The organism is Nostoc sp. DSM 114161 (assembly GCF_052692665.1).
Map to the genome: position 1 here is coordinate 5,052,501 of NZ_CP195141.1, position 57,671 is coordinate 5,110,171.

Annotated in this window: 39 protein-coding genes, 2 rRNA genes and 3 pseudogenes (2 of these 44 cut by a window edge); 14 read left to right on the plus strand and 30 right to left on the minus strand. The window is 41.8% G+C overall.

Annotated features, from left to right (window positions below; genetic code table 11):
- From NSTC745_RS21630 to NSTC745_RS21645, 4 genes are all read right to left on the minus strand, one after another.
- Positions 1 to 534 (minus strand): 23S ribosomal RNA (locus NSTC745_RS21630); it reaches 2,292 nt to the left of the window's first position.
- Positions 535 to 801: 267 nt separating this feature from the next.
- Positions 802 to 2,290: ribosomal RNA gene (locus NSTC745_RS21635) — 16S ribosomal RNA — on the minus strand.
- Together the 16S and 23S rRNA genes form the textbook arrangement of a ribosomal RNA operon.
- A 333-nt stretch (positions 2,291 to 2,623) precedes the next feature.
- Positions 2,624 to 3,511: an indole-3-glycerol phosphate synthase TrpC gene (gene trpC / locus NSTC745_RS21640; protein WP_445632782.1), complete on the minus strand. Its 888-nt coding sequence runs from the start codon at positions 3,509 to 3,511 to the stop codon at positions 2,624 to 2,626.
- 98 nt (positions 3,512 to 3,609) lie between these two features.
- Positions 3,610 to 3,885, minus strand: coding sequence for a HetP family heterocyst commitment protein (locus NSTC745_RS21645; protein WP_445632783.1), 276 nt, complete (start codon positions 3,883 to 3,885; stop codon positions 3,610 to 3,612).
- Positions 3,886 to 5,431: 1,546 nt separating this feature from the next.
- On the opposite strand from NSTC745_RS21645, the gene NSTC745_RS21650 reads away from it, so the two are divergent.
- Positions 5,432 to 6,301 carry a response regulator gene (locus tag NSTC745_RS21650; RefSeq protein ID WP_445632784.1) on the plus strand — a complete coding sequence of 290 codons (870 nt, stop codon included), beginning with the start codon at positions 5,432 to 5,434 and terminating at the stop codon, positions 6,299 to 6,301.
- Positions 6,302 to 6,315: 14 nt separating this feature from the next.
- Here NSTC745_RS21650 and NSTC745_RS21655 read toward each other — a convergent pair whose 3' ends face one another.
- The 4 genes from NSTC745_RS21655 to NSTC745_RS21670 form a co-directional block, all read right to left on the minus strand.
- Positions 6,316 to 6,645, minus strand: coding sequence for a DUF3082 domain-containing protein (locus NSTC745_RS21655; protein WP_445632785.1), 330 nt, complete (start codon positions 6,643 to 6,645; stop codon positions 6,316 to 6,318).
- Between the two features lie 140 nt (positions 6,646 to 6,785).
- Positions 6,786 to 7,739, minus strand: a complete 954-nt coding sequence (gene ispE / locus NSTC745_RS21660) for a 4-(cytidine 5'-diphospho)-2-C-methyl-D-erythritol kinase (RefSeq protein ID WP_445638654.1) — start codon at positions 7,737 to 7,739, stop codon at positions 6,786 to 6,788.
- 49 nt (positions 7,740 to 7,788) lie between these two features.
- Positions 7,789 to 8,658: a 16S rRNA (adenine(1518)-N(6)/adenine(1519)-N(6))-dimethyltransferase RsmA gene (gene rsmA / locus NSTC745_RS21665; protein WP_445632786.1), complete on the minus strand. Its 870-nt coding sequence runs from the start codon at positions 8,656 to 8,658 to the stop codon at positions 7,789 to 7,791.
- A 225-nt stretch (positions 8,659 to 8,883) separates the two neighbouring features.
- Positions 8,884 to 10,014: an ABC transporter ATP-binding protein gene (locus NSTC745_RS21670; RefSeq protein WP_445632787.1), complete on the minus strand. Its 1,131-nt coding sequence runs from the start codon at positions 10,012 to 10,014 to the stop codon at positions 8,884 to 8,886.
- A gap of 200 nt (positions 10,015 to 10,214) precedes the next feature.
- On the opposite strand from NSTC745_RS21670, the gene mrdA reads away from it, so the two are divergent.
- Positions 10,215 to 12,068 carry a penicillin-binding protein 2 gene (mrdA, locus tag NSTC745_RS21675; RefSeq protein ID WP_445632788.1) on the plus strand — a complete coding sequence of 618 codons (1,854 nt, stop codon included), beginning with the start codon at positions 10,215 to 10,217 and terminating at the stop codon, positions 12,066 to 12,068.
- A 213-nt stretch (positions 12,069 to 12,281) separates the two neighbouring features.
- Positions 12,282 to 13,319 carry a serine hydrolase domain-containing protein gene (locus NSTC745_RS21680; RefSeq protein WP_445632789.1) on the plus strand — a complete coding sequence of 346 codons (1,038 nt, stop codon included), beginning with the start codon at positions 12,282 to 12,284 and terminating at the stop codon, positions 13,317 to 13,319.
- A 101-nt stretch (positions 13,320 to 13,420) separates the two neighbouring features.
- On the opposite strand, the gene NSTC745_RS21685 is transcribed toward NSTC745_RS21680, so the two are convergent.
- The gene (locus NSTC745_RS21685; RefSeq protein WP_445638655.1) at positions 13,421 to 14,221 is read right to left on the minus strand and encodes a M15 family metallopeptidase; all 801 of its coding nucleotides are present in this window, start codon (positions 14,219 to 14,221) and stop codon (positions 13,421 to 13,423) included.
- A gap of 102 nt (positions 14,222 to 14,323) precedes the next feature.
- Between NSTC745_RS21685 and NSTC745_RS21690 the strand changes: the two genes are divergently transcribed.
- Positions 14,324 to 15,241, plus strand: a complete 918-nt coding sequence (locus NSTC745_RS21690; RefSeq protein ID WP_445632790.1) for an AEC family transporter — start codon at positions 14,324 to 14,326, stop codon at positions 15,239 to 15,241.
- A gap of 35 nt (positions 15,242 to 15,276) precedes the next feature.
- On the opposite strand, the gene NSTC745_RS21695 is transcribed toward NSTC745_RS21690, so the two are convergent.
- From NSTC745_RS21695 to NSTC745_RS21705, 3 genes are all read right to left on the minus strand, one after another.
- On the minus strand, positions 15,277 to 16,893 hold the full coding sequence (locus tag NSTC745_RS21695; protein WP_445632791.1) for a DNA sulfur modification protein DndB: 1,617 nt from the start codon (positions 16,891 to 16,893) through the stop codon (positions 15,277 to 15,279).
- 2 nt (positions 16,894 to 16,895) lie between these two features.
- Positions 16,896 to 17,450: a GIY-YIG nuclease family protein gene (locus tag NSTC745_RS21700; RefSeq protein WP_445632792.1), complete on the minus strand. Its 555-nt coding sequence runs from the start codon at positions 17,448 to 17,450 to the stop codon at positions 16,896 to 16,898.
- Between the two features lie 415 nt (positions 17,451 to 17,865).
- Positions 17,866 to 18,384: a phosphoribosyltransferase gene (locus NSTC745_RS21705; protein ID WP_445632793.1), complete on the minus strand. Its 519-nt coding sequence runs from the start codon at positions 18,382 to 18,384 to the stop codon at positions 17,866 to 17,868.
- Positions 18,385 to 18,456: 72 nt separating this feature from the next.
- Between NSTC745_RS21705 and NSTC745_RS21710 the strand changes: the two genes are divergently transcribed.
- On the plus strand, positions 18,457 to 19,908 hold the full coding sequence (locus NSTC745_RS21710; protein ID WP_445632794.1) for an MFS transporter: 1,452 nt from the start codon (positions 18,457 to 18,459) through the stop codon (positions 19,906 to 19,908).
- 482 nt (positions 19,909 to 20,390) lie between these two features.
- Here the strand turns inward: NSTC745_RS21710 and NSTC745_RS21715 are convergent, their stop codons facing one another.
- The 6 genes from NSTC745_RS21715 to NSTC745_RS21740 form a co-directional block, all read right to left on the minus strand.
- A complete protein-coding gene (locus tag NSTC745_RS21715) occupies positions 20,391 to 21,473 on the minus strand; it encodes a cyclic nucleotide-binding domain-containing protein (RefSeq protein WP_445632795.1) in 1,083 nt (360 codons plus the stop codon).
- A complete protein-coding gene (locus tag NSTC745_RS21720; protein WP_445632796.1) occupies positions 21,442 to 22,668 on the minus strand; it encodes a DUF7005 family protein in 1,227 nt (408 codons plus the stop codon). Before NSTC745_RS21720 ends, NSTC745_RS21715 begins: the two co-directional genes overlap by 32 nt.
- Complete coding sequence (locus tag NSTC745_RS21725; protein WP_445632797.1) at positions 22,628 to 23,464, minus strand: MinD/ParA family ATP-binding protein; 837 nt, start codon at positions 23,462 to 23,464, stop codon at positions 22,628 to 22,630. Before NSTC745_RS21725 ends, NSTC745_RS21720 begins: the two co-directional genes overlap by 41 nt.
- Positions 23,465 to 23,632: 168 nt before the next feature.
- On the minus strand, positions 23,633 to 23,899 hold the full coding sequence (locus NSTC745_RS21730) for a hypothetical protein (protein ID WP_445632798.1): 267 nt from the start codon (positions 23,897 to 23,899) through the stop codon (positions 23,633 to 23,635).
- A gap of 243 nt (positions 23,900 to 24,142) precedes the next feature.
- The gene (locus NSTC745_RS21735; RefSeq protein WP_445632799.1) at positions 24,143 to 25,564 is read right to left on the minus strand and encodes a cache domain-containing protein; all 1,422 of its coding nucleotides are present in this window, start codon (positions 25,562 to 25,564) and stop codon (positions 24,143 to 24,145) included.
- 109 nt (positions 25,565 to 25,673) lie between these two features.
- Positions 25,674 to 26,483, minus strand: coding sequence for a response regulator transcription factor (locus NSTC745_RS21740; protein ID WP_445632800.1), 810 nt, complete (start codon positions 26,481 to 26,483; stop codon positions 25,674 to 25,676).
- 310 nt (positions 26,484 to 26,793) lie between these two features.
- On the opposite strand from NSTC745_RS21740, the gene NSTC745_RS21745 reads away from it, so the two are divergent.
- The 5 genes from NSTC745_RS21745 to NSTC745_RS21765 all read left to right on the plus strand — a co-directional run bounded on the left by NSTC745_RS21745 (position 26,794) and on the right by NSTC745_RS21765 (position 35,214).
- A complete protein-coding gene (locus NSTC745_RS21745; protein ID WP_445632801.1) occupies positions 26,794 to 27,450 on the plus strand; it encodes a sigma-70 family RNA polymerase sigma factor in 657 nt (218 codons plus the stop codon).
- 10 nt (positions 27,451 to 27,460) lie between these two features.
- Positions 27,461 to 28,417, plus strand: a complete 957-nt coding sequence (locus tag NSTC745_RS21750) for a DUF1822 family protein (protein WP_445632802.1) — start codon at positions 27,461 to 27,463, stop codon at positions 28,415 to 28,417.
- 137 nt (positions 28,418 to 28,554) lie between these two features.
- Positions 28,555 to 30,882: a CHASE2 domain-containing protein gene (locus NSTC745_RS21755; protein ID WP_445632803.1), complete on the plus strand. Its 2,328-nt coding sequence runs from the start codon at positions 28,555 to 28,557 to the stop codon at positions 30,880 to 30,882.
- A 138-nt stretch (positions 30,883 to 31,020) separates the two neighbouring features.
- Entirely contained in the window at positions 31,021 to 31,782 is a 762-nt protein-coding gene (locus NSTC745_RS21760) for a DUF928 domain-containing protein (protein ID WP_445632804.1), read from the plus strand.
- Positions 31,783 to 31,815: 33 nt separating this feature from the next.
- The gene (locus NSTC745_RS21765; RefSeq protein WP_445632805.1) at positions 31,816 to 35,214 is read left to right on the plus strand and encodes a two-partner secretion domain-containing protein; all 3,399 of its coding nucleotides are present in this window, start codon (positions 31,816 to 31,818) and stop codon (positions 35,212 to 35,214) included.
- A gap of 281 nt (positions 35,215 to 35,495) precedes the next feature.
- On the opposite strand, the gene NSTC745_RS21770 is transcribed toward NSTC745_RS21765, so the two are convergent.
- From NSTC745_RS21770 to nifD, 10 genes and pseudogenes are all read right to left on the minus strand, one after another.
- Entirely contained in the window at positions 35,496 to 37,784 is a 2,289-nt protein-coding gene (locus NSTC745_RS21770) for an amylo-alpha-1,6-glucosidase (protein WP_445632806.1), read from the minus strand.
- Positions 37,785 to 37,877: 93 nt separating this feature from the next.
- A pseudogene (locus tag NSTC745_RS21775) lies at positions 37,878 to 38,066 on the minus strand (IS701 family transposase); the annotation flags it as partial.
- Positions 38,067 to 38,283: 217 nt separating this feature from the next.
- Positions 38,284 to 38,403 (minus strand): annotated as a pseudogene (locus NSTC745_RS21780) (IS701 family transposase); the annotation flags it as partial.
- 62 nt (positions 38,404 to 38,465) lie between these two features.
- Positions 38,466 to 39,536, minus strand: coding sequence for a glycosyltransferase family 4 protein (locus NSTC745_RS21785; protein WP_445638656.1), 1,071 nt, complete (start codon positions 39,534 to 39,536; stop codon positions 38,466 to 38,468).
- Positions 39,537 to 39,704: 168 nt separating this feature from the next.
- Entirely contained in the window at positions 39,705 to 40,268 is a 564-nt protein-coding gene (locus NSTC745_RS21790) for a type 1 glutamine amidotransferase domain-containing protein (protein WP_445632807.1), read from the minus strand.
- A gap of 54 nt (positions 40,269 to 40,322) precedes the next feature.
- Complete coding sequence (locus NSTC745_RS21795; RefSeq protein ID WP_445632808.1) at positions 40,323 to 41,501, minus strand: zinc-dependent alcohol dehydrogenase; 1,179 nt, start codon at positions 41,499 to 41,501, stop codon at positions 40,323 to 40,325.
- Positions 41,502 to 41,506: 5 nt separating this feature from the next.
- Positions 41,507 to 42,028: pseudogene (locus tag NSTC745_RS21800) on the minus strand (SRPBCC family protein); the annotation flags it as partial.
- A gap of 743 nt (positions 42,029 to 42,771) precedes the next feature.
- Positions 42,772 to 45,528, minus strand: coding sequence for a CHAT domain-containing protein (locus NSTC745_RS21805; RefSeq protein WP_445632809.1), 2,757 nt, complete (start codon positions 45,526 to 45,528; stop codon positions 42,772 to 42,774).
- Positions 45,529 to 46,092: 564 nt separating this feature from the next.
- On the minus strand, positions 46,093 to 46,977 hold the full coding sequence (locus NSTC745_RS21810) for a pirin family protein (protein ID WP_445632810.1): 885 nt from the start codon (positions 46,975 to 46,977) through the stop codon (positions 46,093 to 46,095).
- A 518-nt stretch (positions 46,978 to 47,495) separates the two neighbouring features.
- Entirely contained in the window at positions 47,496 to 48,980 is a 1,485-nt protein-coding gene (gene nifD, locus NSTC745_RS21815; RefSeq protein ID WP_445632811.1) for a nitrogenase molybdenum-iron protein alpha chain, read from the minus strand.
- A gap of 777 nt (positions 48,981 to 49,757) precedes the next feature.
- Between nifD and NSTC745_RS21820 the strand changes: the two genes are divergently transcribed.
- Positions 49,758 to 50,204 (plus strand): GNAT family N-acetyltransferase, encoded by a 447-nt coding sequence (locus tag NSTC745_RS21820; RefSeq protein WP_445632812.1) that lies wholly within the window; start codon positions 49,758 to 49,760, stop codon positions 50,202 to 50,204.
- Here the strand turns inward: NSTC745_RS21820 and NSTC745_RS21825 are convergent.
- The gene (locus tag NSTC745_RS21825; protein WP_445632813.1) at positions 50,201 to 51,811 is read right to left on the minus strand and encodes a PAS domain-containing sensor histidine kinase; all 1,611 of its coding nucleotides are present in this window, start codon (positions 51,809 to 51,811) and stop codon (positions 50,201 to 50,203) included. The two genes, NSTC745_RS21820 and NSTC745_RS21825, sit on opposite strands and share 4 nt — an antisense overlap.
- A 170-nt stretch (positions 51,812 to 51,981) precedes the next feature.
- A complete protein-coding gene (gene glgX, locus NSTC745_RS21830; RefSeq protein ID WP_445632814.1) occupies positions 51,982 to 54,108 on the minus strand; it encodes a glycogen debranching protein GlgX in 2,127 nt (708 codons plus the stop codon).
- A gap of 694 nt (positions 54,109 to 54,802) precedes the next feature.
- Between glgX and NSTC745_RS21835 the strand changes: the two genes are divergently transcribed.
- From NSTC745_RS21835 to NSTC745_RS21845, 3 genes are all read left to right on the plus strand, one after another.
- Complete coding sequence (locus NSTC745_RS21835; protein WP_445632815.1) at positions 54,803 to 55,549, plus strand: ferritin-like domain-containing protein; 747 nt, start codon at positions 54,803 to 54,805, stop codon at positions 55,547 to 55,549.
- Between the two features lie 39 nt (positions 55,550 to 55,588).
- Complete coding sequence (locus NSTC745_RS21840; protein ID WP_445638657.1) at positions 55,589 to 55,756, plus strand: DUF1392 family protein; 168 nt, start codon at positions 55,589 to 55,591, stop codon at positions 55,754 to 55,756.
- Between the two features lie 1,226 nt (positions 55,757 to 56,982).
- Positions 56,983 to 57,671, plus strand: partial view of a Gfo/Idh/MocA family protein gene (locus NSTC745_RS21845; protein WP_445632816.1) — the 5' portion only. It continues 628 nt past the right edge of the window; 689 of the gene's 1,317 nt are visible here — the first part of the coding sequence; the start codon lies at positions 56,983 to 56,985; the stop codon falls past the right edge of the window.

Consider the following 57,671-nt stretch of genomic DNA (forward strand, 5'->3'; position numbering starts at 1 on the left):
TTCATGTTCTATTTCACTCCCCTTCCGGGGTTCTTTTCACCTTTCCCTCGCGGTACTGGTTCGCTATCGGTCACACAGTAGTATTTAGCCTTACGAGATGGTCCTCGCTGATTCACATGGGATTCCTCGTGCCCCATGCTACTCGGGATTCAGCTACTATCCTTCTACTTTCGACTACAGGACTTTCACCTTCTTTGGTGCAGTATTTAGCTGCTTCGTCTAGCTTAGGGATTCGATATCGCTGTCCCACTACCCCAAAAGGTAAACCCTTTGGTTTAGGCTTTTCCCCGTTCGCTCACCACTACTTAGGGAATCTCTGTTTGATTTCTCTTCCTCCAGCTACTAAGATGTTTCAATTCGCTGGGTTGGCTCTTGACTGCCTATATATTCAGCAGCTAGTATTTAGGGTTGCCCCATTCGGATATCTCCGGCTCAATGTTTGCTTCCAACTCCCCGGAGCATTTCGTCGGTAACCACGTCCTTCTTCGCCTCTGTGTGCCTAGGTATCCACCGTCAGCTCTTATTAGCTTGACCACTATCTTTGCAAACACTTACAATCACAATTTATGTCTGTGTCTGCCTGCTTCGCATTCCTATGCAGTTTTCAAGGTTCTGGCTGAGATTTTACCCAGCAGTCTGGCAAAATGCCTTGTTGCTGAATTTTTCTGGCTTTTAACTTAACATTTACTGAACCACTAATACTTTGAAAGCTATTTACCAATCTCGACCGACCTAGGAATGACCATCTTTATATCTATTAACTGTGTGTCCTCGATATCAAAGTTGGGTAGGTCTCCCTATAAAGGAGGTGATCCAGCCACACCTTCCGGTACGGCTACCTTGTTACGACTTCACCCCAGTCACCAGCACTGCCTTAGGCATCCTCCCCCACGAATGGTTGGAGTAATGACTTCGGGCGTTGCCAGCTTCCATGGTGTGACGGGCGGTGTGTACAAGGCCCGGGAACGAATTCACTGCAGTATGCTGACCTGCAATTACTAGCGATTCCTCCTTCACGAAGGCGAGTTGCAGCCTTCGATCTGAACTGAGCCACGGTTTATGGGATTAGCTTGCTATCGCTAGCTTGCTGCCCTCTGTCCGTAGCATTGTAGTACGTGTGTAGCCCAAGGCGTAAGGGGCATGCTGACTTGACGTCATCCCCACCTTCCTCCGGTTTGTCACCGGCAGTCTCTCTAGAGTGCCCAACTTAATGCTGGCAACTAAAAACGAGGGTTGCGCTCGTTGCGGGACTTAACCCAACATCTCACGACACGAGCTGACGACAGCCATGCACCACCTGTGTTCGCGCTCCCGAAGGCACTCCCGCCTTTCAGCAGGATTCGCGACATGTCAAGCCTTGGTAAGGTTCTTCGCGTTGCATCGAATTAAACCACATACTCCACCGCTTGTGCGGGCCCCCGTCAATTCCTTTGAGTTTCACACTTGCGTGCGTACTCCCCAGGCGGGATACTTAACGCGTTAGCTACGGCACGGCTCGGGTCGATACAAGCCACGCCTAGTATCCATCGTTTACAGCTAGGACTACTGGGGTATCTAATCCCATTCGCTCCCCTAGCTTTCGTCCCTCAGTGTCAGTTGCGGCCTAGCAGAGCGCCTTCGCCACCGGTGTTCTTCCTGATCTCTACGCATTTCACCGCTACACCAGGAATTCCCTCTGCCCCGAACGCACTCTAGCCGTGTAGTTTCCACTGCCTTTACGAAGTTGAGCTTCGCTCTTTGACAGCAGACTTACACAGCCACCTGCGGACGCTTTACGCCCAATCATTCCGGATAACGCTTGCATCCTCCGTATTACCGCGGCTGCTGGCACGGAGTTAGCCGATGCTGATTCCTCAGGTACCGTCATTGTGTTCTTCCCTGAGAAAAGAGGTTTACAACCCAAGAGCCTTCCTCCCTCACGCGGTATTGCTCCGTCAGGCTTTCGCCCATTGCGGAAAATTCCCCACTGCTGCCTCCCGTAGGAGTCTGGGCCGTGTCTCAGTCCCAGTGTGGCTGGTCATCCTCTCAGACCAGCTACCGATCGTCGCCTAGGTAGGCTCTTACCCCACCTACTAGCTAATCGGACGCGAGCTCATCTTCAGGCAGCAAGCCTTTCACCTTCCGGCACATCCGGTATTAGCCACCGTTTCCAGTGGTTGTCCCAGACCTGAAGCTAGATTCTCACGCGTTACTCACCCGTCCGCCACTAACTCCGAAGAGTTCGTTCGACTTGCATGTGTTAAGCATACCGCCAGCGTTCATCCTGAGCCAGGATCAAACTCTCCGTTTTGTTGTGTTTCGAGTTTGATATCCGAAAAAGATGTAATCTTATCTCGGAATCCTAGTTATAATTTTCGATTATCTTTAATTTGGTGTTGCCAAATCAGATTCTCTTGACGAGGATTGGTTATTTCTTAAGCTTTCAAAGTATTGCGTTTTTACGGTTCAGGTGTTTTCGGCGTTCTCTCTCGCCTTCACACTTATCTAGAGTAACTAGTCTATTAGGGATTGTCAAGGGGTAAAGGAAAATTTTTTCTAAATTGGTCAAATCCATTGAGCAGTGCTGCTTCCAACTCCATGAGTTGACCAAAAGGAAGATGATATTCTTCAATCACTTTCAAAACTATCTTTCCTTTGTTGCCTTCTTGAGAAGGTTGTTGTGGGTGGAAAGATTTACTTGCAGGAGGTTACGCACTGCCTGTTGTACATCGTCTTGTTTAACTAAAGTGTCTCCAAGTAGAACAGCATGTGTACCAGCTTCAGCAACAAAGGATAAGTCAGCGGATGTATATAAGGCAGACTCACTGACAATATTAATGCCCAAGCTTTGGATCTGCGATCGCCTAGCTGCCAGCAATTGCCCAGTTATATCGATATCAACGCTAAAATCTTCTAGACTTTGATTGTTGATTCCTATTAAGCGCACATCATCAAGTTTTAGCACCCGATCCAGTTCTGCCAAGGTATGTACTTCTACCAAAGCATTCATACCTAGATAGTGAATCACTCGCAAAAAGTTTTGAAGTTGCCGATCGGACAGAATCGCTGCAATCAGTAGTATGGCATCTGCGCCTGCTGCTCGTGCTAAATAAATTTGGCATGGATCTAAAATAAAATCTTTACAAAGTAGAGGTAATGCTACTCTATGGCGGATGGTGCGTAAAGCTTCAAAGCTCCCATGAAAGAATTTGCGATCGGTGGCTACAGAGATGCAAGTTGCACCACCACGCTCATAAGCTTTGGCGATCGCTACTGGGTCTAAGTCTGGTTTGATTATTCCATGAATTAGAGATGCTTTCTTCACCTCTGCAATGATGGAAGGTCGGTAATGACTTTGTTGTAAAGCAGTAAGGAAATCTCGTACCGTTGGTGCAGCAGTTAACTGACGTTGCAATGAAGCTAAAGACATTTCCTGCTGAATTTGTGCAACTTCATACTTTTTCTGCCACACGATCTCTTTTAGGGTAGGTTGCAGTAGCTGAGTATTAGGAATAGTAAATGGGTAAGTCATATGTTAATGATGACCAAAAAGTATGAATTAGAAAATGTAAGGCTAACTTTACATGTTTTTCTCAAGAAGCGCGTGCAACAAGGCTATTTTTTAATTTTTCAGAGTTGAAGCCAGGTGGACTTAAGGTTTAAACTTTCAACATCGCTATTAGTTTGGCTAGATTTTGAACTTTCAACTAAACAGTTATTTTTAAGCAGTCGAATGTAGGTGCGATAAGGTATGTAATCTATCGGATTGTAACCAGAAAAACGTAGGATTAAAACACATGCCCAAGAGTATTTACCTGCGATAATTGCTTTGATTATTTGTTCGATTTGTTCGTTATTAATTTTTTTGCCCATTTGTATTTGATAATCAGTCATATTTTGATTCATAAAATACGCTCGCTTGACACTATAGTAACTACTATTTATTTCACGCACAGATTTTTTATATTATTGCTGAATTCGATATAGTATTTTTTTAAGTCAATTAATAACTTATTTTTATGTAATTCCATAATTACTAAATACTGTTAGGCTTAACTTACCTAGCTAATTCATGGTTAATTTTCTATGAAAAACAATTGATGTCCAATTTTGACGAGGAATATTATCTTGATTAAAATTTGGTTAGCAGGCTCTTGATATGAAAAATTAAGGACAGCATAAGACAACCAATTATAAATAAAATTAGATTTCCAAATTTATATTAAAAATAAGGGCGGGTATAACCGACAGAATAAATATCTAGTTTAACCCGCTCTTACAGATGAACCGTATTGCAGAAGCAGCTTCTTCATATAAGCTTACTCAATGTTTGGCAAACTAGTATATGAACAATTTTTTGATAGATGCGTCTATTTTTTTGTTTTTAGAATCTAATTTATTTTCCTTAGGATAACTAACTTAGACTTAGGAAAGACACAATGGCTCTTATCAAGTTTTATGTCTTGATGGGACATGCATCATAGGATTTGTCTGTTTTGGAATCAGACCTTTTAGAAGGCGCAAACATCCTTTAATTGCAAGAAAGATCTATATACCATATATTTGCTTAATATTTTCTATTTCTTTTGGATGATTTTTGAGAAGACAAGCACAAAAATTAGCAAAAAAATGTATACCCTGTGACAGATGACGAAGTTTATTATTATGTAGTTTAATCCCTTAATGGACAAATTAATGAAAATTATTTTAATAATAATTGAACTTGTGTGTTAAGCGAAATAGATCTAGGATATGGAACTTAGAATAATTTATATTATTGATTAATAACTTTTTTGACTTGTCAATATTATTTTAGGCTCTAGTATTATATCTGGTTAAAAATACAAAATTACTAAACTGTCTAATTATTATATTTTTTATGTAGAATAAAAATCAAGTATTTTTTATTTAATAGATAGGGAAAACTTATTGTTGTAAATAAAATTAAGTATAAATATATATCATTAAATATTAATGTAAGACTCGATAGTTGAATTTTGACATAAATAAAATATAATATTTATTTATGTCTTAGAAAATTACCAAAAATATCTTTACATTACCATTATAAAAAAATCATAATTTATTGTTAAAATCAAAATTAAAATCATAACTTATCTCTGATTCTTTGTAATGGATTTTATTTTTGACTAAGGAATAGCAAGATTAGAATTTTAGAAAGCTGTGATTGGCAACTCATTAATGGGTATAGTGCCGACTTTGCTGATTAACTAACTAGATATATGAATTCTGGCGGGTACAGGTGAGTTTAATTTAGCTTTCCATTACTACTACAGCCAGAAATTGAATTGAAATTTACTGGTTCCTTGATGCAGTTTTCTTAGTTATTAATTAATAACTATGTTCGGATTAGGACTCATAGGTTTTTAAAGAAAAGTCGGTACAAAGTTCGCTCATCATTTCCTGCCACAAAAATCCTATTGATGGAAAAATGATACACGAATCATCGAAAAAAATTCTTGTTATTGAAGATGATGCCGTTACCCGGAATGTCTTCTTAGAGGTTCTTGAGGCTGAAGGTTTTAATACTATAGGTGCTGAAAATGGCCTAGCTGGTATACAGCAAGCACAAGAGCATTTACCCGACTTGGTAATTTGTGATATTCAAATGCCGGATATGGATGGTTACAATGTTTTGACTAGACTCCGGCAGCATCCTGACACGGGTATTATTCCTTTCATTTTTTTGACTGGTAGTAATACTCAAGCAGATCTTCGTAAAGGTATGGAGTTGGGAGCAGATGATTATCTGACTAAGCCTTCTACTATAGAGGATTTGCTCAGAGCGATCGCTGTCCGATTTGAAAAGCAAGCTTTATTAAAGTACTGGTACACCAATAACTATCATCAACTTAGCCGATCGCTAGCTTCATCAACTAACTCTGAGTCTATTTTTCCATCTATTCCTCAATTACAGCCAGTTTTCGACTTCATAGAAGATAATTATCACCAAGGAATTACTTTGTCTGATGTAGCTGTTGCTGTTGGTTATTCACCTGCTTACTTAACCAACCGGGTAGCAAAACAAACAGGAGAGACTGTAAACGCTTGGATTGTCAAGCGTCGGATGGCTGCTGCACGTCCATTACTCCAAAATACCGATCGGACAATTGAGCAGATTGCTATTACAGTAGGCTATCAAAACACATGTCATTTTTCTCGCCAGTTTCGTCAACACCACGGTCTTTCTCCAAAAACTTGGAGAAAACAGCAACAACTTCTTGAATCTTCTAAAAATGGGAAGCTGCAATTAATCAAAAACCGCGGTTCGTTGGAAAAACTTGTATCTTTAGGTTGTTGATTAAAAACAACTTATTAGCTTTCGCTACTTTTTGGTTTGGTTAACTGCTGTATTAATAATTGCACTGCCAAAGCTAACAAACCAATTGCTACTATCCCGAATATACCGCTTCCTAAAGCAACTATACCAACAACCAAAGTGCGAACAGCAGAGGTAATTTTTATTACCAATGGGTTAATTGAATGGACGGGTTTGGCAGCAAAATTTGTGGCGATCGCAATCATTAGCGAATACATTGCAAATGCCATTCCTCCAGAAATTAGAGCACCAATTATGGAGCGTAAAGGACTCGCTGTTACCTCTGCTTGAGCATCTGTTTTTGGGGTTAGATTTTGGTCACTCATACAATTTTAGATTTTAGATTTAGATTTTGGATTTTGGATTTTGGATTGGGCATTGGGCATTGGTGAAAAGAAAGATCGCTCCTTTTGCCTTTTCCCTTTCCCCAAGGCGTTGCCATCTCCCCACTCGCTAATCGTCATTTTTAAACCGAAGATAGTACCTGAATACCGTGTGTAATTGTCCGAGCCACGAACAATTCTAAGTCTTCATCAGAAATTGCTTCCCTGATATGCAGCTTAACTTGTTCTGCTTGGTGTTCGGACTCAAAAAGAGCAAATACTGTTGGCCCGGAACCAGACATCATTGTCCCCAAAACGCCTTCTTGATTTGCAAAGACTTCTCTGAGTTGCAACACTTGGGGATAGGCTGGTAATACTACGCGTTCTAAATCATTGTGCAGCTTTTGGGCTATTTTTCCTGCGTCTCGCTCAAAGATGGCTTTTACTATTTCTCGTGAGTGGACTGCGTTAGCACGCGCTACTAAGTCGTTGCTATCTCTGATATAAGAATTACCAAATTCCTGACGATAGGTTTTGTAAGCCCAAGCAGTGGAAACTTCTAAGCTGCGGTATTTTGCCAATACTATATATATGTTATCCAAACTTGGTAATGGAGAAAGTTGCTCGCCTCTACCTGTGGCGATCGCTGTTCCACCTGATACACAAAATGGCACATCTGAACCGAGTGTCGCTCCCAATTCTTCTAATTCTGACTGAGTTAATCCCAATTTCCAGAGTAAATCTATTCCTACCAAGACAGCCGCAGCATTTGTGGAACCTCCAGCTAACCCAGCAGCTACAGGAATTTGCTTGTTGATGTTAATCTCTAAACCCCTATATTTAGCAAAAGCTTCAGGAAATTGCGTTGCCATCAGTTCTGCTGCTTTGTACGCTAGATTACTTTTATCTGTTGGTACTTGTGGGTGGTTGCAGTGGACGCGAATGCTGTCATTGTTTGCAGATAAGACATCAATGCGGTCTGCTAGGGAAATACTTTGGAGTATCATTGCTAACTCGTGATAGCCATCAGGGCGATCGCCAATGATTTCCAAATACAAATTGATTTTAGCAGGGGCAATTAAACTGTAGGAATGCATTGTTGGGGAATGGGGAATGGGGAATGGGGAGTGGGGCATGGGGCATTGGTTATAAATAATTCTGCTGTATTCCTTGCTCCGTACAGGCCTGATTAATCGCGTCTGTACCGACTCCTAATTCATTTGCCAGAGTTACCCATTGCTGAACGCTGAGGTCTTCGGCTCTGGCTTGGGGATTTATTTCTAATTGTTCCAGTAATTGGGTTAAGCGATCGCGTTCTACAGCTGATTGCAAATTATTTCGTAACATTTTGCGCTTGGCAGCAAATCCCAACTTTACCAAATTCTCTAACCGCTTGGGATCGAGTGCTGGTATCTCTATTTTTCTGGGACGCAATCGCACAACTGCTGAATCGACTTTTGGCGGTGGATGGAATGCGGCGGCTGGGACTGTACAAATTAACTCACACTCAGCTAAATATTGTACCCGCACGCTCAACGCCCCGAAGGCTTTTGACCCTGGTTGGGCGTACAATCTTTCTGCTACTTCTTTTTGTACTAGCAACACTATCGATTCAAATGGTTCGGCGTTAGGATTAGCAATGGTACCGAGTAGTTTCTCAATAATTGGGCCGGTAATATTGTAGGGGATATTGGCTACTACTTTATTTTGCTTTTGGAAATTAGGAAATGCTACCAAGTGAGATGGTAAATCTAAGGTGAGAAAATCTCCTTGTAGCAGTAAAAAATTTTCTCTTTTGCCTAGTTGCTTTGCCAATAGTTCGCATAAGTCGCGGTCTATTTCAACTGCAAGTAGAGATTGTACCAAAGGTAGTAAACGACGAGTGAGAATACCCGTTCCGGGGCCGATTTCCAGAATGCGATCGCTTTCTTTACACTCTGCTGCTTTAATAATTGCGTCGAGTGCTTTTTCACTTTTAAGCCAATGCTGAGCAAAGACCTTGCGCGGTCGGATCATTGATATTTCTTACCTGGTATAGTTTTCAGCTTTTTCGGAGAGATGTGTTTGTTAGTTTTTTCTCAAGAACAATTCAGTAAACAGTAAGCTTGCATAAAATTATTAACCGAATTAACCAAATTAAATCGGAATTAACAGAAATACGATCGACAAAGTTTAAAGGTTATGAAATTTATCAGAATCTGTATCTTAGCTTTTTTGCCGTCCCTGAGGAAGAAAGGACAACTAATTACTTAATAATGCTAAACAATCGGTTTCTGCCCACCAAGCATAAATTGGCGTATCGCGGTCTGGTAAACTACCAAAAGTATTAGGTTGTAATGCATTAATTTTGACGCCATTCGTTAATTCCACAATGTAATTAACGTGTGTACCCAAATACATAACATTAACTAACCGACCTTCAAAACAGTTTGTTGGTAAATTCGGTGGATAAAGTGAAAGCTGGATTTTTTCTGGGCGTACACTTACAACTACAGGCTGTGATAATTCAGTTGGCGTATCTTCAGCACGAGAGATGATAATTGAGAGTCCTGTTTTTGTCAAAATTTGCACATCACCGGAGTTGACGGCAAGGATTTCACCGCTAAATAAATTAGTATCGCCAATAAAATCAGCCACAAAAGAGGTTTGGGGACGTTCGTAAATTTGGCTGGGAGTACCAATTTGCTCTATTTTGCCTTGATTCATCACGGCAATGCGATCGCTCAAGGAAAGTGCTTCTTCTTGGTCGTGTGTTACCATCACAAAGGTCAAACCCAAGTCTTTATGTAAATTCGATAACTCAACTTGCATTTCCTTACGTAATTTTAAATCCAACGCCCCTAAAGGTTCATCTAATAGGACGACAGCGGGACGGTTGACTAAGGCCCTTGCCAAAGCAACGCGTTGCTGTTGACCGCCAGAAAGTTGATTGGGAAAACGCGATCGCAAACTTTCCATTTTCACCAGTTTTAAGGCTTCTTGGACTCTACTTTCAATTACTGCTTTACGTAATTTTTTTAACCGCAGTCCGAAGGCGATGTTATCCCAGACATTCAAGTGGTTAAATAAAGCGTAACTTTGAAATACAGTATTGACTGGTCGGCGGTAAGGGGGCACATTAGTCATAGATTGGCCCTGAATCAACACTTTACCAGTGTCAGCTATTTCAAAGCCAGCAATTAAGCGCAGTGTTGTTGTCTTTCCACAACCGGAGGGGCCTAAAATACTAAAAAATTCCCCTTGTTTAACTTCCAAGTCAATTCCGTGTACTGCTGGTTCTCGATCGAAAAACTTGAACACATTACGCAGTTCAACGTCAAGTGGATGAAAACCTGCGATCCCCCTCTGATTCTGCATCACAGTTTGAGCCATAATCCTTAGTAGAATGCCGTGATTTTACCTGATTTGGTCAATTTATCTACTCTATTGGGCAGACTAGATTTGACACTTTGGTTTATTGTATCCGCCAAAAAGAATATGTTCATAAATATACCCGGCTAATTCTCTAGCACCCAGTAGTGCTTATCGTAAATATTTACAGTTAATCTTAATTTTGAAATACTCTTTGTCTTATGACCTTATTAAAACCATCTCCATTTGGTGGCAAAAAAAATACGCGCACAGTTGGACGCGGTGCTCAGCCGATATTTTTCATTGTATTTACTGTGTTGATGGTGGCGGGAATCGGTACTCGTTTAGCATACTTGCAAATTGTTGAAGGAGCGAATCACCGCAAACGAGCAGAAGCGAATCGGATTCGCACGATCCCCAAACAACCGGAGCGAGGCAATATTTTTGACCGCAACGGCAAACTCTTAGCTAGTACTCGCTATCCGCGCTCTGTATATTTGTGGCCGATGGCACACACTAAACCTTCGTGGTCGGTTGTGGCTCCACGTCTATCTCAAGTTCTCGACGTTTCCCAAGAAGAGATGGAAAAGAAATTAGAAGAAGCTGGTGCTAACTCTTCTTCGCTAATTCGGATTGCTCGTGACTTGAACGAAGCACAAATTACGGCATTAAAAGAGTATGAAAGCGAACTTAAAGACGTAGAAATTTCCACAGAAGCAGTTCGCTATTACCCACACGGCAAGGAATTAGCACACGTATTAGGTTATACAAGAGAATTAACTCCCGAACAGTTAAAGGAAAAGAAACAGGAAGGCTATAGATTGGGTGATGTCATCGGTCAAATGGGAGTTGAAAAAGCTTATGAGAAAATGCTGCGGGGTGAATGGGGAGGTCAACAGGTAGAAGTAGATGGTGCTGGTAGGCCGCTGCGAGTTTTGGGTGAGAAAGAAGCCAAAGCTGGTAATGATTTGCACTTAACTATAGATTTAGATGTGCAAAAGGCAGCAGAAAAAGCTTTGGGCAATCGCAATGGAGCGATCGTGGCGCTCGACCCGAATAATGGTGCTATTTTAGCAATGGTATCTTATCCGACCTTTGACCCAAATATTTTTTCTAAACAAAAACTTTCCCAGAAAGATTGGGAAAGCGTGCAAGGTAAAAACCATCCTTTAGTAAATCGTGCTCTGAGCGCCTTTCCACCCGCCAGTACGTATAAAATTATTACTACGACAGCTGGGTTGGAATCGGGTAAATTTTCTCCTGACTCAATATTACAAACCTATGGTTCCCTGACCATTGGTGGGGTCACTTTTGGCGAGTGGAACCACGCTGGATTTGGGCCATTAGGATTTCCCAGAGCAATGGCTATGAGTAGTGATACTTTCTTTTATCAAGTTGGCAGAAAAGTCGGCGGGCCAAGTTTAATCGAATGGAGTCGCAAATACGGGTTTGGTCAAAAAACTGGCATTGAGTTTGTCAACGAAGAATCAAAAGGCTTGGTTCCAGATGAAATATGGAAGCAGAAAGTTATGAAAGCACCTTGGACTATAGGTGACACCATTAATATGTCAATTGGTCAAGGCGCTTTGCAAGTGACACCGCTACAATCAGCAATTATGTTTTCTGTCCCTGCTAATGGTGGGTATCGAGTTCAACCGCATTTACTCAAAGACAACGAAGAAGCAAAAAGTTGGCGAGAGTCTTTAAATATGAAGTCGGAAACTATCAAAGTTCTCCGCGACGGACTGCGAAAGGTTGTGAGTGAGGGTACAGGTAAGCGCTTAGATGTGCCCACAATTGCCCCAGCTTCTGGAAAGAGTGGCACCGCTGAAGCTGGTGTTGGTCGCCCAAATCATACTTGGTTTGGTGCTTATGCTCCCACTAATAAGCCGGAAATTGTGGTTGTAGCGTTTGGTGAAAACTCCGGCGATCATGGCGGTACAGTTTGCGGGCCAATGGCTTTACAAGTACTGGAAGCTTATTTTCAGCATAAATATCCTGGTAAGTACCAAAAACCTCAGTCCGAAGCATCAGAAGCCAAAACTCAGAATTCTGGACATAGTACTGGAGACTAAAGAAGAAAGGGAAAGGGGAAAGGGGAAAGGAAACCCCTGCCCTTAAAAGCTATCGATTATAAACATCTTTCTTAACTCAAAAGTTGACACAAGTAAGGAGTTATGTAGTAGAGGAGTCAAACTTAGGCAGATAAGGACAGGAAAGAAAAATCCAAAGTACATTTTGATTTTGAAATAATTTTCTGTGCCTATTACCATACAAAATTCAGGTCAATGGTAATTGACGACTATATTCGAGCCACAATGATTAAAAACCAGATTCCAGGACTTTCTGTTGCGGTAGTGCAGGAAGGCGAACCTGTTTTAGTTAAGGGTTATGGACTGGCGAATGTTGAACATTCTGTTGCGGCGACTGAACACACAGTTTATGAAATTGCGTCTGTCGGTAAAACGTTCACCGCTCTTGTCGCGATGATGTTAGTAGAAGAAGGAGTAATTTCATTAGACGAACCCATAACAAATTATCTCGATCGCCCGCCTTTAGCCTGGCAAAGCGTCAAAATTAAACATATTCTTTCTCATCAGTCTGGAATTCCCAGTTATACAGATGCTCCAAACTACTGGGAACTTACCCGCCTTGATTTATCGAAATCGGAAATTTTGGCTTTAGTTGCTGACCTACCCCTGAAGTTTCAACCAGGTGAGTTTAGTGCTTATGACAACACAGGCTACTATTTGCTGGGTTTGATGCTAGAGAAGGTAACTGGAAAATCCTATGGAGATTTATTGCGCGATCGCATTTTTGCTCCTTTGGGAATGAATGCAAGTTTGATGAACGATCCCAAAGAGATTGTGCCAAACCGGGCAGCTGGCTATCGCTTGCTAAATAACAAACTCGTTAATAAACCTTATTACAGTCCCTCAGTCACTTATTCTGCTGGAGGCCAACTCTCAAGTGTGGCAGATATGGTGAAGTGGGAACAAGCACTTTTTCGTGGAACTTTGCTTAAGCAATCAACCCTCGATTTCATGTGGACTGCTAATTTTCCCAATCAAGGCGATGATTGGGACAAATTGGGATATGTTGCAGGTTTAGGTTGGTGGGTATTGAATTATGGCGATCGCCGAGTAGTTGGTCACAATGGTTCAATTTTAGGATTCGCCAGTAATATTACTCGTTTTATTGATGACAAAATTACCGTAATTTTATTTTGCAATTTAGATACAATTTCCCGACCAGATGCGATCGCTAAAGAAATCGCCGGCTATTACTGTCCAGCACTCAGGGAACTAGTGCTTCAGCCTCCATAAGGCTAAAGGTTAAGAAAAAGCCAAGAAACCTGAAATAAAAGTAAATTTCCGCACTTGAGGATAAAAAAAACGCTCATTCGGCTTTGAGCGTAGATAAAGTTTTATTTAGCTATTGGGGTGGGTTTTAAATTTCTGGCTCTATAGAATGTTTCCAAACTATCGCGATCGCCAACAAAACGCCAGTGCCAAGGTTCGTAACTCACACCTTGAATATTATTTTTGGCAAAGGACATTTCAAAGCCAAAACGCGCCGCATTTGCTTGTAGCCACTGATAAGCTTTGCTATTTTCAAAGTTAATTTGGAGATTAGTGGCTGGTGCTGCACCGTCTCCAATATCTACAGCGTAACCCGTGTGATGTTCGCTGTGACCTGGAGGAGCGCTGAGGGCAGCTCGTTGTGCTGGTGTTTGATTTCGCTCGGCACCCACACCAAAAAACAATTGCTCTTGGTCTTTAACCGAGCGAAAACCAGAAATTGGCACCAAAATTACATTTGCACTCCGCGCTGTTGCTACCATCTCCTGAAATTTTTGGGCAGCAGATTTTCGCATTCTAATGCCCCTATTTCCGGAAATGGTTACTAGTTCTGACTCAGGCGCTTGTGGATATGCCAGATGACCCAACAGAGTATTGTTGGAATTATTGGATGCTGGCGGAGTTACAGGAGCAGAACTAATTGGTGAAGGTTCAGAATTAACAGTTTTTTTCGGCGTAGTGATGAAAAACAAAAAACCGCTTATTAAAGCCAGCAGCAAAAAGCTCGCTACTCCCCCAATCAGTAAAATTTGGGGCTGCAACCACATCTTCGGTGCTGCAACAGGAGTATCGCGTATAGCCACTGGAATATCATCAGGGTCAGGTGATGAATTTTGCAGTTTTTTAGAAAACCCAGCTTTCTTCAAGGAAAAACTCCTGTTTTGTGGAATAGCCATAACAGATTTTGCACTGGACAAAAAGTATAAGTAACAGGTAGCATTTTACATTGGTGGTTCTTAGGTGCAATTTTGACAAACCTTTTAGAACTATACGTCAAGCTGGGAGGATTAATACTGGTAGGTTTTATTTTGGGACGCAAACTACCTGTAACGGTTCCTACCCATTTAGGACGGTTTCTTTATTGGGTGGGAGTACCCATAAGCATAGTATCTTTTTTGCGTCAATCCAGCTTGTCGGCGCAGGTTTGGATTGCACCCGCGATCGCTTACCTAGCCATTCTACTCGGTGCTTTTTTAGGTTGGGTAGGCATTAAAGCACAAGCTCATTTTAGAAAGACCGTTCCCCAAGCGCCAACTCAAGCTAGCTTCCTCCTAACAGCAATGTTCGGTAACACAGGCTTTCTCGGCTTTCCCATCACCTTAGCAATGGTAGGCAAGGAATACTTTGCTTGGGCGTTATTTTACGATTTGTTAGGTTCCTTCCCAGGAAGTTATGGCTTGGGTGTATTCCTAGCAGCGCGTTTTGGCGGTGGCGTCCAGAATCATTGGCACACAGTTAAAGCCATCTTAATTAATCCTGGTCTGTGGAGTTTTGGATTTGGATTACTGTTTCGAGAGGTGGCAATTCCCACCGTTGTGGAATTATTCCTAGAAAAATTAGCTTGGACTATCCTAGCTTTATCTTTAGTGTTAATTGGAATGCGATTAGCACTGCTCAATTCTTGGCGCAGTCTACCACAAGCCAGCATGAGCTTGGGCATCAAAATGTTATTAGTCCCATTAATCTTGGGCAGCATTCTGCCACTGTTTGGATTAACTGGTTCCACAGCTAAGGTAATAGTGCTGCAAATGGCTATGCCTCCAGCTTTCGCCACACTAGTAATTGCTGAAGCATTCAATCTCGATCGCGATTTGGCAGTAACAGCATTAGCCAGTGGAGTCATTCTGTTACTGCTTACTCTGCCGATTTGGCTGTGGCTGTTTTGATTTTAAATTTATTTACATAAAGATTAGTATTTTACTTACTCAGCTTCTTGAAAAATATCGTCATCATCTTCAATTTCATCAGATTCCTCTTCGTCTTCTTCAAAAGAGTCAAGCAAATCTCTTACTTCAGTAAAGGAGTTATTTGATTCAGAAGATTCTTTTATCTGCTCATCAATTAATTGAACTTCAGGTAATATAACATGAAACTCTTTTCTCCAATTTGATATCAAAGCTTCATTCCAGTTAACCTCATTACTGACATTCTCTTTAGTACGCTTTATCAATTCTCTCACGCCATCAGACGAATCAAGCAATATCATTTTAAGAAGTTCTATGCATTTATCACAGCCAGAAGTTTTAGTGATTATAGCTAGCTTTTCATTTGGTTGGACTAAAACATTAGCCCAATGAGCTTTATTTCGATTGAAAAAGCCATCTTCATACATCTTAGTTATACTAAGTGATATGGCATCAAAAATTGCTGGAATACGGTACTCTATTCTTATCTTAAGCAAGAACCTTGAAACAGCGAAAAAAAGAATTTTCTGTCCTATAAGAGTATACAGAATGTTGGAATCCCGTAATTTCTTTATACTTGTTTTTTGGAGCTTAGTTAATCCAGGTTGCTCCGGTTGAATAGGAACGTTTATACCTACATACTCAATCTGTGATACCCAGTCTTTGAATGGCTGAAGTTCAGTAAAAAACCACTTCAACAATGCTTTAGTGCCTATTTCATGAAGTTTAGGATGAGACTCATAATAAGTGTCCAAGGCCATCTTACGCTCACTTTGTGAATTAAATGGTTTCTTTAGAGCCTGCGTCTTATAATCTTTTAGTAGTTCAACAGTACATTGGCTTAATAAATCTAGAGTTGTTAGATAAGGGTCTGATTGAGTCAAGCTTCTTGTTGGGTCAGACCATTTAACGAATCTATCTTCAAGCACTCCTTCTTCTAAAAGCTTTCTAGGAATCAATGCTGATATTTTGCTATCATCTAACAAGAGTTGAGTTGGTTTATCGATTGATTTTGCTGTCTTGTTTATAACAGTAAAGATATTGCGAGTTGCTTTGATTATTTCATCTCTTACAGTTTCGCTTAAGTCTGCATGACCAACCCTACCCAGATTACCGAACACTAGATAAACCACAGGTATATCAAATGTTTCTGAGCAATTGAAATTGTCATTTTTTTGTTCTGGACTTAAAGGCTCTTTTCCTGTATAAGCATCCCAATATCTCTTTAATGAAAGAAGCCTATGTTGTCCATCAATTACAATTCTGGCTACGTTCTTATATAGCTTTAAGTTGACCCATTTCTCAACTGTTTTTCCCTGACTACTAACTGTAGAGAAGTCCCAAAATTCTCTTTGGTTATTCGAGTTAGGCAAAAGTACGACGACAATTGAATTAAAAAAACGAATTCTACTCTGCGCTAGGTAAGAAAAAATTTCTGTCTTTGCTCGGTTTTCATCTAGTTTTCTCTGAACTCGTTCAGAGAAACTCCAACTGCCTTGAATTTCATCAGCAAATCTAATATTTTCAACTGCATCACTTTGATCAAGAGTAGTTATAAAGTACCTTACCTCCCCAAACTTACCACTGATTGCCTTATATTCAATAGTTTCTGGAGACTGATTATCTAATTCCATTTTTAACTCCTCTGTGTATTAAATTTAGGCTGACATAGTTGAATTAATAAGCTTTCTAACTCTCTAGAAATATTTTTTGGGCAAAGTAAACAAACGAATAAAAATTCATCATTGGCTCTCAAATTTCCGTATTTGGAGAAAAAACCATCGTCTCTTTCCAAATGCTGAATAAATCTATATTTTAAGTTTATTGCAGTGCCAATGTAATCTGGCCGTTGGAGAATGCTACATGAGATTAACAGCTTTTTTAACATTCTTCGTTCTTGAGGCTGAGAAATAGCTTTGATAAATAGCTCCATTTTTGGAGATAATCCAATTGGCTCTCCACAAGTATCAACAATAAACTTACTTTTATTATCTTCTTCAAAAAACTTTGTTTTAAAGACAGTATTTTTTATACGATTATCTATACACTCAGACAAATTATTCTCTAAAAAATCAAATGCATGATAAAAAGCATAAATACCTGAGCTTTCAGGAAGATAATCTGCTGCGGATATAGTTGCTGTTACTACGGTAAAATTTTTGAAAAAGTTGTCGTGGACTGTTTCTTCCATAGATAAAAATCATAGAAAAATTAGATGATAAAATAAAGCTCAATTCTATCCCTATAAGTAGAAAGCTATCCTTTCCTAAATACTTGATATTTCAAACTACATATACTCACACCCGAAGAACAAGAGTACATCTCAAAGGCAAACAATAATATTAAAACACAATATAGACTGTTCAAAGGTTACAAAGTGTAGTTAAAAAATTACAGGATAGCTAGAAACTGGTGAATATGCGCCTTGTATTTATTAACACAGTTAAATTACTTTTGTAAAGTGTAATATAAATTACAGATTAGCCTATTCTATAGGAATCCTACTTAAATCTTGCTCAGTATACTGAGAAAAAAACTCTCTATGTTAAGCTTCTAGACAGCTTCGTCGTTCAAAAATCAAATAGGAACCCTATAGTAAGTATTTATCAACACGTTTGGCTAACCTTCGCCGCGAGTTCGGCGATGTTCATCTGTTCGTAGTGTTCAAAGGGTTGGTGAATCCAGGGGTTATCGGGTAGGTAATCAACGTAGTAATCGGGTGCTATAACTGAACAGGCTTTATACCACAGTACGGCTGTGCGAATTTCTTCAATGGCGAAATCTGTATTTTTTTTCAGCCAAGGAATAGTTTGCTGGAGTGTAATTCCAGAGTCTACTAAATCATCAACTAAAAGAATATGCGAACCTAACTTTTCATTGGTCATCGTCAAGTGGCGGGACAAAATTAAATTACTTCTTTCTTGCTTGCCGGGGCCGCTGTAAGATGAGGTTGCTAAAATTGCTAGGGGTTTATCGTATATCCGAGAGAGAATATCTCCAACTCGCAGTCCTCCTCTGGCAAGACAAATAATTTGGTTAAATTCCCAACCGGATTCATAAATCTGAATGGCCAGTTGTTCAATCTTTTGGTGATAATCTGACCAAGAAACATAAAGGTCTGGCATAATTCTTAGGGAATTGCTAAGCAGGTACTATTGAAGGCAAACGCAAACATTTTAGTATGAGGGCAAGTTATTATGAATGATTCTGTTGCCGATGGTGATGCCCAACGAAATCCTTTAAATGAAAAACTGGATTTTAAAACAAAATTGGCTTACGGTGCAGGAGATTTAGGCCCGGCCATTACTGCAAATATTTCTGTGTTTTTCCTGCTGGTTTTTTTTACTAATGTTGCTGGTATTCCAGCGGGTTTAGCTGGCAGTATTTTACTGATTGGCAAAATCTGGGATGGGGTAAACGATCCGGTTGTCGGGTTTCTGACTGATAAAACTAAATCTCGTCGCTGGGGTCGTCGTCTTCCTTGGATGTTTTATGGAGCAATTCCCTTTGGATTATTCTTTTTCTTGCAATGGATTGTACCGCAATTTAGTGCAGAGCAGAGTAATAATATTTGGCCGTTGTTTTGGTATTACGTGGCGATTGGGGTGATATCTCAGGCATTTTACACTGTTGTGAATTTGCCCTATACGGCCATGACTCCAGAATTAACTCAAGATTATGACGAACGCACTAGCCTTAACAGCTATCGCTTTACATTTTCTATTGGTGGTAGCATTTTGTCTTTGATTTTAACGCAAATTGTTTTTTCTCAAATTAGCGATCGCCAACAACAATATCTAGTTTTAGCAGCAATTTCTACAATAATTTCGATTTTAGGATTATATTGGTGCGTTTTTGGAGTCCGCGATCGCATTCTCGCTTTTGAAGCCAAACGCATCCAAATCGAGGAACCTCCATCTCTTCCCTTCTTTGAACAGTTAAAAATTGCTTTCAGCAACCGACCTTTTTTATTTGTTATTGGTATATATCTTTTTTCTTGGCTAGGAGTGCAAGTCACAGCCAGCATTATTCCCTATTTTGTAGTGGATTGTATGCGCCTCAAGGAATCAGATGTTCCCACGGTAATGATTGCAGTCCAAGGAACTGCTTTGGTGATGTTATTTGTCTGGGGTGAATTAAGCAAAAAAATTGGCAAAAAAGTTGTTTATTTTCTGGGGATGAGTTTATGGATTATAGCAGCCGCAGGATTATTTTTCTTACAACCCGGTCAAATTTTGTTGATGTATTTTATGGCTGTAATGGCAGGTATTGGTGTATCGACAGCTTATCTAATTCCCTGGTCGATGATTCCAGATGTGATTGAATTAGATGAACTGCAAACCGGACAACGCAGAGAAGGTATTTTTTATGGTTTCATGGTTTTACTACAAAAATTCGGTTTAGCTTTAGGGCTATTTTTAGTAGGAAATTCATTGGAAGTAGCCGGTTTTAAAGCTGCTGTTGCTGGACAAACTATATTACCTACTCAACCAGAATCAGCACTATTAGCTATTCGGATTGCTGTTGGGCCTATACCGGCAATTTGTCTAATTTTTGGCTTAGTATTAACGTATTTTTATCCAATTACCCGCGAGATGCACGCCGAAATTATGCTGAAACTCAAACAACGCCAAGAGAACAGAAATTGACAAACGCAATTAAATATGCGGTTGCCAGTGAAATCAAAATTGAACTGGTGTGCGAACCGACGCAATTTATTTTGTGAGTCCAAGATAATGGACAGGGATTTGATACAATTGGTATAAGGTATAGAATGATAGACTAATTTAAAAAACAATTTTTATATAAACAGGACTTACGCAAAATAAAGAAAAACGTAGACGCACAGCGGCTTCCCGAAGGGTACCGCAAAGGACGCGAAGTACACAAAGAAATAAGAGTTTCAAAAAGTTTTTGCGTAATATCATGTGCGCTTAATTACTTATTAAACCCGAAGAACCCCACCCCTTAATCCCCTCCCCGCTTGCTCTTAGGGGAGACAAAGCACCGCTTTGGCGGGGTGGGGTTTAATGATTACTGAAATCATAACTAATTACCCGAACATGATATAAGTCCTAATAAAATAGGTATTAATCCAAAACTTAACACCTAACATCGAAGATTGAAAGATTTAAATTGCTTTTAAATTTTTCAGCATCCAATCAAATTTTGTTCCAGCCACCGCCATTCGATCCAAAAGTTGAGAATCTAATTCATCTTCATATTCAACATTTTCATTTAGTGATTCACCCTTACTATAAACGCGTCTGCCATAACCAAGCCGACTAAGCAATTCATCCAATCTATTTGAAAGCAGAGTGACAATTACTCGATAAAAGCGAGATGCGAAACCGATATCTTGCTGTAATTTTGCTGCTAATTGTTGTCGAGGAATTGATAAGACAAGTGAGTCTTTAATAGCCTGGACTGTTGCAGGAGGTAGCTTAGTATCAATAAAAGGTGTTTCTCCGATAATTTCGCCCCTTGATAATCTTGCTATTTCTCGACTTTGGGTTTGGGTGTTCTCTATGGCTGCAAAAACCCGAATTAGGGGATTGCGGCGATCCTCAGAAATCGAAACTTTCATTGTTCCATCTAATAGGATATACAATGCATCTACAGGCCCTCCCTCACGGATGAGTATCGAGTCAGCAGCAACTTTTTGGCAACTACCTGTAGCAATCATCCAATCAATGTCACTGTCATTTAATTCTCCCAAAACAAACAGCATATCTCTCAATGCCTGACCTTTAATCAGCTTGTTACGACCGAGTTGAGTTATTCTGTCTGAAAGTAGAATAGCGATCGCTCGATAAAAACGGCAAGCAAAACCAACATCTTTGTGCAATTTCACCGCCAAGTCCTGTTGAGGAATCGATATCACCAGCGACTTTTCAACAGCCCTCACGCTTGCAGCAGTTGGGCGTACATTAACAAATGGAATTTCTCCCACTATCTCACCGCTTGATAACCTCGCAATTTCCCGATCTTTTATTTCGCTGCCCTCTATGGCTGTAAAAGCACGGCCGAGAGGATTTTTATCAGTTTGAGAAATAGTAACTACCAAAGTTCCATCGAGTATCAAATGTAGAGTATCGCTACTTTTTCCCTCTTGGATGAGTACAGTACCAGCAGCTATTTCCCTCTGAAAACCTGTAGCAATCATCCAATTAATATCGCTATTACTTAATTCCTGGAGTAGAACTTCTGCCATAAAATCGATCTATGTTTTTTTGGATACGCAAGTTTGCCTCTCCTGAAGCCAATTCTTCCAATGTCAAACAGGAAAGAGCGATTAAAATCAAAGTTTGGCGATCGGATTTATCTATTAATTGATGTGAAATATTTGTGTAGGTTTGGCCTAAATCCCCATTAAACTCAGCATCAAAACACTGCAAATTTTCTGCGGCATTTTTCACTAAAATCTTTAATATCTCAAAAGCTCCATCTGAAAGCGGCGGTTGACCCCGATAATTTTGTAGTCTACCCCCCTGCCGATAATCTGGAAATGACTCCAGCCCCAAAAAGCGCAAAAACCAGTCAGCGCGATAGTATCCGATAGCCGCCACAATGCCTCTGTAGTCGGCAATCAATTCATCAAGCAGGTTGTTACGCATTGAATTAAACAAGCAATAGGTGAGGTAGTGAGTACATTCATGTTCCAGCCGAATTGTCAGCGATAGACGCCGCCATTCCTGTTCCGACACTCCTACATCGCTGGCTGAAACATTGCTATAATCACCGTCACTCAAAATAATGAACCGATCCTGATAAAGTTCCTTTTGCGGTATCAGCAGCTTAAACTCTTCTGTCCATTCAGCTTCAGAGCAATTAGGAAAATTATGTTCCCATTGTTCGCGATAGCGGCGAATTCGATCCCAGTTGTTGAAGCCGGCAACTATGCAAGCTCCCATAGAAGCAGGAACTAAACTCGGTTCATTCCGCATTGTTAGCGCCTGTACCAAAGAAACAAAATCTTGGCGGTTTCCAGTTTGCAAAACTGGAATCGCTCCAGCTAAACTTTGATGCACTCTTAATTGCAGTTTTTCTGGTTCCTTCAAAAGCAAACCAGTTGCTTCAGCCATACCATCCACCGATAGACCTTTGCGGGTAGCAGAACGATATGCCTCAGTCTGGCTGATACCTTCGAGTATGGGAAACCTTAACTGAACCAATACGCGTCTGAGTGCTTCAAAGGTTCCTATATCCTTGCCAGCAATTGCATATTCCTCCCAAGCAGCTATGTGGGGTTTAGATGGCAGCGGAAACTTGAGGGGAAGTTTTAAACAGGTGCGGTCAAAGATGTTTTGATTGTAGGCAAGCAGCTCTTGTGTCTCTTCGGCATTAGCGCCGTAGTAGGCAAGTATACTAGCACGAAATTCCTGTTGGTCGATCGATTGTGTAGACATCGCCTCCTATAATTACCTCCTCTTGGTTACTACAAATGTGTGCAGCAATTTTTTTCACTGTCTGGCTAAAAGGGCGATCGCAATGACGCAGACAGAAAATATCGCTACTTGCCAGCTGAACTATCTCTTCAGAAAGAGGTACAATGCCCGCTACTGGGGTGTTATAGAGCGTTTCTATCTGTTTTTGCAAAGAATCAAAGTCAAAGGCTGGTAGCACTTTATTGACCACCAACAGCATTTGAGACACTTGCAACTTTCTTGCTACATCGACTGTGACAGCAGTACCCTGAAAATCTTGGCGGTCTGGACGCATGATTACAACCAAAATATCAGAGATAGCAATGGAAAGTAAGGTTTCTTCATTAAGTCCGGGGTGAGTGTCAATCAGTAAATAGTCCAGCTTCAAATAGCGGATGAAATCTTCAAAGCCTTCGTTGAGTCGGCTTACGTCATAACCTTCGCGCAAAATTCGGGAAATTTCATTAGCTTTGATACTCGAAGGAATCAGGTAGAGGCTGCCGTCTGCCATACCTGTCTCATTTTCTGCCTTGAGAACGTTACTGACATCGTAGATAGCTTCTTTAATAGCACAACGACCCCACAAATAGTCATTGAGAGAACGATTAATTTTTTCTTCGTCTAGACCGAAAATAATATGAATCCCTGGTGATTGGATGTCGGTGTCAACAATACCTACGCGTTGTCCTTGGCGTGCAAGAACAGCACCTAAGTTGGCAATCAGGTTTGATTTGCCAGTGCCACCACGGAATGAGTGAACAGATACAATTTTTGTCATAATGCAACGCTTAGTAGTAATTCGTAAATAAGTCAACGTGAATTTGACAAGACAAACCCACCCAGCCTTCCTCTCCTTGAAGGAGCTACGGTGTACACACAAGTAGAATTACCTCCCTTGGAAAGCTACCGTGTATACATAAGTAGAATTACCCCCCTTAATCCCCCCTTATAAAGGGGGGAAAAAGAAATCTAGTTCCCTCTCCTTTATAAGGCTACGGTGTACACACAGTCTCTTGACCTGCACCTTTGTTGCATCGGCTTGCACCTTTGTTGCATTGACTTGCACCTTTGTTGCATCGGCTGGCACCTTTGTTGCATTGACTTGCACCTTTGTTGCATCGCCTTGCACTTTTGTTGCATTGGCTTGCACCTTTGTTGCATCGCCTTGCACCTTTGTTGCATCGCCTTGCACTTTTGTTGCATCGAAGAGCAAAAATTAATTTTCTGTGTCTTACACAACAAGTCTAAAAGACTTGCGCGTACACGGTAGCCTTTATAAGGGGAGGGTTAGGGTGGGGTAAAACCAGGATTTATCAACTATTTGAGACTTGTGTATACACCGTAGCCTTGGAAAGGGGGGAAAAAGAAATCTAGTTCCCTCCCCTTTACAAGGGGAGGGTTAGGGAGGGGTAATTCAATGACTAGTAGTGATTCCATATGAGTTAATTCGATCGCCTTATAAGGGGCGACTCTTGAGCTTTTGTGCTTTTTTATGCAATTGTTGGAAGTAGTCTGTTTCAGTTTCACGAGCTTCTACCTTTCGAGCCTTGAGATTTCGCGCCTTTTTTTGCAACTGCTGAAAGTAATCTGTCTCAGTAATTTCAGCTACTTGACTAACTCTTTTAGCTTCGTCAATCTCAATATGCAGTTCCTTAACTTGCTGTTTTAGCTTCTGCTCTCGCGCCTTCACCTCTTGAGACATCTCCAGAAAAACGCGCACTAATTGACCGATGTCGTCATTTGTACTTCCTGCCTCAATTAATTTTTGAGTATTAAAATCTTCTTCTTGTACTAGTGCTTTGGCTGCTTTTGTAAGGACACGAATCGGTTTAGCAATGCTTTGTGCTAAGAACAGTGCTACGATCGCCGCGATCGCTCCCACTGCTAGTAAGCTGAGGATGTTCTGCCAGATCAGACGATTTAGGGGAGCAGAAAATTGGGCAATTGGTTTGGTAACGCCCAAAACCCAAGGTTCTTCATCCAAGGGTGCAAAGCCGATCGCTTGGTGCATCTGCTCTGACGGTGAATAATAGCTAGTATGACCGGGTTGTTTAGCTCTCACCATCACTGCTGCTAACTCTGGAATTTCTAGGCTTTGAATCTGATTGAGGCCATAAAGGCGATCGCTCTCAATTTGCTTGAGTTTCTCTGGGGGCAAACGAGCTAGGCTATGGTAAAGCAAGGATTTATCGGGGTGACTGATAATAATTCCATGCTCGTCAATCAAAAAGGCATCGCTAAGAGAACCTGCGTGTAGTGCATTTACAATTGCCCAAATGTCTTGTCCCTTAATCTTTAAAACTGCCACCCCTACAATTGTGCCGCCAACAGACCGCACGGGGTTAGAAAAGTAAATGCCTGGGCGTTTGCTTGTTGTCCCAATCGAAATGCTAGAAACATAAGGGCGTCCCCGAAGCGATTGTTGAAAGTATTCTCGATAGGCGTAGTTTTGACCGATGAATGTTGGATCGGTGGCAGCGAGGCAGCGTCCTGCTCTATCCATGATATAAACTACATCATAGTCAGGATTAGAGCGAAAAACATTGTCTAGCGATCGCTGCATCGAAGATCGAAAAGCTGTTTGCTTCTGGGGTGTGGTAGAAGCTAAAAAACTCACCACATCTTTATCTGTGCTGATTTGCACTGCAACGCGCTGGATATCAACGATTAGTTGATCGAGACGATTAGCGTTACTGGTAGCTAAAAGTTCTAGTTTGCGGTATTCGCTATCCTCTGCATTCTTGAGACTTCGTTGTAAGCTGTGATAAGTGGTGAAGCTCATCGGTATGAGGGCAACACAAAGCAGTGCTACCGAAAGTTTAGTCCTAATAGACCAGGTAATTGGGTAAAAAAGCCGATACAAATGCTTGATTTTCATCTCTGCTTTGTCGCTGAAGTATCTGCTCAGACATAGCAATATCTTCGTAGTGTAGAAAACACTAAATTCGGACGCAATGTACAATTTTTTCGTAAGACTAACAATTCTTTCAGTTATGCTTGGCACTGCATTGCAGACGTTGGGCGTTGCGCCAAGCTTGGGGCGTAGTTCCATGATATTGGCGAAACTGACGGAAGAAATGAACTGCATTTTGATAGCCTACGGCCTGAGCGATCGCATCTACTGGCTGCTCGGTTTTTTGAAGTAAAAAGCATACCTCTGCCATTCTGCGATCGACAATCCAACGGTTGACTGTACGTCCCGTCAAGCGTCTCACCTGACTGGTAAGATAAGCTGGAGAGTAACCAACTGCAAGAGCCACATCGCATAAACCAATAGACTGATGAAAATTAGTCTCTATAAAGTCGAAGACTTTACTTAGTTGAGAACAGTTAGGAAAAATTAAATGCGGTTCTATCGAGTTTTCAGTATTAGCTGTGGATGGTGTTTTTAAGTACTGAAACTGTGCAGCATACCACTGTTGAAGAATTTCCTGTTTTTGCAGTCGAGCAGTAATCGTTCTTATTACTTCTTCTACCGTAAAGGGTTTAATTAGATAGTCATCGGCTCCCAAATTCATTCCTTGACGAACCTCAGCCTGAGTAGCCTCAGCCGTGAGAAATACGAACGGAATAATTGCTGTAGCGGGATTTTGGCGTAGCGTTCTTAAGACGCCATAACCATCAAGCTTCGGAATTAGAATGTCGCAAATTACTAAATCTGGTAAATATTCTTGTGCTTTTTGAACGCCAACAACACCGTTTTCCGCAGCGATCGCTTCAAATCCTTTTATCTCTAAACTGTCTAAAAATATATCTCGGCTTTCTACCTCATTTTCAATCACTAAAATCTTTTTCATTGCCTCCTCCTAAAGTGTAGTTATTAGTTTTAGGCAAGAACAAGCTTCTGTAACGATCTATTAATTTACTGATGCGTTGTTCTAGTTGTTTCTCTTGCTCCTGCAACTTTTTTTACGCGAAGTGATAGATTTTTATTACAAAACTTTACTAAATATCTTCTAAACTGATGAATTCTATGAAAGTAGGGGAATTGTGCTGGTAAAAACCTCTGAATGTAAACATTCGTGACGAAAAGAATTGTTTTGCATAAAATTTCAAGCCAGACAGCGAGACAAAAATAGAGATTCAGTTTCGCTTTTGGAGTCTCAGATGCATCATCCCGAACAAGATGAACTAGATTCATATTTATTACAACTGGCTACTTCGGCTCAAAAATATCCGCCGCGATCGCCAGAACGACAACTCGCTCTAACAAAGCTTGTTAATGGCATTGTACGCTCCTCTAGGCTTGGCCATCCCCAAAAAAGTCAATTTCCAGCAACTGTATATGAAAATATTTATGATGAGGCACGTCAGGAACTTTTGCTTTATATTTGCGAAAAAATTGATAAATACGACGCAGAACGCGGTAGTGTCATGGCCTGGGTTAACGTGCTTTTAGAAAGACGATTTATTAAAGATGCTATTAATAAATGCCAAAATTCGCCACGTTTAAAAATAATAACTATTACCGATCTTGATAATTTTATTGCCTCACCGGAAGAACCAAAAAATCTGACAGAAATATTACAAGAATGTATCGAATCAGATCCAGAAGATATGTTTAAAAACGAACATATAGAAAAACGCCCTCAAGTTAACTTTCAAGCATTGGCAAAGCGACGACTCTTAGGAAAATCTTGGAAAGATATTTCTGCTGAATTTCAAATAAAAACTCCCACAGTTAGTAGTTTCTATTATCGATGTATAAATAAATTTTCTTCAAGATTAAAAGAGTATTGTGTTAATGATATAACTTACAATTAGAGATTAATAAATGATGAAAAACCTTTCACAATCTTTAACCTTTAGCGTACCTATAAGTTTGTCAGATCGCGCACTAGCAGAACAGTTTCGTTCCCAACATAGCAATCCAGTAAAAGCCAAGCGAGTTTATCTCAATACTTTAGCGGTATCTGCGGTGAAATTTTACCTGCATTGCATGGGAATTGAAACAAATTTGTCGGGGAATTTAAGTTGGAACCCAGCTATGCAAACAGTAATGGATGTTGCTGATTTACAAGTCATTGGTAAAGGTAAGATCGAGTGCCTTCCAGTATTACCAAATGAAAAGATTATTCAGATTCCACCAGAAGTTTGCTCGGACAGAATTGCTTATGTAGCTGTACAGCTTGATGAATCGCTAAGAAAAGCAACTTTGTTAGGATTTATGAAAACTGTGAATGAATCGAGTTGTGTAGCTATAAATGAGTTGCGATCGCTCGAAGAATTTATCTTACAACTAAGTAAAACGTCTGAAAATATAAAACAACCAATCCACCTGAGTAACTGGTTAATCAATGTTGTTGAAATGGGTTGGCAAACGGTTGAATCACTTTTGTCCCAACCAGCAGAAGTAGCTTTTAAATTTAGATCTACGGAACAAACTTTAGATCGAAGTTCAGATAATTCAAATATTAGCGTCCAAAAAGGTATACTGCTGGACTTAGGGCAACAATCAGAAAGTAAACCAATATTTTTAATAGTCGGGTTGATACCTGTTAGCAAACAAGAAATAAACATTTGCGTGAAAGTTTGCCCAGCTAGTAGCCAAAAGTATCTGCCAGAAGAACTTGAAGTCATGGTGTTGGACGATTTAGGCACTTCTGTGATGCAAGCTACGGCAAGGAGCACTAAGAGTATTCAACTAAATTTTAGTAGCGAACTAGGAGAGCATTTTAGCATTAAAATTGCCTTGGGTGATGTCAAGTTTACAGAGGCATTTACAGTCTGAAAATCAGTACAAAGGAATACTATTATTTATTGTAATACTCACCTAAGATAGATTATTGTTGATCGGCGTTGTAACAAAGTTTCAGTATCTGGTAGTGTTATTTTCATCATCTAAAATCCCTAATTTCAAATGGGTATATGGCAAAGTTAGTTGTTCTGAAACTAGATGGTAATTTGTCAGAACACGGTTATCGCGTGACACTGGAAATTGGAGCAGAAAATGTTCGCCCAAAACTAGAAATTTCTGGTAATTTACCCCCATGTCCGGACTTGATTGCTGACTTAAATCAGTGGCAAGAGAAATACCGAAATTTGGGGATAGCTAGCCGGATAAAACCCCAAGAAATTATTTATGATGGTTCTATCAAAAGTCAAATTGAAAAATGTCGCCAGTCATCTGAATTATTAAGCGATCGCCTGCAAAAATGGCTTGACTCTCAGGAATTTCGCCCTATCAATAATACATTGCGTGAAGAATTAAACAGAGATGAAATAATTCGCGTTTTAATCCGCACCGACGATCCGCAACTACATAGGCTTCCTTGGCATTTGTGGGATTTTTTTAACAGATACTCCCAAGCAGAATTCGCTTTGACTGCAACAGCTTTTGAAATACCCAATACAGCATCGCACAAGCCAAAAGTAAGAATTTTAGCGATTTTGGGAAATAGTATTGGAATCGATATTCAAAAAGACCGCCAATTATTAGAAAATTTGCCAAATTCCGAAATAGTTTTTTTAGTAGAACCTCAACGCAATGAGCTAAATAATTATTTGTGGCAGCAATGGGATATTTTATTTTTTGCAGGACATAGTGAAAATGCTAATGGGAAAGGGCAAATTTATATTAATCAAACTGATAAATTAGCAATTAATGAATTAAAGAATGGTTTAAAAAGTGCGATCGCCCAAGGTTTGCAATTAGCAATTTTTAACTCTTGCGATGGTTTGGGATTAGCATCACAGCTTGTTTGTTTGCATATTCCCCAGATGATTGTTATGCGCGAACCCGTGCCAGATGAAGTGGCGCAAGAATTTTTAAAGAATTTTCTGATCGGTTTTTCTAGCGATAAATCTCTTTATCTAGCATTACGAGAAGCAAGGGAAAAGTTGCAAGGCTTAGAGGATAGATTTCCGAATGCAACTTGGTTGCCAGTAATTTTTCAAAACCCTAGAATTACACCACCAACTTGGAAAAATTTCTACTCTCAAAAAATTGAGTTTAAACGTATTTTCTTGACCATAATTTTGGTTAGCGTACTTGTAACAACAAGTGTAATAGGAGCGCGTTATCTAGGGATGTTACAACAAAGTGAATTGCAAAGTTATGACCATTTCATGCAAATGCGATCGCCTTGGGAAAGGTCAGATCCGCGCCTATTAATAGTTACTATTGGTGAGGCTGATATTTATTATCAAAACCAGCAAGGCATGAAAGGCAGAGGATCGCTTTCGGATCGAGCATTGGCTCAACTCTTGCAAAAATTAGAGCAGTATCAACCAACAACTATCGGTATAGATATTTATCGCGATTTTCCTGTAGAACCCAATTTTCCAAATTTAGTTACTCAGCTACAACAAGATAATCGCATTTTTACAGTATGCAAAGTTTCTGCTGATTTGGATGGCGAACCTGATGGCATTCATCCCCCCGAAGAAGTTCCACAAGAACGCCAGAGTTTTAGTGATTTTGTTGCAGACGATGATGAAATTCTCCGCCGCCAATTGTTGAATTTAACTCCTCCCTTAGAATCGCCATGTGCCGCGGCAGATGCTTTTAGTCTTCAGCTTGCACGTCACTATTTGCAAGCTAAAGGTATTCAAGCAGAGATTAATTCTGAAGGATATTTGCAGATTGGTAATGTTGTGTTTCGACCATTAAAAGAACACTCAAGTGGCTACCAAAGAATTGATGCATCCGGTTACCAAGTCCTACTCAATTATCGTTCTTTGCGTCCTAATGAAAAAATTGCCGAGACAGTATCTCTTAAAGATGTTTTGAATGACCAAATTAACCCTGAGTTAGTCGAGTCATTAAAAAATCGGATTGCGATGATTGGTGTTACTGCACCAAGTAATAAAGCTGATTATTGGAAAACCCCTGACAAAAAAAAGAAAATACAAGGATTATTCGTACAAGCGCAGATGGTGAGCCATATTCTTAGTGCCGTTGAGGATCGTAAACCTTTGTTTTGGTGGTGGTCTGGATGGCTTGAAGCCCTTTGGATCTGGGGATGGTCATTGACCGGAGGAATTATAGCATGGCGTTGCTCAAAACCTCTGTACCTTGGATTAGGGATATCTGCGGCGCTGTTAGCACTATTTGGAATTTGCTTTGGCATCTTTACACAAGCGGGGTGGATACCGTTTGTGCCCCCTGTACTGGCATTAGTCTTGACAGCTACGGCTGTTGTCTGGAGGTTACGCACAAATGATTCAGTTTTTCCAGCCTTATTTCAGAAATAACATCAAATATTTTGGCACTGAATGATGACCAGCAATAATCTACCTCAAAACCAGAAAAAACTAGTAATTTATCAACTAAAATTTAACGGATTTGTAGTTTATGTTTTGAGACTAAAGCGCTTATTACAAACTTGCATTATGCCTTTGCTACTGCTTAGTATTGCGAATCCTACACAAATAAATGCACAAGTTCCCCAACCCGTGAAAAAGGTTGTACCTAAGACTCAAAACCGCCTTGCACAATTGAAATTTCCCCGCAATGGCGCACCCATTGGTCGCCGCCAAGGAGGCGCAAGGCGTACTGGGACTGAATGCCCAAATCTGGAAACGCCTATTACTGCTTTAGTGCCTGGTGAAGAAACTTCAGATGAATCAAAATCTTTCTTGGCATTAACAGTCTCTGAGTATCCCACTTTTTGGTTTTATCTACCACAGTTACCTAACTTAGGCACTGGAGAGTTTGTATTTCAAGATGAAAAGGGCAAAGACATCTACCGCACGCCTTTAACGCTGCCTAAAAAATCTGGTGTCATCAGCATTAATTTACCGCCAAGTCCGCAATATGCTTTGAAGCAAGACAACAAATATCAATGGTACTTCAAAGTTTTTTGTGGTAATCCCCAAACTACATCTGAGTATTTTTATGTTAAAGCATGGGTGCAACGGGTGGCGTTAACGAGCGAGCTTGAAAATCAGTTAAAGACGACAAAACCAGGGGAATATATTGCCTATGCTGTCAACTATATTTGGCAGGATGCCTTAACTAATTTAGCTGACATGCGGCGTCATAATCCAGGCGATCGCGTGTTGCTCAATGATTGGACTAATTTATTAACAGCTGTTGGTTTATCAGAATTTGCCTCTGCGCCCGTTATTGGGCGTTATGGTTCCGAAAAATAGAGGCTGACAATTATTACTTTTGAGGGCTGTAGTATGTCGGGGATAACTCCATACTGGCGATGTTGGTTGGCATTAGGAAAATTATTACTGGTAGGAGGAGCGATAATCGCCTCTGGAAATTGTGCCAAGGCTCAGAGCATTACTTTAGATGGCACCCTTGGCCCCGCACAAACATTGACTGGGCCTGATTACGTTATTCCCCAAACAGTCGGTCAAACCGTTGGTAATAATCTCTTTCATAGCTTTGGGCAGTTCAATCTCAATACAAACGAGGCGGCTATTTTTGAAAGTGCTGCCAACATCCAAAACATTTTATCTCGCGTTACGGGTAGTACGCCTTCTTTGATTGACGGGCTAATCCGCACCTCTAGCGGTAGTGTGAATCTTTTTTTAATCAATCCTCAAGGTATCATTTTTGGCCCCAATGCCCAATTAAATATTGGTGGTTCAACTAGAGGTTCCTTTATTGCCACTACTCTCGATGCAATAGTGTTTCCTAACGGTGGACAGTTCAGTGCAACCAATCCCAGAGGCGCTGATAGTTTGCTGAGGATTGTTGGCGATCCTAGTGGCTTTTTGGCTTCACAGCGCCCAGCTGCACCGATCGCTAGTTCGGGTAGCATTTTGAGTGTTTACGAAGGTCAGAGTTTGGCATTGCTGGGTGGAGAAGTAGAGCTAGATGACAGTATTCTATATGCTCAGGGCGGTCAAGTTGAGTTAGGTGGAGTTTCGGGAGAGGGAAGTGTAGAACTTTTGGCGGATGGTAATAAACTGCGTTTAGGATTTCCTGATGGGATAAAGCGAAATGATGTATCAATTGCCAATGGGTCGAGGATTTCAGTTATGGGAAAAGATGGCGGCAGCATTGCCATTAACGCCCAGAATCTAGATATTTCTGAAGGACGCTTGGGTGCTGGAATAGAGTCTGAGCAAGGAACAGCTAGTTCTCAAGCGGGAGATATTACGCTCAATGCTACAGAAGCAATTAGGGTAAGGCAGTCAAGCAGAATTGGCAACTTGGTAAACCCTAATGCTACTGGAAACGGTGGAAACTTGATTTTTACAACTGGGTCACTTTCTGTTACTGATGGTAGCCAACTCCTTGCCCTCACCGGGGGGCAGGGTAATGGTGGCAATGTGATTATCGATGCCCGCGATCGCGTTTCCCTCGATGGCAATAACAGTTATATCTTTAGCAGTGTCGCAGGAACCGGGAGGGGTCAGGCTGGCGACATCCGCATTACTACCGGGTCGCTTTTACTTAGCAATGGCGCTGCTCTGATTGGTGGCACTTTAGGATGGGGCAATTCAGGCAATGTGATTATCGATGCCCGCGATCGCGTTTCCCTTGATGGCAATAACAGTTATATCTTCAGTAGTGTGGAAAAAACTGGTAGGGGACAAGGTGGAGACATCAGCATTACCACTGATTCACTTTCACTTACAGACGCTCAACTTCAGGCAGGCGTCTTAACAGGGGGAGTGGGGGATTCAGGCAGTATCATTATCAATGCCCGCGATGGTATTTCTCTCAATGGCAATAACAGTTATGTCAGCACTAATGTATCAGAAAATGCCACTGGACGAGGTGGTGACATACGTATGAAAACTGGATATTTATTAGTGAATAATGGTACTCAAATTCTTGCTAATACTAACGGACAGGGAGATGCGGGTAATGTAATTATCGATGCCCGCGATCGCGTTTGGTTCGATGGTTCAAGTAGCGATGGCAACTTTGCTACTGCTGCCTCAAGCAATGTAGAAAAAAGAGGTATCGGCAAGGGCGGAGACATTAGTATTACAGCTGCCTCCCTCGCTCTGACCAATGGCGCTCAACTGTTTGCTACTACCGATGGTCAAGGTGATGCAGGCAATATCATTATTGATGCCCGCGATCGCGTCTTTTTCGATGGCAGAAGTACTAATGGCAGCTTTGGCAGCGATGCCTTCAGCGACGTTGGTTTAACTGGCATAGGAAATGGCGGAGACATCCGTATTACCACTGGGTTGCTCTCAGTAACCAATGGCGCTCAACTGCTTGCTATTACGCGAGGACAAGGTAATGCAGGCAATATCATCATCAACGCACGCAATACTATCTCTTTGCAAGGGGTAGGAAACAAGGGATTTTCCAGTTTAATATCTACCGGTAGTGTAAGTGACGCAGGAGTAGGAGGCGAAATCATAGCTACTACGGCCGACTTTCAAGTAGCTGATGGAGCGCTTGTAGATGCTCGTACCGTGAGTTCTAAACCAGGAGGTAACGTCACTATTAATGCTGATAACTTTGAAGCGACTAACGGTGGACAAGTAATTACAAGTACGACTAGCAGCGGACAAGCAGGTAACATTAGCCTCAATGTTACCAACAGCGCCACCCTTTCCGGCAGCGATCGCACTTACACTGATAGACTGACCCGATTTGGAGATAGCCAAGTTGGAGGTAGTATTCTCAATCTAGGCGCTGAAAGTGGACTATTTGCTAGCACCAGTTCCGGATCGCAAGGCAAGGGTGGTGATATTTCTGTCAACACCAGAACATTAAATGTTCGAGATACTGCAAAAATCGCAGTCAATAGCCAAGGAACTGGAGAAGGAGGCAATATTGATATTAAAGCAGACAATATAACCCTAAAGAATCAGGCGATAATTTCGGCAGAAACTCTCAGCAGTCAGGGCGGCAATATTAACTTGGGGCTAAAAGACATCCTACTGCTGCGTCAGGGTAGTCAAATTTCTACAAATGCAGGCACAGCACAGCAGGGTGGAAACGGTGGTAACATCACTATCAATGCCCCGTCGGGCTTCATTGCCGCCGCTAGCAATGAAAATAGCGACATCACCGCTAATGCCTTTAGTGGCAGTGGCGGTCAAGTCACAATTAACACCACTAATATTTTTGGAATCGCGCCGCTAACTCGCCAAGAACTTGAAAGATTGCGTCCAAATGATTTAGATCCACGTCAATTAATAACAAGCGACATTACGGCAATTTCCCAGACCAGTCCTAATTTAAGCGGTACTATAACTATCAACACCCTGAATATCGAGCCTAATCGCGGGTTGGTTAACTTACCAGCCGCACCACTTGACAACCAAGTATCCCAAGTCTGTCAACCACGTTCAGCACAAAATCAAAGCAGTTTCATCATCACCGGACGTGGCGGCTTACCTCCAAACCCTAGAACCGAACCCCTCAGCAGTGACGCTGTTGAAGTAGATTGGGTAACTCTGAAACCGATGGATGAAAACCGTGCTAATACAAATGTTTCGACTCAGACAATTAGCCCAACACCAGCGCCTATTGTGGAAGCACAAGGGTGGATGAGAAATGTTAAAGGTGAGGTGGTACTCACGGCTGATGCGTCCACCGCCACACCTCGCAATTCTTGGCAGATACCAACTCAGTGCAGTTCAATCAACAATTAAATAGGAACGCCTCTCTGGGACTAGGTATTGGGTTAGTGCGAAGTCTGACAAAATTTGGCAGTAAGCAGAGCAAATTCCATAATTTTAGGACTTACGCATTGACAGAAAGTTGATACTATGCAGTCAAGCCCAACTTCTGTGTTAGGTGTTCTACAATAAAGCGAAGGAAACAAAAGAGGGATGACATTGAAAGTTACCAATTTTCAACAGAAATCTACTTATACAGCTATTCATCACGCAGCGATCGCCAAACTTTTCGGTCTACTGACAGTGCTTCAACATTAAGCCTCAATTACTACCCGGAGGTTGCCCCGTTTTTTCGCTACCCGACAGGCAGTAGTGCCACCAGAACGTTCAAATTCTAAATCGAGAACGGTAGTACCGACTTGTAAATTGTGCAATGACAGCTTATTGATTGACTCTGGCAAAGCGGGGTCAATAATTCTCAGGCAGTTGTTTGGCGCATCTGGCACTAAATTGACAATCATTTGTATTAAGTAAAAAATACTGCCAGTAGCCCAAGCTTGGGGTGTACAAGCAACGGGATATTGTACAGGAGAGCGATGGCCGTTACGCTCGTAGCCGCAAAATAGTTCTGGGGGACGTTGGTAAGGTTGCTGGCTTGTCATGTCAAACAAACCTTGAAAAATTTCTAAAGCTTGGTCGATTAAACCGAGCGATCGCAATCCGATCGCAATTAAAGAATTATCATGAGGCCAAACTGAGCCGATGTGATACCCCATTGGATTATAAGCTGGGGACAAACTACTTAAAGTCCGAATCCCCCAACCGTTAAACATATCTCGGGCCCGTAAACGTTCTGCTACGTTATAAGCTTTCTCTGGTTTAAAAATACCTAAAAGTAAGCAATGACCAGGGTTAGATGTGATACTATCCACTTTTTTACCTGCCCCATCCAAAGCCAAGGCACAGAAATCTTGGTCTTCCATCCAAAAATCTTTGTTAAACCGCTCCTTGAGGCTTTTGGCTTCATCTTGCCAGCGTTCGGCTAAATCAAGGCGCTTCTTTATCCTGGCAATTTCTGCCAAACGGACTTTAGCAGCGTAGACGTAAGCTTGTACTTCACACAAAGCTATAGGGCCAGTGGCTAAGTCTCCCTTGCGGTCTACGATACAATCGCCAGAATCTTTCCAACCTTGGTTATCTAGACCACCTTTAGACCTGCGGTGATAGGTAAGATAGCCTGTAGGCTGCATATTCCGGTCTATCCACTCCATCGCCGCTAAGGCATTAGGCCATAGCTGTTCTAGTGTTTCCTGGTCATGCGTCCAAGAATAGTATTCAGAATACAACATCAACCATAGAGGTGTGGCATCCATCGTACCATAGTAGGGGGTGTGAGGAATTTCTTGACATCGTGCCATTTCTCCCAAGCGCAACTCGTGGAGAATCTTTCCTGGTTCCTCCTCGCGCCACTCATCATCTTGCTTACCTTGATAAGCAGCCAACAACATTAAGGTTTCTTTGGCTATTTCCGGGTTCAGCATCAGAGTTTGGGAAGCGGTGATGAGAGAATCTCGCCCAAACAGTGCGGAAAACCAAGGTACACCAGCAGAAACCGTTTTATATTTGTCAAAAGACTGGCGTAACAGATACATATCCTGTTCAGCACGTTCAATCACCTGATTGAAGTTACTTTTATCAGCGCGGATATTGGTAATTTTTTGTACCCAGTTTTGTTCCTCCAGCATCTCAGAGGCTTTGGCTTGGACTAAAGTTACAGCCGCACTTACATTAGAGCTAGAGTTGTTATTAGTAAACATATTTACCCGATAGGCTAACTTTCGGGTGGCGTGGGTAGGTAATTCTATGTGCCAAATCGCAGTGTAGCCTTTGAAATAGTCCGGCTGGCGATTCTGGAATTGGATACGCGATTCCATGATTAAGCCATCTAAACCTTGATAAGCCAAGGTTAAGGATTCTTCCTTATGAGTGAGATGAGGTAAATGTACAGATGCAGCATCACCATGAAAGCTGCCTCCGTCCTCAGAGGTTGCTTCTACTAGGCGTAAAAGTCTACCCCGTTTGTCTCTGCCGTAACCCCGGACTTCAAATAAATCCACAAAATCAGCATCAAAGCTAATACTGAGTTCAACAGTAACGGTAGTTGTGCTATAATTTGCTACCTCAATTTCTTCAAACAAAGCCCCATTAAGTACCAACTCCCGGCGAATACCTACACTATCAGCCTTGATCCGGTCATCAATTCTGGGATTGGTACACAAAACCGACAGGGCAAAACCTTTCTCCGCACTACTACTGAGAAGCACAGGCGATCGCCCATCAATTTGTAACTCTAAACGGTTAAGAAATCGGGTATCACCGCAAAATAACCCCATGCTAGGGTTCCCATCATTCAGGGAACAGCCGGAGATATTTCCCATCGTGTCTGTGACTAAAAATAAATCATCATCCTTTACCGTCAGAGTTGGTTGTGGTCTTTCACTTACCACACAAGGCCACTCAGGAATCGGTAATTCCTCGGCGGGGATAAAAGTTTTACCATCCAATAAAATTTTTTCCGGGGTAGTCGGTGTATCCGGTGTCATCAGCCAAAATTCCGTATATTAGGTCTAAATTTTTGCGATCTTATTCAAGGAGTTAGAAAGATTTAGGACTTATGCATTGACAGAAAGTTGATACTATGTGGTTAAGCCTAACTTCTGTGTTAGGTGTTCTAGAATAAAATCACGAGCTACTTGAACAGATAAATTCCTTTGGATTTCATACCAATTTTTAATTAACTCTTCGGAGCGCATTAATTCTAGTTGTGTAAAAGCTCGAATTGCATTAAAGAAATGAGTTTTAATTGCCTCAGTTGTTCTTACCCTTACGGGTGACGCTCCTCTCTTACAAAGTTCTGATGGTCGGAAACCTCCGATCAGACTTTGCGCTACGTCGCTAACGCTGCGAAGATCGCCAGTTGCTACCCTTCTCCTGACGGAGACGCTGCGCGTAGCTTGCTTCCACGGAGTGGTACGGGTTCCGCTTTAGCGGTACAAGTCTCTTAAGCGCAAGGGCGCACTGGCTCACCATAAACTTCCCAATAATACCACATACTTGTTTAAAGCTGGAGTGGTAACACTCAATCCCCCAATGTCTTGAATGCAGTTCCCTAAATTCTGTTCTAGTAATTGAGACAAGTGCGTCTTTTTCAGGAGTATACATGCTGCATTTCCTGTTGTCTCCATAGTTCTACTCGTTGTGTAAGCAACGACTCTATCTTATTACTATGTCCAGGTTTCGGGGTACATCATACTAAGGTCTTCGGTTGTACGACTAGCAAGCTTGCTGTAGACACCTTCATAGCCATCTGTCATCTGCTTAATCGTGAAGTTTCTCAGCACATGCTCTCGGCAGGCGTAACGGTTTAGCTCAGGCACTCTATCAATGGCAGAGAGACAGTCTTGGACTGAGCGACACAAGAATCCTGTCTTACCGTGAACAATCACTTCAGAGGTGGAACCCAAATTCATAGCAATCACAGGTGTACCTGTTACCATCGACTCAATCATCACCAGTCCAAAGGGTTCACGCCAGGTAATCGGGAATAGAGTCGCAACTGCTCTTCCCATCAGGAGGCTCTTTTGGGCATGGTTAGCTTCTCCCAGGTATTCAATCTGCGTTCCATCAATGTGAGGTTTGATCCGTTGCACGAAATAATCCACATCAACTACATCGACTTTACCTGCTATCTTTAAGTGCCAGCCCGAACGTTTAGCAATTTCGATCGCTAAATGCACCCCCTTCTCAGGTGACATTCGACCCAGAAATGCAAGATAGGGAGACGACTCTGCCTGCGGGTAAAACTTGTAAGTCATTGGATCGATGCCGTTGTAGACAGTGGCAACGTAATTGAGTCCCACTCTTGGTTCTCGCTGCGCGTTGGAAATGCTGACAAACGGCTGAGAGCGAGCATACTTGAACACCTTTTCATTATCTGGTGTCAAGATGCCATGCAGCGTATGAATGGTCGGTGTCTCCACCAATCTGGCGTAGGGTAGGGCAGGGTAGCCAACGTGAGAGTGAATGACATCAAACTTGTGCGCCTGTTCGTACACTCGCATTAGCTGTAGTGTTTCGTAAACGCTTGGTTCCTTAACGGTAGGGTCTAACCTCAATGCCTGTGAGTGAACAGATTCTATCTTGGCAAAACTACTCGAATCACCCGATGCAAACAGAGTCACTTCATGACCACGACGAATGAGTTCTTCAGCCAAGAGACTAACCACCAACTCAACTCCTCCATAAGCAGGAGGCGGTACTTGTTCCCACAATGGAGCAACTTGAGCGATTCGCATAATGCTCTCCTTAGGATGTATACAACTAGACCTAGTAGTCCACCAAGCAAACTTTGCATGGTGGCAAGCACCTTGGGCTAGGGAAGCTCTTGAGGCAGAGGGAGAAAAGACATTCTGTACTCCCCCTGCTTGTTCCATACCTGTCCTCCTGATTAACGCTCCGAGTCCTCACACTATCTGCCGTACCTGCCCTGCATGGCTGAACAACTCGATCGTTTCCCGGTTGAAGGCTGGGATGTCGTCTGGCTTGCGGCTCGACACGAGGTTGCTATCAACTACAACTTCCCGATCTACCCACTGGGCACCTGCGTTCTGGAGATCGGTCTTGAGCGACGGCCACGAGGCGATCCGCCGTCCGCGCACCACATCTGCCTCGATCAGAGTCCAAGGCCCGTGGCAGATTACCGCTACCGGCTTGTCGGTATCGAAGAAGGACTTTATAAACTCGATCGCCTTAGCGTTAGTCCGAAGTTGATCTGGATTGGCAACACCGCCGGGAAGCAGGAGGGCATCATAGTCGGCTGGATTTACTCGATCGAGGGGGACATCTACCGGGAAAAAATCCCCTTTGTCAAAATGGTTCCAGCCCTGAACGCGATCGCTCTTAGGTGAAATGATGTAGGTTTGAGCACCTGCTGACTCAAGGGCAAGCTTTGGTTGAGTCATTTCAACTTGCTCAAAGCCATCTGTAACCAGAATGGCAACTTTCTTATTTGTGAGCTCTTGTGTCATCTCTACCTCCTAAACTGTTGGCTAGACTTGGTTTTTTCGTGTTCTTGTGGGGTTTTAAGCAGCCTGACCTGGCTTGAGCACGATCTTGATACAGTTGTCCTTCTTGTGCTTGAAAATTTCGTAGCCGTGCGGTGCTTTTTCTAGCGGCAGACGATGGGTGATTACAAAAGATGGGTCGATATCGCCATTTTGGACGCGCTCGAGTAACGGGCGCAAGTACCTATGAACGTGCGTTTGTCCTGTTTTAAATGTTAAGGCTTTGTTCATGGCAGCACCCATCGGTATCTTGTCTACAAAGCCGCCGTAAACACCAGGAATCGAAACAGTGCCACCTTTGCGGCAGGCAACAATCACTTGCCTTAGGGCAGTGGGTCGGTCGGTTTCCATACGCACCGCTTGCTTTACCTGGTCGTAAAACGCATCAGGACCCGTACCGTGGGCTTCCATTCCCACAGCATCCATACAAGCATCTGGACCGCGCCCACCCGTCATTTCTTTCAATGCTTCACCCACCTCGACTTCCTCATAGTTAAGGACTTCTGCCTTGCCGTCTTTCGCCATCTGTAAGCGTTCGGGTACTCGATCGATCGCAATGACGCGCTCGGCACCTAGCATATATGCACTTCTAATGGCAAACTGTCCGACTGGACCGCAGCCCCAGATCGCTACAGTATCTCCTGGCTGGATATCGCAGTTTTCCGCTGCCATATAGCCAGTGGGGAAGATATCCGTCAGAAACAGGACTTGTTCGTCTGTTAGTCCATCAGGAATCTTGAATAAACCGACATCGGCAAAGGGAACGCGGGCATATTCAGCTTGACCTCCAGCATAGCCGCCCATCATATGGGAGTAGCCGAAAAGACCAGATGGAGAATGACCCATCAGTTTTTCCGGTATCCAGCCGTTGGGGTTGGAGTTATCGCACAGCGACCACAAATCTTTTTGACAAAAGAAACAGGAGCCGCAGGAAATGGTAAAGGGGACGACAACGCGATCGCCTATTTTGACATTCTTGACGGCACTGCCTAGCTCGACGACCTCCCCCATAAATTCATGACCCAGGATGTCGCCCTTTTCCATCGTGGGGATGTAACCGTCATAAAGATGTAAATCAGAACCGCAAATCGCCGTTGACGTGATTTTAACAATCGCATCACGCGGATTGATGATTTTTGGATCGGGTACTGTATCAACTCGTACATCGTTAGCACCGTGCCAGCAAACTGCTTTCATAATCTTTAACCTCCCTTTGGTTGACCTTCTGTTGTTGCAATCTCGCCTGTTTCCATCAGCATTTTGAAGCGGCGTAAATCATCTCCAATCTGCTGTTCTGGTTCTTCGCCGAAGAGTTTGGCAAACACAGATGCAATCGCACCACCAGGCGGGTTATATTCCGTGACGACCTTTACCTCTGTACCGCGATTGGCGGGTGCTGGCTGGAAGCGGACAGAACCAGAGTTATCAACATCTGCACCTTCAACCGAAGCCCAAGCAATCAATTCGTTTTCCCGATCTTCAATGATGTCTGCATCCCATTCAATACTTCCACCTAACGCCCCACTGGTCGTCCAATGCGTTCGCTTATTATTGTGTACTTTTACGTCTTTGAGATGCTTCATAAAGCGCGGCAAGTTCCCAAAGTTATGCCAAAAGCGGTAGAGTTCCTCTGCTGGTTTGTTAATCGTTACCGTCTTTTCAACTTTAATTGGTTGGCTCATGTCTATTGTTTCCCGTGCTTGCTGTATGGTGCTTTGTTTATCGCAGTTTGGACAAATTTGTTTTCCAAACCCTAAGAGGTTGTTTGAAAAGTAGTTGGGTGTGATTTTAGGTACTTGTCGATCCCCCCTAACCCCCCTTTTTAAGGGGGGAACAAGAATCAAAGTCCCTCTTTTTAAGAGGAGCCACTGCGATCTTGGGGGTTTCCCCCAAGATCGCAGTGGCGTGGATTTAGGGAGAGCTAGAACGTTTTGCTACCGACAAAAGGACTTTTCAAACATCCTCTAATACCAGGAGCGGAGAACAGTGTAGGATAAAAGCTTATTAGCGAAAGGCATGTAGAAGTCTCTTGAAAAAATTTACCCTTCGTATCAGCCTTCTAGACTACTAAAAAAATTAACTAGTACAAATCAATACCTGAACCTTAAAGCTTTCAACTAAACCTAACCTCCAACTAAAGAATGAGATTGGTGTTAAGTTAGTTAGCTCTCGCTTGTATCTTGGCGTAATGCTAGGGAAACTGTCACCTATTGCAATCTAGACATTCAAACATAACTAGACAAGTGTTTCACTCAAGGATTTTTAGATGCTTAACTCTGTCGAGAATGTCTTCTTATAGGCAAAGTATACTGGGAGTAGGCTCCCCAGCATGAGGCTTTGACCTATGCTAATTCATCCCGCTTCACTTCCCTTTAAGGGAATGCACATAGTCCATTTCCTGTCAATGCGTAAGTCCTAAATTTTTCCTTTGAAAACCCAGTCCCCAATTTCTAATCCCCAGTCCCTTTTACAGCCAGTTCCCCAATAAAACATAAGGTGCCCATGAATATGGACTGTTGTCTTTAGCAAAAACACTTAGTTGGGCACGCTGGAGCGCTTCGGCTTTATTCACCCCAGCTTTTAACTGTCGGTAGAATTCACTCATCACATCGGCGGTAGAGCGATCGTCTATTGACCATAATGTTGCTAATGTACTACGTGCCCCCGCCCGCACAGCTATACCAGCCAGTCCTAAAGCGGCTCGTTTGTCTCCTTCAGCAGTTTTACAGGCGCTGAGGACAAGTAATTCAATGCTGCTAGATTTGTTTTTGTCGTTAACTCGCAATAAATTTTCAAATTCCTTGACCTTAACGAGTTTATCCCAGGTGAGAATAAAGGTTTTTTCCGGATCGGAACTAAATTCACCGTGAGTTGCTAGATGAACCACATTGAAGGGAGTTGTTTGTAACTCGTTTTGCAGCTTAGGTTCGGTAAACTTTTGATTTAACAGTTCTTCACTCTTGGGTATCTCAGATTGAATTTCTTCTAATTCCCGCGGTACGTTTTTGAGGGCGGGAAATTCTCTACCTTCAACTGGACGTTTTTCGCTGACTCCAGCAGTTAAAGCCTTTAACTCTAACTTTTGCAAAGGTTTGGGATCGAGGAGCTGCAAACCAGGCGTTAGGGCGATCGCATATTTTTCTAGCAGATATTTCTCTTGCTGTTTGTCGTACAAAACTGCCATCGGAACATTCCGCAGCTCGCCATCTAATACAAATACTAAGGTTTCGATCGCACTTTTGGCTAACTCTGTTTGGGTAGGTCGAATTAACCAGTCATATATCTGTTGAGACTGCTGCTGCACTTGAAAAGTCCCACTGACATCTAGTAAATTTTTTCTCAGCTGTGTTACAGTTGCTTCGACTTTTTCTTTGGTGATTACAGTCTTATAGTGGCGCAAGTCTTGATTAGGCAACTTAAGGATAACATCTAGGCGGTCTGGCAAAATAATTGGATAGATAACTGCTGCTCGTTGGTCTTTTTTGTCAACCACTGGGTCGATTTCCTGCATAGGACTTAAACAAGCTGACCGAAAGAAGTTATCCAGTTCTGCTAATTGCAGAGATTCAATTACATCACGAGCTTGTTTGAGGTTGTCTCGATCGATACCTTCTTTGGGCGATTCCAAGAGCAATTCAACTAACTCTCGATACACTGGTTCGACATTTTCCCGGAAGGAAAACTGAACGTCTGGATTGATGGCGACTAAATCGCCACGCAGAGATTGAAGAGTTTTATACGCGACATTATAGGATGCGATCGCTCTTTCAATATCTCCTTTCTTTTTTAGTATGCGTCCTAGCTGCCATTGCCATTGATAAGCAATGTCCGATGCATTAATACTTTGCGCTATAAATAAAGCTTTCTCGGTGAGGTCTTGAGCATCAGAGAACTGCCCGGTTTTTTCATATAACTCGCCAAGACTACCTTGAGCATAAGATTCTGCTCGTAGGTCTTGTAGGCTTTGCGCCTGCTCGATAGCGGCGGACAATTGCTGGGCAATGTTCAGCCATGAGGGGGTATCTATGCTAATTTTTTCTTTTAATTTTGTCAGACTTTGGGCAAATTTAATCCGAATATATACTGAGGTGCGGCTAGGAGTTAAGTTGCTAATTTCCGATTGAATTTGCGACGACAACGCCAATGCATCTTTATTTGCGTTTTGATCCAAAAGTAAACTAAGTAAATTGAGGTGAGCCTGGATGCGGGTGATGGAGGAAACAGATACAGTAGCAGCCTGCTGGTAGTATTGTAGAGCCGCTTGAATGTCTTGCTGGGCAAGGGCTGTGTTGCCTAAACTCAGTTGAGCTTCAGCGATCGCTTTTGGAGATTGCACTCGCTTTGCCACTGCTAAACTTTTCCCCAATACCAGGCGCGATACGTTTAAATCGCCGACAACTCGGCGGACATTCCCAAGACTACGCAGTCCTGTAGCTACCAGAAGTGAATTTGGAAGGGTTGTAAGGGTTTGCTGTACTTCGTTTAAAATCTTGTTAGCTTGGAGGTAAAGTCCTAAAGCTTGCAAGGCTTGTGCATAGTTAATCTGGTTACGAGTTAATCTAGCCTTGTCGCCTATCTCCTGATAAATATCAGCGGCTTTTTGCCAAGTCGTTAAGGCCGCTTGTGGTTGCCCTTGTGCCAGTTGTAACTGCCCTTGCACATCTAGTGCTTGTGCAAGAATTTGCGCTCGATCGCCAAAAATGCCCGTATTTTCGCTTAACTGTAATAATTTTAAACTTTGCGCGATAGCCTCCTCAGCTTCAGCCCATAAACCAAGTTGCTGATAAGCTAAACAGAGATTACTCAGCGCGATCGCTTCTCTTAATCCATCCCTAGAGGCTCTAAACGCAGTAGCAGCCTGTTGCAAAACTTCGATCGCTTCAGTAAATTGCCCAGTGTCGTACAATGCTTTTCCCCGTTCCACTAAGCTTTTCGTCTGGGATACTTGGCTTTTAAAAGGAAATAGGGAGTTGGGAGTAGGGGAGCCAAGGTCATGCAAAGATAAAGGAGTTTGAGACAACTGATGTAGAAAAAAATGGCTAATCGGGGATTGAGCATTCACCAGTTCCCTGTTTTCGCCATTTCCTTGTTTTTCCCACTGCACTGGCTCGATGGAATTTTGTATGGCAGAGTAGACAACAGGAGGTTTTGCCAAAACAAAGGATAAAGCTATGCATAAAAACGCACTGAATAGCGTTAATAGAAAATAATTTAGACATCTCATACATAATAAATCTTAGAGTAATGGTAAATATGTAGCGAAACTTGATAATTACTAACTTAAATTATTCGTTTTTAGCTGTTAAAACTTTTAATTATATTTAATTATTAAATCTTAAACTTATCATAGGTGAAGAGCATAACAAAAATGTTTTCTGACACAATCATCCAGCTAGCAATTTCGTCATTGAATTGAGAATTAAACTTAAAGCCGAGTTGACCAAAGAACTCGATTGATTGGTTGAGGTTTTTGACTGGCAGATTGACGAAAATCGGAAATGGGAACCTTCGCCAGTGAGAAGAATATCATTAAAAAACGCAGTTTGCGGATTATAACGCAATACGCTTAGTGTTAAGGAACGTAGCAAGATCCCGCAGGGTAACCCAACGTTCTTGGCGATTTGTTGGGTAATGCATTGCCTCAACCCATCCTACTTTCGCGCTTAACACCAAGGGTATTGCCTTATAGCGCAATACCCTTGGTGTTAAGCTTTTTCTCCCCCCCTGCCTCCCCTGCCTCCCCTGCCTCCCTTAACAGATAAATTTCCTTAACACCAAGCGTATTGAGCTATAAGGGGTTAGCCTCTGTCAACACTTCTGGCAGTGGAGCCAACTCTATTTCATCTGGCACAGTAGGAAAACGGCCCTCACGCCAATCGGCTTTTGCTTGCTCTATTCGCTCCCGTCGGCTAGAAACAAAATTCCACCATTTGTAGCGTGTACCCAATGGTTCGCCACCAATCACAATACACCTAGCACTAACAGCAGCACAAAGCTCGATCTCATTACCTGGCTCTAGGATGGCAAGGCTATATGGCTCAAGCAATCGATCGCTGATGCTCAATCCTTCTGTAACACTGTATACTGCTATTTCTGAGTAACCAGTAGGAATAGTGAAGTGAGTATTGGCAGATAACACCACATCTAAATAGAGGATGGGTGAAAAAACTTTCACAGGTGAGGTGTAACCATAAGCTTCTCCAGCAATGAGTTTGATGGTAACGCCATTCTCTTCCCAGCTAGGAAGGGTTTGAGCGGGATAGTGAATAAACCAAGGATCGGTTTCTTCGCGTTCAACAGGCAAAGCAATCCAAGTTTGAATACCATGAATCATGGCTTCGTTATGACGTTCGCTGTCGGGGGAGCGTTCTGAATGTACAATCCCTTTGCCTGCTGTCATCCAGTTGACTGCACCTGGCTGAATTTCCTGTACGATACCTAAACTATCGCGGTGCATTATAGCACCATCAAATAGATAAGTGAGCGTTGCCAGATTGATATGAGGATGTGGTCTGACATCAAGTCCTTTGTTAGGCGGTAAAACGGAGGGCCCAATATGATCGAAAAAAATAAACGGCCCGACCATTTGGCGATCGGGATATGGCAAACTGCGGCGGACAGAAAAACCACCTAAATCTTTGACTACTGGTTCAATCAGTTGAACAATGGACATAAATGATGGGATAGGGAATAACTGCGATCGCTGGAATTATTATAAGTAAATATCCTGAAAGAAAAGTTTTAACAGGCATAACTCCTGTAATTACCACGAGCGCTACGTATAGTAATTTCTTGGTACAGGCGCGTACAAATATAAAGAAAATATTAAGCAAATACCCAGATGAAGATGGGTAGAAATTGGGTAGTTACCCGCTATTTTTTTGCAAACCATTGAGCGATGATTATCTGTATAGAAAGCGCTGCCCAAGATTTTAGGGTGGCATTTAATAAACCGCGTATAAAAAACAAAGCCCTGGGTTTTCTCAGGGCTTTTTAAATGAAAAACTCAATTTTGGGTAGAAAAAGTAGCCTAGCGCGATCGCATTGCTCCACTCATACAAGGCTTAAGTTGACCAAAAAAAGACAGAGGGCAGGAGGCAGGAGGAAAGAATTTGCGATCGCCAGCGATGAAAATAGTCATCGCCTAACAATAAATCTCACGCTCTGTTGTTCTATGCTTGTTTTTATTTCCTAAGTTCCTTGATTCCAAGGAGTACGAATCAATTGCCAAGAAGGATTATTTAAAGCCATATCCATATCCCGCGCGAAAATAGCAAAACCATCGTAGCTATGGTACGGCCCGGAGTAATCCCAAGAATGCATCTGACGAAAAGGTAAACCCATTTTTTGAAAAACGTATTTCTCTTTAACCCCAGAAGCTACTAAATCGGGTTTGAGTGCTTTAATTAATTTCTCGAATTCGTAAGAAGTTACATCATCATAAATGATAGTACCGTTTTCAATATAGTCAATGGTACGTTTGTAGTCGTCATGATGAGCAAACTCATAACCTGTAGCCACAATCTTTATCCCCAAATCTTTGAATGCAGGAATTACGTGGCGAGGGCGTAGTCCGCCGACCATCAGCGCCACAGTTTTGTTTTCCAAACGCGGTCGATACTTACTAATAATTGCATCTATTGTTGGTTGATACTTAGCAATTACCTTCTGAGCATTTTCTTGAATCTTAGAGTCAAATCTAGCAGCAATTTGTTGTAAGGAATTAGCAATCTCGGTAGGGCCAAAAAAATTGAATTCCAACCAAGGAATGCCATAAGCTTCTTCCATATGACGAGTAATGTAATTCATTGAGCGATAACAATGAATTAAATTTAATTTCACTTGAGGTGTGAGCATCATCTCATTGAGAGTACCATCACCCGACCATTGAGCAACTACACGCAAGCCAATTTCTTCCAAGAGGATGCGGCTAGACCAAGTATCACCACCAATGTTATAGTCACCGATGATTGCAACATCATAAGGGCCGGGTTGATAGCTGAGAAGTTTTCCTTGTTTTTTGGTGCGCTCAGCATAGGGAAATAACCAATCACGAACGGTATCATTCGCAATGTGGTGACCTAGAGACTGAGAAACACCACGAAAGCCTTCACAACGTACAGGAATAATCGGCTTGCTAATCTCTTTACTAGACTTCTTAGCTACAGCTTCAATGTCATCTCCAATCAAACCAATAGGACATTCAGATTGAATGGTAATACCTCGATTAAGTGGGAAAAGTTCTTCGATTTCTTTGATGATTTTGGTAAGCTTTTTATCACCTCCGAATACGATATCTCGTTCCTGAAAGTCAGAAGTGAAATCCATAGTTCCAAAAGAATCAATCCCAGTAGTACCAATATAGTAGTTCCGACGGCCAGACCAAGACCAGTAACCACAACCCACAGGCCCATGACTAATGTGAATCATGTCTTTGATTGGGCCCCAGACTACACCCTTAGCACCAGCGTAAGAACAACCGCGAGCAGTCATACTACCCGGAACTGATTTCACATTTGACTGAACGCCACAGTCTGACTTGCCTTGTTTATAAACATTAAGTTGCCGATCTCGCTTTTGGCGAGATTTATCAGGATAAGCTTTCAAAACTTCCCCAATTAGTTGTTTTCTCTGTTCTAGAATGTCAGTTTGATGTTCATTGAACTGCTTAGACATTTCTCTATCTCCAACGTATCTTGATTGGTAATTAGCGCTCGATAAAACTGATGCCTCAAAGGCAAATCAAAGCTCTGTGTCAGAAAAGCATTGCCAGCAAAAAGTTCGGGAGCAAAATAGTTCTTTCTTCTCTCCCTTGGCTACTATTATTGTGTGTGTTTATTCCTTACCTATCCAAAAAGAATAAGGCGAAGAGGTAATAAACAAATAAGAAGACTAATTTAACATTGACTAACGGATTTACAAATTATCTAGTCCTTGCAAGCAGGAGTTTATTGTTCCAAGTAATAGATAAACTCTCTATTTCTTGAACTCAGGCTAAATAAGATAAAATTAAGCCAAATAGCTTATGACAAAGGTAGAACGCGATTCAAATAGTATCAAGAAAGCACTAAGCAACTTGATACAATTAATGCCTGTTCAAACAGAAGAATATATCTGAAACGGTATGAAGCAGGCTGATGCAGAGAATTTATTGAATCTAAAACTATCCTTAAGGTGGATGCATACTTTGACATTATCATGGCAAGAAACGTCTTGGCAAGCTTAAGGAAAAAATTAACTTTACCAGGCTCAAGCTTGTCTAAATTTTACAGTTGTTTTTTCCTGAACTCCTGAACGCTAATTTGTCAGCCCGAAAGCAAGCCATACATGAAATTAGCTTCTGTATCAGAGAAAAGTAAAAACCTCTATTAATTCCCACAAATTGCTGTTGGCTTTGAGGATTTGAAAGCCTTATGCTCATGAAGGTTAACACATTTGCTCCAACTCTTCGTTATGGTCACAGTCTCAATTGCAACAGTTACAGATATACCAGCGCTGATCCCACTTCTGAATTCATTGTTCTCCCAAGAAGCAGAGTTCCTACCAGATGTAAATAAACAAACTGCGGGTTTGCAGGCAATTATTACGCAGCCTCATGTTGGAGCTATTTTAGTTGCACGGGAACAAGAAAAACTCGTAGGAATGGCGAACATTTTATTTACAATTAGCACAGCCCAAGGAGGATTAGTTGCCATTTTAGAAGACATGGTAGTAGATATTAATTATCGAGGTGCTGGCATTGGTTCAGAACTCATTACTAAAGCAATAGAATTTTGTCGCAGTAAAGATGTATCTCGGATTACTCTTTTGACAGACGCTGATAATTATTCGGCAATTCATTTCTATGAATTGCATGGGTTTGCTAAATCACCTATGATTCCTCTGCGGCGCTTCATTTAATCAACTTTAGTTGCGGATTTAATTTGTTGCATGGGAATCTCAATTATGAATTTAGCTCCTGCTCCTGGAGATGAGATACAGCTTAAGCGTCCTTGATGTTTTTCTGTGATAATTTGATAACTAATTGACATTCCTAAACCTGTTCCCTTGCCTACTGGTTTAGTTGTAAAAAAAGGATCGAATAGACGCTTTTGAACTTCTGGCGACATTCCTATGCCATTGTCAGCAATCTCTATGGCAATCCAATCACAGTTGAGTACAAGAGTACGGATTGAAATTTGTGGTTTTTTGCACTCATTAATTACAGGCCAATTTTCTAAAGCATCGATCGCATTAGCGAGAATGTTCATCAAAACCTGGTTAAGTTGACCCGCATAACATTCTACTAAAGGCACTTGACCGTACTCTTTAATAATTTCAATTGATGGATGATTGGATTTGACTTTGAAGCGGTTTTGCAAAATCAATAGCGTACTTTCAATACCACTGTGGATATCTACGGTTTTCATTTCTGATTCATCTAGTCGTGAGAAGTTCCGCAAGGATAGTACAATATCACTAATGCGTTCGCTTCCCGTTTTCATCGAATCGAGCAATTTTTTGAGGTCTTCAGTAATAAATTCTAAGTCGTTTACTGTTATGGATGATTGAATTACTGGTGTAGGGTCTGGATATTCTTTTTGGTAAAGTTGCAGCAGTTCTAGTAATTGTTGAATATATTCTTTAGCATGAATAATATTACCATGAATGAAGTTAACAGGGTTGTTAATTTCATGAGCCACTCCAGCCACTAGTTGTCCTAAAGAAGACATCTTCTCAGTTTGAATTAATTGCGCTTGCGTCTTTTTTAATTGTGTTAGTGCTTCAGTGAGTTGTTGATTTTTTTGGGTTAATTCTTTCTCTCGCTGTCGTAAAGCTACCTCTGCTTTTTTGACAGCAGTGATATCTAAACCCATTTCCACAACCATTGGTTCACCGTTCATATTGGTGAACGGATAATCATAAATCTGATAGACATTACCTGTTTTACTATCAACCCATTCCCAAAGTTGCGGAGCATTACTATCAAAAACGCGAAATGTGGGACACACTGGACAAGGTTGTTTTAACCCAGCGATCGCCTCATAACAACGTTTTCCTGTCGGGTCTCCAAATATCTCTTGGAAACGTTGGTTATAAAACCCTACACCGTAATTATTGGGTTGCAGATAAAGAAAAGCGGGTAGCTGATTCAGTAGGTTATAAAGGCTTTGGCGTTCGGTTTCAAGTGCTTGTATTTGCCGCACTCGCTGGTTAATGTCTTTCCCGATTGCATAGATGAGTCCCTGTTGGTTAGTTGACAGACTCCAAGACAGCCACCGATAACTACCATCTTTGTGAAGATAACGGTTATCCCAGTGTAAATTTTGCAGTGGTTCGGTTAGTAGCCGATCGATCGCAATATCCTCAGGATGTACGAATTCTAACCAAGGATGCCCGATTAAGTTTTCTCGTTTCCATCCTAATACTTGTTCCCACGCTGGATTCACTTCCTGGTAACAACCATCGGCAGCGATGATACAGAATAGGTCAGTTGAAAGGTAGAAAAAATCTTCTTTATTAAACACAGTAATCTTGTCATCGAAAATACTGTCTTAAAATTAACTAAGTATATACACTAGTTACAATGTCAAGATTACTGAAGAATTATAAATGCAGTCAAAAGTAAACTCAAGGCGATCGCACAGAGTAAAGCTTAGCTTCTACCGTTAGCCTAAATCCTAACTTTTTTGTGTTGTTACATTAGACGGCGTAAGACTACAATTGAGCGCTCTGTAACTGGTAGAGTTTGCTCGCCGATAATAAACTTTCCTGGTTTGATAAAGCGAGGTTCGTCAGTGTTAATCACCATTTCCCATTCTCTATCCTTGAAAACATTCGGTAAGGTAAACTCAATCATCTCGTAGTGAGCGTTAAAAAATAGCAGAAAACTTTCATCAATAATACGTTCGCCACGGGGGCCTGGAGTGACAATCCCCTCACCATTCAAGAAGATTTGCATTACTTTGGCATAACTAACTAGCCACTGCTTTTCGGTCATCTCAGTGCCATCGGCATTGAACCAACCGATATCACTGATGCCAAAACCGTGAATGGGCCTACCTTGAAACCATTTACGCCGTCTAAATACTGGATGCTGGTGACGGAAATTGATCAGTTCGCGAGTAAAGTCTAAAAGTTCCGCATTTGACTTTTGTAAATCCCAGTCACGCCAGGAAAGTTCATTGTCGTGGCAGTATACATTATTGTTGCCCTTCTGAGTACAGCCAATTTCATCACCTCCTAGCAACATAGGAATACCCTGAGACAGCATGAGAGTTGCTAAAAAGTTTCGTTGCTGGCGCGATCGCAACTTTATCACCTCTAAGTCATCAGTTTCACCTTCGACACCGCAATTCCAAGATCTGTTGTGGCTTTCTCCATCTCGGTTATCTTCTTTGTTAGCCTCGTTATGCTTTTGGTTGTAACTGACCAAATCGTTGAGGGTAAAGCCATCATGAGCAGTGATAAAATTAATACTTGCGTGGGGATTGCGGCCGTTTGTTTGATACAGATCCGGACTGCCAGTAAAACAGTAAGCAAATTGTCCGAGACTATCATCTTCACCACGCCAAAAATCTCGCACAGTATCGCGATATCTGCCATTCCATTCAGACCAGCGTAAGGGAAAATTACCTACTTGATAGCCTCCCTCTCCCAAGTCCCAAGGTTCAGCAATTAGCTTGACATCTGCTAATACTGGGTCTTGATGAATAATATCAAAGAAAGCTGCGAGATTATCAACCTCATATAGTTCTCGTGCTAACGCTGAAGCCAAATCAAAGCGAAAGCCATCAACATGCATTTCTGTTACCCAATAGCGTAGGCTATCCATGATTAATTTCAGAACTTGGGCATGGCTGACGTTAAGAGAATTACCGCAGCCTGTAAAATCCATGTAGTAGCGGGGATCGTCCTTGACTAAGCGGTAGTAGACGCTATTGTCAATGCCTCGTAGTGATAGTGTGGGGCCTAAATGATTGCCTTCACCAGTATGGTTGTAGACTACATCTAAAATCACCTCAATTCCAGCATGGTGCAAATCTTTGACCATCTGCTTAAACTCAGTTACTTGTTGCCCTAGAGTTCCACTAGCACTATAACCAGAGTGGGGCGTGAAATAATTGATGGAATCGTAACCCCAATAGTTTTTCAGTCCTTTATCTACTAAAAATCCCGGACGAGATAAAAACTGATGTACTGGCATCAACTCTACAGCTGTAATTCCTAGTTGTTGGAGATATTGAATTGCAGCAGGATGCGCCAGTCCAGCATAAGTACCGCGTAATTCTTCTGGAATTTCTGGGTGTAGTTTAGTAAAACCTTTAACGTGAGTTTCGTAAATAATGGTTTCGTGCCACGGCCTACTAAGTAGTTTGTCATCTCCCCAGTCAAAGGATTCATCGATCACAATACACTTCGGCATTATTTGGGCACTATCTAAATCGGAAAAAGCTAGGTCTTGTTCCGGAGCATCTAAACAATAGCCAAAGATAGCCGAGGTATCATTAATTTCATCATCAATTGCTTTGGCATAGGGATCGATTAGTAATTTATTAGGGTTAAAACGATGACCCACCTCTGGCGCCCAAGGGCCGTGTACTCTAAACCCATAACGTTGTCCTGGCCCAACTCCTGGTAGATAAGCGTGCCAAACAAAATTGTTTTTTTCTGTCAGAGGTAAGCGGATCTCATCACCATCGGCATCAAATAAACAAAGTTCTACACCTGTTGCATTCTCTGAAAACAAAGCAAAGTTTGTGCCTTTTCCATCCCAAGTAGCACCTAAAGGATATACATTACCCGGCCATACAGTTACATACATAAGTAAAGTTCCAATAAGTATTTTTTGTTGGTAATCACAAACTCTAACGTGTCAAAAGTAACTAGTTTCAGTAAATACATTTAAAGATGAAGTTAAAAATAAGCACTTAAAAGCTTCCTATCTAAAGAATTGATAATTTATTTAACAAGTCATTAATTTAAAGCTTTTAAGTTTAGAAATTTAACTCGCGATAACAGGCTCTGACATCCACCATAATGACTAAAACCAACTCACTCGTTGTATAGATTTACTTAAAATATCTTTTGTGCAACTCTCATACTGACTAATCTTTGTATTTCAGGCAATCTCAGGTGTTTGAGGAGGGATATCCGGCATTTTCTGTTTCAATGCCTAATAGGAGTAAGTGAAATTTCAATCATCACGATCTGCCGCCAGGGTGCGATCGCCAAGTATTATGCTACATACTTTTGTAGCATTTATAATTCGGGGCGATCGGACAGTTTTGATTGATACTTGCGCTCGAATGTTTCGCCGTTTGTATCTACCGATCTGCCAACCCAAAAATGCAGTTGTGAGGGCTGGGGAAAGGGTAAGGGATTTAAAACCTTTCCCCTTTAAAGAGCCAAGTCACGAAAGCGAACTACTAGATAGGGTTACGCTGAATAGTTTTTCTAATCCCCAATCTTCCATGCCCAATGTTTACTATAAGAAAAAAGGTTAGCGGGAATCTCTCATGAATTTATTGACTTACGTGATGCATCTAGTAGGTTCTGGTGCTTTTGCCTACTACTCTGCTGCTCAGATCCGTGACTCTAAAACTCGCCCTAATATCCTTGCTGGGTTTCAGCTAGCGGAATCTGGTTCTGTGCCTTTTTTGACAGCATTAAGCGATCGCGCCGCAGCAGAGGGCGATACATGGTTAGCCGAAAAACTCAAAAAACACGCATCAGATGAAACTAGGCACGGTCAAATTTTCGCTCGCGGTTTAAAGCAACTCAATAAACAAGTTATAGATTTTAAGAGTCAACCTCAAACCACATCAAAAGATAAATCACAACAGCAGCGTAGTCCATTTTTTGCAGCCTTCTTTGAAGGTTACACCTCAGAACAACTAAAACCTGCTGTTATTGACTGGAATGTTTTTATGGGTAGCACTTACATTCTGGAGTTAGATGCTAGCAAAGACTTTGCAAGGATGGCGAATGCATTACCCGATGATGAACCTGTTTCTCGCAACTTAAAACTGGGAATTTTGAGTGTCGCCAAAGATGAAACTACTCATGCTGCTTATCTTTATGAAGCAATGACACGGCGAATGTCTCTTACCCAAGTACAAAAACTTATAGATGAGTGGCGTACTCGCAAAGTCAACGCGACTTTTGCATTTGCTAGTAATCTGTTACAAGGCAAAACACCAAATCGTTCTCTAGTACAAGATAGTATGCCTTCACAAAAAGATTCTGAACTGATTTTAACGTGAGTTCAACGGTTTATTTGGTGTCCATTTAGCTAGACATACCTGTGCAAAGCCGAGCCGACACATCGTATTGTTCAAGGGATTTTTAGCCTCACAAGCAATTGGCTTTACGGGGTGGAGTGGTGTCCCCCGATTGTGGGAGAAACGCCATTGACTCAAAGTCGGCCGATCTGGCTTGCTGATGTTGATTTAGTAAAAGCGCAGGTATAAGTATTGTTATGGGAGCATAACAACAACAAAGGTATTTGCTCCCAAGCGATCGCTCTGAAGATGAAGCTGCTGGACGTAGTGCTGGGGTACGGTTTCAATGGGCAACAGATTAGACCTCTTGCAAAAGTTACTTTTGCAAGAGGCGGGAAAAGGGGAAAGGTTAAAGGGGAAAGGTTTTTTTATTCCTTTTCCCTACTTCTGCAAGAAGTCTATTGAATTGAACAACATCAGGTAGCAATCATCTCTTAATATCCAAATTAATCTCGTTTAATAATTTTTTAACCGCTATTTTTTGTATTGTCGATCGCACTTAAAGTTAATCTAAATTCTTTTCTAAGTAAAATGAAAATTAACTATTTGCGTTGAGGTTTTCATCTAAGACATATTATTAACTAAAAAAGTGGAAGCTTTAGCGATCGCTAGTTAGATTGCCAATAGATAACCACCTGATAAATACGTTTTATAACAGTTAAAATTCATTTTTTGCTGATGAATTGCTAAAGCTGAGTAAATAAGTGATTCTTGTAATTCACCGCTATATTAGGTAATCCTGATATAGCGGTGGGAGAACGTCAATCAATTTCCCTAGCATAGCGTCCTATAAGTTCTGCCTTATCCAAAATATGATTTTAAACAATTACAATTCAACGTAGTACAAATTACTTCCATGTTGGCAACCCTCTTCGGTTATAATAAAGGACTGTCTTTTGGAGCAAAGACAACTTCAGCCTGGGGATAGGTCTTTACCAGTAATCTTTTTTTTACTATTTGAGTTACACCTAAAAATGTAAAATTCTTGGGTATGAGGCTGAGATTTAAACATCAATGCTTCCAGATTGCAGGCGATTACAAGCACCCTGAAACTGTTGCCTATAAAACAAGCAAAAGACTATTATACTCAGCACTTACCAATCGTGAATTAATAGATTTTGTAGCGAGCGATCGTATTCTGAGAGGATGTTTGAAAAGTCCTCTTGTCGGTATCGGAAAGTTTTAGATCCCCCTAAATCCCCCTTAAAAAAGGGGGACTTTAATTCCAGTTCCCCCCTTTTTAAGGGGAGCCAGCGACGGGTACGTAGGGGGTTCCCCCCATGAACGACTGGCGTGGGCAAGGGGGGATCTAAACGTGCTTAAAACCACAGCAAAACACTTTTCAAACAACTTCTTATGAGCGATCGCTTTTGTGAAATGGTGTAATTTCAAAATTTCATAATTAAAAAACCACAATGTCTAAATTGTTTAAGGGAGAATTTTCTCGTCGTCAGATTCTCACCACTGCTTCCTTAGGAGCGATTTCAGCTGCCGCCATTGGTAGTATGGGCGAAGAAGTTACTGCCCAACAACCAACCGAGCAACCTACTCCACGCGGAGGAACTTTGCCGCCACAGATTAAGTTTGAACCCATCTCGGCACAAACCGAAGTTGAGACCGGCGGACCGCCAACAGCATTACCTCCAGAACGACGTTTGGGGTTTGCGATCGTGGGACTGGGGAGACTGACATTAGAAGAAATCATGCCTGCGTTTGCCGAATGTAAATTAGCAAAGCCAACTGCATTAGTTAGTGGAGATGCTGCCAAAGCAAATCTTGTTGCCCAACAGTATGGCATCAAACCACAGAACATTTACAACTATCAAAACTACGACAATCTCCGTAACAATCCAGACGTTGATGCGATCTATATTGTGCTACCTAACAGTATGCACCGAGAATATACAGTGCGTGGTGCAAAAGCCGGGAAACATATTCTGTGCGAGAAGCCAATGGCAACCACGGTTGAAGATTGCCAGCAGATGATCGATGCGTGCAAACAAGCTAATCGCAAGTTGATGATTGCATATCGCTGCCAATACGAGCCACACCATCGGGCGATGATTGCGATGATTCGCAACAAAGAATTAGGCACTGTAAAGGT

Coding starts and splice junctions, on each gene's coding strand:
- trpC (WP_445632782.1), bottom strand. CDS start 3,511: ATGACTTACCCATTTACTATTCCTAATACTCAGCTACTGCAACCTACC.
- NSTC745_RS21645 (WP_445632783.1), bottom strand. CDS start 3,885: ATGAATCAAAATATGACTGATTATCAAATACAAATGGGCAAAAAAATT.
- NSTC745_RS21650 (WP_445632784.1), top strand. CDS start 5,432: ATGATACACGAATCATCGAAAAAAATTCTTGTTATTGAAGATGATGCC.
- NSTC745_RS21655 (WP_445632785.1), bottom strand. CDS start 6,645: ATGAGTGACCAAAATCTAACCCCAAAAACAGATGCTCAAGCAGAGGTA.
- ispE (WP_445638654.1), bottom strand. CDS start 7,739: ATGCATTCCTACAGTTTAATTGCCCCTGCTAAAATCAATTTGTATTTG.
- rsmA (WP_445632786.1), bottom strand. CDS start 8,658: ATGATCCGACCGCGCAAGGTCTTTGCTCAGCATTGGCTTAAAAGTGAA.
- NSTC745_RS21670 (WP_445632787.1), bottom strand. CDS start 10,014: ATGGCTCAAACTGTGATGCAGAATCAGAGGGGGATCGCAGGTTTTCAT.
- mrdA (WP_445632788.1), top strand. CDS start 10,215: ATGACCTTATTAAAACCATCTCCATTTGGTGGCAAAAAAAATACGCGC.
- NSTC745_RS21680 (WP_445632789.1), top strand. CDS start 12,282: ATGGTAATTGACGACTATATTCGAGCCACAATGATTAAAAACCAGATT.
- NSTC745_RS21695 (WP_445632791.1), bottom strand. CDS start 16,893: ATGGAATTAGATAATCAGTCTCCAGAAACTATTGAATATAAGGCAATC.
- NSTC745_RS21700 (WP_445632792.1), bottom strand. CDS start 17,450: ATGGAAGAAACAGTCCACGACAACTTTTTCAAAAATTTTACCGTAGTA.
- NSTC745_RS21705 (WP_445632793.1), bottom strand. CDS start 18,384: ATGCCAGACCTTTATGTTTCTTGGTCAGATTATCACCAAAAGATTGAA.
- NSTC745_RS21710 (WP_445632794.1), top strand. CDS start 18,457: ATGAATGATTCTGTTGCCGATGGTGATGCCCAACGAAATCCTTTAAAT.
- NSTC745_RS21715 (WP_445632795.1), bottom strand. CDS start 21,473: ATGGCAGAAGTTCTACTCCAGGAATTAAGTAATAGCGATATTAATTGG.
- NSTC745_RS21720 (WP_445632796.1), bottom strand. CDS start 22,668: ATGTCTACACAATCGATCGACCAACAGGAATTTCGTGCTAGTATACTT.
- NSTC745_RS21725 (WP_445632797.1), bottom strand. CDS start 23,464: ATGACAAAAATTGTATCTGTTCACTCATTCCGTGGTGGCACTGGCAAA.
- NSTC745_RS21735 (WP_445632799.1), bottom strand. CDS start 25,564: ATGAAAATCAAGCATTTGTATCGGCTTTTTTACCCAATTACCTGGTCT.
- NSTC745_RS21740 (WP_445632800.1), bottom strand. CDS start 26,483: ATGAAAAAGATTTTAGTGATTGAAAATGAGGTAGAAAGCCGAGATATA.
- NSTC745_RS21745 (WP_445632801.1), top strand. CDS start 26,794: ATGCATCATCCCGAACAAGATGAACTAGATTCATATTTATTACAACTG.
- NSTC745_RS21750 (WP_445632802.1), top strand. CDS start 27,461: ATGATGAAAAACCTTTCACAATCTTTAACCTTTAGCGTACCTATAAGT.
- NSTC745_RS21755 (WP_445632803.1), top strand. CDS start 28,555: ATGGCAAAGTTAGTTGTTCTGAAACTAGATGGTAATTTGTCAGAACAC.
- NSTC745_RS21760 (WP_445632804.1), top strand. CDS start 31,021: ATGCCTTTGCTACTGCTTAGTATTGCGAATCCTACACAAATAAATGCA.
- NSTC745_RS21765 (WP_445632805.1), top strand. CDS start 31,816: ATGTCGGGGATAACTCCATACTGGCGATGTTGGTTGGCATTAGGAAAA.
- NSTC745_RS21770 (WP_445632806.1), bottom strand. CDS start 37,784: ATGACACCGGATACACCGACTACCCCGGAAAAAATTTTATTGGATGGT.
- NSTC745_RS21785 (WP_445638656.1), bottom strand. CDS start 39,536: ATGCGAATCGCTCAAGTTGCTCCATTGTGGGAACAAGTACCGCCTCCT.
- NSTC745_RS21790 (WP_445632807.1), bottom strand. CDS start 40,268: ATGACACAAGAGCTCACAAATAAGAAAGTTGCCATTCTGGTTACAGAT.
- NSTC745_RS21795 (WP_445632808.1), bottom strand. CDS start 41,501: ATGAAAGCAGTTTGCTGGCACGGTGCTAACGATGTACGAGTTGATACA.
- NSTC745_RS21805 (WP_445632809.1), bottom strand. CDS start 45,528: ATGAGATGTCTAAATTATTTTCTATTAACGCTATTCAGTGCGTTTTTA.
- NSTC745_RS21810 (WP_445632810.1), bottom strand. CDS start 46,977: ATGTCCATTGTTCAACTGATTGAACCAGTAGTCAAAGATTTAGGTGGT.
- nifD (WP_445632811.1), bottom strand. CDS start 48,980: ATGTCTAAGCAGTTCAATGAACATCAAACTGACATTCTAGAACAGAGA.
- NSTC745_RS21820 (WP_445632812.1), top strand. CDS start 49,758: ATGGTCACAGTCTCAATTGCAACAGTTACAGATATACCAGCGCTGATC.
- glgX (WP_445632814.1), bottom strand. CDS start 54,108: ATGTATGTAACTGTATGGCCGGGTAATGTATATCCTTTAGGTGCTACT.
- NSTC745_RS21835 (WP_445632815.1), top strand. CDS start 54,803: ATGAATTTATTGACTTACGTGATGCATCTAGTAGGTTCTGGTGCTTTT.